This window comes from Microlunatus ginsengisoli (assembly GCF_039537205.1).
Lineage (GTDB): Bacteria > Actinomycetota > Actinomycetes > Propionibacteriales > Propionibacteriaceae > Microlunatus > Microlunatus ginsengisoli.
On the sequence record NZ_BAABAB010000057.1, the window covers coordinates 1 to 52,342 of the forward strand.

General features: G+C 66.8%; 45 protein-coding genes and 2 pseudogenes. 23 read left to right on the forward strand and 24 right to left on the reverse strand.

The window, feature by feature from the left end; all coding sequences use genetic code 11:
- Nucleotides 1–710 precede the first annotated feature (710 nt).
- Nucleotides 711–1,322, reverse strand: a complete 612-nt coding sequence (locus ABD747_RS26275) for a hypothetical protein (RefSeq protein ID WP_344810123.1) — start codon at nucleotides 1,320–1,322, stop codon at nucleotides 711–713.
- Between the two features lie 52 nt (nucleotides 1,323–1,374).
- Here ABD747_RS26275 and ABD747_RS26280 point away from each other — a divergent pair, with 52 nt between their 5' ends.
- Nucleotides 1,375–5,397, forward strand: a complete 4,023-nt coding sequence (locus tag ABD747_RS26280; protein WP_344810124.1) for an Ig-like domain-containing protein — start codon at nucleotides 1,375–1,377, stop codon at nucleotides 5,395–5,397.
- A 351-nt stretch (nucleotides 5,398–5,748) separates the two neighbouring features.
- On the opposite strand, the gene ABD747_RS26285 is transcribed toward ABD747_RS26280, so the two are convergent.
- Nucleotides 5,749–6,675, reverse strand: a complete 927-nt coding sequence (locus ABD747_RS26285; RefSeq protein WP_344810125.1) for an aminotransferase-like domain-containing protein — start codon at nucleotides 6,673–6,675, stop codon at nucleotides 5,749–5,751.
- Nucleotides 6,676–7,009: 334 nt separating this feature from the next.
- A pseudogene (locus ABD747_RS26855) lies at nucleotides 7,010–7,177 on the reverse strand (GntR family transcriptional regulator); the annotation flags it as partial.
- A 485-nt stretch (nucleotides 7,178–7,662) separates the two neighbouring features.
- On the opposite strand from ABD747_RS26855, the gene ABD747_RS26290 reads away from it, so the two are divergent.
- Nucleotides 7,663–7,992 carry a dihydrofolate reductase family protein gene (locus ABD747_RS26290; RefSeq protein WP_344810126.1) on the forward strand — a complete coding sequence of 110 codons (330 nt, stop codon included), beginning with the start codon at nucleotides 7,663–7,665 and terminating at the stop codon, nucleotides 7,990–7,992.
- A gap of 169 nt (nucleotides 7,993–8,161) precedes the next feature.
- Here the strand turns inward: ABD747_RS26290 and ABD747_RS26295 are convergent, their stop codons facing one another.
- Both ABD747_RS26295 and ABD747_RS26300 read right to left on the reverse strand, forming a co-directional pair.
- The gene (locus ABD747_RS26295) at nucleotides 8,162–9,175 is read right to left on the reverse strand and encodes an aldo/keto reductase (RefSeq protein WP_344810127.1); all 1,014 of its coding nucleotides are present in this window, start codon (nucleotides 9,173–9,175) and stop codon (nucleotides 8,162–8,164) included.
- Entirely contained in the window at nucleotides 9,175–10,068 is an 894-nt protein-coding gene (locus tag ABD747_RS26300; RefSeq protein WP_344810128.1) for a DMT family transporter, read from the reverse strand. The genes ABD747_RS26295 and ABD747_RS26300 overlap by 1 nt, the downstream gene beginning before the upstream one ends.
- A 144-nt stretch (nucleotides 10,069–10,212) precedes the next feature.
- Here ABD747_RS26300 and ABD747_RS26305 point away from each other — a divergent pair, with 144 nt between their 5' ends.
- On the forward strand, nucleotides 10,213–10,677 hold the full coding sequence (locus ABD747_RS26305; RefSeq protein WP_344810129.1) for an Lrp/AsnC family transcriptional regulator: 465 nt from the start codon (nucleotides 10,213–10,215) through the stop codon (nucleotides 10,675–10,677).
- Nucleotides 10,678–11,739: 1,062 nt separating this feature from the next.
- Here the strand turns inward: ABD747_RS26305 and ABD747_RS26310 are convergent.
- A complete protein-coding gene (locus ABD747_RS26310; RefSeq protein ID WP_344810130.1) occupies nucleotides 11,740–12,285 on the reverse strand; it encodes a hypothetical protein in 546 nt (181 codons plus the stop codon).
- Nucleotides 12,282–12,635: a hypothetical protein gene (locus tag ABD747_RS26315; RefSeq protein WP_344810131.1), complete on the reverse strand. Its 354-nt coding sequence runs from the start codon at nucleotides 12,633–12,635 to the stop codon at nucleotides 12,282–12,284. Before ABD747_RS26315 ends, ABD747_RS26310 begins: the two co-directional genes overlap by 4 nt.
- Before the next feature lie 335 nt (nucleotides 12,636–12,970).
- Here ABD747_RS26315 and ABD747_RS26320 point away from each other — a divergent pair, with 335 nt between their 5' ends.
- Entirely contained in the window at nucleotides 12,971–13,483 is a 513-nt protein-coding gene (locus tag ABD747_RS26320; protein WP_344810132.1) for a hypothetical protein, read from the forward strand.
- Nucleotides 13,484–14,065: 582 nt separating this feature from the next.
- Here the strand turns inward: ABD747_RS26320 and ABD747_RS26325 are convergent.
- The 3 genes from ABD747_RS26325 to ABD747_RS26335 all read right to left on the reverse strand — a co-directional run bounded on the left by ABD747_RS26325 (nucleotide 14,066) and on the right by ABD747_RS26335 (nucleotide 16,455).
- Nucleotides 14,066–15,208, reverse strand: coding sequence for a serine hydrolase domain-containing protein (locus ABD747_RS26325; RefSeq protein ID WP_344810133.1), 1,143 nt, complete (start codon nucleotides 15,206–15,208; stop codon nucleotides 14,066–14,068).
- Entirely contained in the window at nucleotides 15,201–15,725 is a 525-nt protein-coding gene (locus tag ABD747_RS26330) for a hypothetical protein (RefSeq protein WP_344810134.1), read from the reverse strand. The genes ABD747_RS26325 and ABD747_RS26330 overlap by 8 nt, the downstream gene beginning before the upstream one ends.
- 76 nt (nucleotides 15,726–15,801) lie before the next feature.
- The gene (locus ABD747_RS26335) at nucleotides 15,802–16,455 is read right to left on the reverse strand and encodes a DUF2278 family protein (protein ID WP_344810135.1); all 654 of its coding nucleotides are present in this window, start codon (nucleotides 16,453–16,455) and stop codon (nucleotides 15,802–15,804) included.
- A 480-nt stretch (nucleotides 16,456–16,935) separates the two neighbouring features.
- On the opposite strand from ABD747_RS26335, the pseudogene ABD747_RS26860 reads away from it, so the two are divergent.
- A pseudogene (locus ABD747_RS26860) lies at nucleotides 16,936–17,147 on the forward strand (DUF6328 family protein).
- Nucleotides 17,148–17,392: 245 nt separating this feature from the next.
- Here the strand turns inward: ABD747_RS26860 and ABD747_RS26345 are convergent.
- Nucleotides 17,393–19,753, reverse strand: a complete 2,361-nt coding sequence (locus ABD747_RS26345) for a beta propeller repeat protein (RefSeq protein WP_344810136.1) — start codon at nucleotides 19,751–19,753, stop codon at nucleotides 17,393–17,395.
- Between the two features lie 740 nt (nucleotides 19,754–20,493).
- Here ABD747_RS26345 and ABD747_RS26350 point away from each other — a divergent pair.
- The 4 genes from ABD747_RS26350 to ABD747_RS26365 all read left to right on the forward strand — a co-directional run bounded on the left by ABD747_RS26350 (nucleotide 20,494) and on the right by ABD747_RS26365 (nucleotide 24,510).
- Entirely contained in the window at nucleotides 20,494–20,712 is a 219-nt protein-coding gene (locus ABD747_RS26350; protein ID WP_344810137.1) for a hypothetical protein, read from the forward strand.
- Between the two features lie 329 nt (nucleotides 20,713–21,041).
- Nucleotides 21,042–21,758, forward strand: coding sequence for a hypothetical protein (locus ABD747_RS26355; RefSeq protein WP_344810138.1), 717 nt, complete (start codon nucleotides 21,042–21,044; stop codon nucleotides 21,756–21,758).
- Nucleotides 21,755–23,557: a hypothetical protein gene (locus ABD747_RS26360; protein WP_344810139.1), complete on the forward strand. Its 1,803-nt coding sequence runs from the start codon at nucleotides 21,755–21,757 to the stop codon at nucleotides 23,555–23,557. Before ABD747_RS26355 ends, ABD747_RS26360 begins: the two co-directional genes overlap by 4 nt.
- Nucleotides 23,494–24,510, forward strand: a complete 1,017-nt coding sequence (locus tag ABD747_RS26365) for a glycosyltransferase family 2 protein (protein ID WP_344810140.1) — start codon at nucleotides 23,494–23,496, stop codon at nucleotides 24,508–24,510. Before ABD747_RS26360 ends, ABD747_RS26365 begins: the two co-directional genes overlap by 64 nt.
- A 134-nt stretch (nucleotides 24,511–24,644) precedes the next feature.
- Here ABD747_RS26365 and ABD747_RS26370 read toward each other — a convergent pair whose 3' ends face one another.
- Nucleotides 24,645–25,622 (reverse strand): hypothetical protein, encoded by a 978-nt coding sequence (locus ABD747_RS26370; protein ID WP_344810141.1) that lies wholly within the window; start codon nucleotides 25,620–25,622, stop codon nucleotides 24,645–24,647.
- Between the two features lie 251 nt (nucleotides 25,623–25,873).
- On the opposite strand from ABD747_RS26370, the gene ABD747_RS26375 reads away from it, so the two are divergent.
- The 3 genes from ABD747_RS26375 to ABD747_RS26385 all read left to right on the forward strand — a co-directional run bounded on the left by ABD747_RS26375 (nucleotide 25,874) and on the right by ABD747_RS26385 (nucleotide 28,744).
- Nucleotides 25,874–26,152, forward strand: coding sequence for a VOC family protein (locus tag ABD747_RS26375; protein WP_344810142.1), 279 nt, complete (start codon nucleotides 25,874–25,876; stop codon nucleotides 26,150–26,152).
- 423 nt (nucleotides 26,153–26,575) lie between these two features.
- A complete protein-coding gene (locus tag ABD747_RS26380; protein ID WP_344810143.1) occupies nucleotides 26,576–28,042 on the forward strand; it encodes an NAD(P)-binding protein in 1,467 nt (488 codons plus the stop codon).
- Between the two features lie 309 nt (nucleotides 28,043–28,351).
- On the forward strand, nucleotides 28,352–28,744 hold the full coding sequence (locus tag ABD747_RS26385) for a VOC family protein (protein ID WP_344810144.1): 393 nt from the start codon (nucleotides 28,352–28,354) through the stop codon (nucleotides 28,742–28,744).
- A 416-nt stretch (nucleotides 28,745–29,160) separates the two neighbouring features.
- Here the strand turns inward: ABD747_RS26385 and ABD747_RS26390 are convergent, their stop codons facing one another.
- Nucleotides 29,161–29,343: a hypothetical protein gene (locus ABD747_RS26390; RefSeq protein ID WP_344810145.1), complete on the reverse strand. Its 183-nt coding sequence runs from the start codon at nucleotides 29,341–29,343 to the stop codon at nucleotides 29,161–29,163.
- 276 nt (nucleotides 29,344–29,619) lie between these two features.
- Between ABD747_RS26390 and ABD747_RS26395 the strand changes: the two genes are divergently transcribed.
- The 3 genes from ABD747_RS26395 to ABD747_RS26405 all read left to right on the forward strand — a co-directional run bounded on the left by ABD747_RS26395 (nucleotide 29,620) and on the right by ABD747_RS26405 (nucleotide 30,911).
- Entirely contained in the window at nucleotides 29,620–29,910 is a 291-nt protein-coding gene (locus tag ABD747_RS26395) for an Ltp family lipoprotein (RefSeq protein WP_344810146.1), read from the forward strand.
- A 359-nt stretch (nucleotides 29,911–30,269) separates the two neighbouring features.
- The gene (locus ABD747_RS26400; RefSeq protein ID WP_344810147.1) at nucleotides 30,270–30,623 is read left to right on the forward strand and encodes a hypothetical protein; all 354 of its coding nucleotides are present in this window, start codon (nucleotides 30,270–30,272) and stop codon (nucleotides 30,621–30,623) included.
- Nucleotides 30,624–30,779: 156 nt separating this feature from the next.
- Nucleotides 30,780–30,911, forward strand: coding sequence for a hypothetical protein (locus ABD747_RS26405; protein ID WP_344810148.1), 132 nt, complete (start codon nucleotides 30,780–30,782; stop codon nucleotides 30,909–30,911).
- A gap of 277 nt (nucleotides 30,912–31,188) precedes the next feature.
- Here the strand turns inward: ABD747_RS26405 and ABD747_RS26410 are convergent, their stop codons facing one another.
- The gene (locus ABD747_RS26410) at nucleotides 31,189–31,383 is read right to left on the reverse strand and encodes a hypothetical protein (RefSeq protein WP_344810149.1); all 195 of its coding nucleotides are present in this window, start codon (nucleotides 31,381–31,383) and stop codon (nucleotides 31,189–31,191) included.
- Nucleotides 31,384–31,545: 162 nt separating this feature from the next.
- Between ABD747_RS26410 and ABD747_RS26865 the strand changes: the two genes are divergently transcribed.
- Nucleotides 31,546–32,187 carry an FAD-dependent monooxygenase gene (locus tag ABD747_RS26865; RefSeq protein WP_425562591.1) on the forward strand — a complete coding sequence of 214 codons (642 nt, stop codon included), beginning with the start codon at nucleotides 31,546–31,548 and terminating at the stop codon, nucleotides 32,185–32,187.
- Nucleotides 32,188–32,225: 38 nt separating this feature from the next.
- Here the strand turns inward: ABD747_RS26865 and ABD747_RS26420 are convergent, their stop codons facing one another.
- Nucleotides 32,226–33,023: a 2-oxo acid dehydrogenase subunit E2 gene (locus tag ABD747_RS26420; RefSeq protein ID WP_344810151.1), complete on the reverse strand. Its 798-nt coding sequence runs from the start codon at nucleotides 33,021–33,023 to the stop codon at nucleotides 32,226–32,228.
- 235 nt (nucleotides 33,024–33,258) lie between these two features.
- On the reverse strand, nucleotides 33,259–34,020 hold the full coding sequence (locus ABD747_RS26425; RefSeq protein WP_344810152.1) for a hypothetical protein: 762 nt from the start codon (nucleotides 34,018–34,020) through the stop codon (nucleotides 33,259–33,261).
- Nucleotides 34,021–34,433: 413 nt separating this feature from the next.
- On the opposite strand from ABD747_RS26425, the gene ABD747_RS26430 reads away from it, so the two are divergent.
- Both ABD747_RS26430 and ABD747_RS26435 read left to right on the forward strand, forming a co-directional pair.
- Nucleotides 34,434–35,216 (forward strand): arginase family protein, encoded by a 783-nt coding sequence (locus ABD747_RS26430; protein WP_344810153.1) that lies wholly within the window; start codon nucleotides 34,434–34,436, stop codon nucleotides 35,214–35,216.
- A gap of 21 nt (nucleotides 35,217–35,237) precedes the next feature.
- Nucleotides 35,238–36,059 carry an ATP-dependent DNA ligase gene (locus tag ABD747_RS26435; RefSeq protein ID WP_344810154.1) on the forward strand — a complete coding sequence of 274 codons (822 nt, stop codon included), beginning with the start codon at nucleotides 35,238–35,240 and terminating at the stop codon, nucleotides 36,057–36,059.
- 564 nt (nucleotides 36,060–36,623) lie between these two features.
- Here the strand turns inward: ABD747_RS26435 and ABD747_RS26440 are convergent.
- The 4 genes from ABD747_RS26440 to ABD747_RS26455 form a co-directional block, all read right to left on the reverse strand.
- Entirely contained in the window at nucleotides 36,624–37,016 is a 393-nt protein-coding gene (locus tag ABD747_RS26440; RefSeq protein WP_344810155.1) for an SHOCT domain-containing protein, read from the reverse strand.
- Nucleotides 37,017–37,522: 506 nt separating this feature from the next.
- Nucleotides 37,523–37,678 (reverse strand): hypothetical protein, encoded by a 156-nt coding sequence (locus tag ABD747_RS26445; RefSeq protein WP_344810156.1) that lies wholly within the window; start codon nucleotides 37,676–37,678, stop codon nucleotides 37,523–37,525.
- 408 nt (nucleotides 37,679–38,086) lie between these two features.
- Nucleotides 38,087–38,425, reverse strand: a complete 339-nt coding sequence (locus ABD747_RS26450; protein WP_344810167.1) for an enoyl-CoA hydratase/isomerase family protein — start codon at nucleotides 38,423–38,425, stop codon at nucleotides 38,087–38,089.
- A gap of 362 nt (nucleotides 38,426–38,787) precedes the next feature.
- The gene (locus ABD747_RS26455; protein ID WP_344810157.1) at nucleotides 38,788–39,615 is read right to left on the reverse strand and encodes an alpha/beta fold hydrolase; all 828 of its coding nucleotides are present in this window, start codon (nucleotides 39,613–39,615) and stop codon (nucleotides 38,788–38,790) included.
- Between the two features lie 181 nt (nucleotides 39,616–39,796).
- Here ABD747_RS26455 and ABD747_RS26460 point away from each other — a divergent pair, with 181 nt between their 5' ends.
- The gene (locus ABD747_RS26460; RefSeq protein WP_344810158.1) at nucleotides 39,797–40,438 is read left to right on the forward strand and encodes a VOC family protein; all 642 of its coding nucleotides are present in this window, start codon (nucleotides 39,797–39,799) and stop codon (nucleotides 40,436–40,438) included.
- Nucleotides 40,439–40,531: 93 nt separating this feature from the next.
- Nucleotides 40,532–40,993 (forward strand): SRPBCC family protein, encoded by a 462-nt coding sequence (locus ABD747_RS26465; protein ID WP_344810159.1) that lies wholly within the window; start codon nucleotides 40,532–40,534, stop codon nucleotides 40,991–40,993.
- A gap of 270 nt (nucleotides 40,994–41,263) precedes the next feature.
- Here the strand turns inward: ABD747_RS26465 and ABD747_RS26470 are convergent, their stop codons facing one another.
- On the reverse strand, nucleotides 41,264–41,974 hold the full coding sequence (locus ABD747_RS26470; protein WP_344810160.1) for an orotate phosphoribosyltransferase: 711 nt from the start codon (nucleotides 41,972–41,974) through the stop codon (nucleotides 41,264–41,266).
- Between the two features lie 109 nt (nucleotides 41,975–42,083).
- Between ABD747_RS26470 and ABD747_RS26475 the strand changes: the two genes are divergently transcribed.
- On the forward strand, nucleotides 42,084–44,855 hold the full coding sequence (locus ABD747_RS26475; protein ID WP_344810161.1) for a helix-turn-helix transcriptional regulator: 2,772 nt from the start codon (nucleotides 42,084–42,086) through the stop codon (nucleotides 44,853–44,855).
- Between the two features lie 80 nt (nucleotides 44,856–44,935).
- Here ABD747_RS26475 and ABD747_RS26480 read toward each other — a convergent pair whose 3' ends face one another.
- From ABD747_RS26480 to ABD747_RS26490, 3 genes are all read right to left on the reverse strand, one after another.
- Nucleotides 44,936–45,313 carry a hypothetical protein gene (locus ABD747_RS26480; protein WP_344810162.1) on the reverse strand — a complete coding sequence of 126 codons (378 nt, stop codon included), beginning with the start codon at nucleotides 45,311–45,313 and terminating at the stop codon, nucleotides 44,936–44,938.
- A gap of 626 nt (nucleotides 45,314–45,939) precedes the next feature.
- Entirely contained in the window at nucleotides 45,940–46,374 is a 435-nt protein-coding gene (locus ABD747_RS26485) for an arginase family protein (protein WP_344810163.1), read from the reverse strand.
- 13 nt (nucleotides 46,375–46,387) lie between these two features.
- On the reverse strand, nucleotides 46,388–48,844 hold the full coding sequence (locus ABD747_RS26490; protein WP_344810164.1) for a GmrSD restriction endonuclease domain-containing protein: 2,457 nt from the start codon (nucleotides 48,842–48,844) through the stop codon (nucleotides 46,388–46,390).
- A 534-nt stretch (nucleotides 48,845–49,378) separates the two neighbouring features.
- Between ABD747_RS26490 and ABD747_RS26495 the strand changes: the two genes are divergently transcribed.
- Together ABD747_RS26495 and istB are read left to right on the forward strand one after the other, a co-directional pair.
- Nucleotides 49,379–50,716 carry a Mu transposase domain-containing protein gene (locus ABD747_RS26495; RefSeq protein WP_344810165.1) on the forward strand — a complete coding sequence of 446 codons (1,338 nt, stop codon included), beginning with the start codon at nucleotides 49,379–49,381 and terminating at the stop codon, nucleotides 50,714–50,716.
- On the forward strand, nucleotides 50,713–51,600 hold the full coding sequence (istB, locus tag ABD747_RS26500) for an IS21-like element helper ATPase IstB (RefSeq protein WP_344810166.1): 888 nt from the start codon (nucleotides 50,713–50,715) through the stop codon (nucleotides 51,598–51,600). Before ABD747_RS26495 ends, istB begins: the two co-directional genes overlap by 4 nt.
- Nucleotides 51,601–52,342 lie beyond the last annotated feature (742 nt).

Sequence of the window (52,342 nt, forward strand, 5' to 3'; positions counted from 1 at the left end):
ACCACCCTTCTGACCACCAAACCCGAAGGATCACCCGCTACACCACGTCCAGGGACTTGACCGCGACGGGCAGCTTTCGGCGGAGCGTTCGGATCGGGGCATCTCGTGGCCATACCCGGATGCCCTCGCCTTACTCGCAACGGACCTTCACATGATTCTGACCCTTGGGCGCGGCCGATGCGCTGCCGGTCGGTGCGTGCGGGTCTGACCAGGCCCACCGGCCGTTCGATGTCGGGGAAACCAGAAGTTAAATTGCGCCAGCGACCCGGCTCATAGGTCGTGCGCGAATCACTCATAGATGGGTTCGCACGCGAGCGCGTGACACCTGAGAATTGTCGGGTTTATGGTTTAATCGCCCGACCTGTCGCGAGGGGGCGTGCGGGCCGGGACGCGTCATCGTCCGGCCGGTAGCGGAGGCACCCTGTGACACAACGCCGAGGGGCGGCGGGCGGGGGAGTCGGGCTGTCTGGGCGGCGTCGGGTCGCCGTCGTCCTTGCTGTCGTCCTGGCCATGGTGGGGCTGTTGGACCTGGTGCCGGTCAACGCGGCCGCCGGCCCGCCGCAACCACTGACCGTGTTGGTTTCCAGCAGTCCGTCGTCGGGAGTCGTCGTCCGTCCGGGTGCCACGATCACCTATCTGGTCAGGGTGATCAGTCAGGGGCGGGCGCACCCGGGTACGGCCGTGGTGGTCGACTTGACGGGTTTGCTCGATCAGGCCACGGTTACCACCCCGAGCCGGGAACTGGCGAAACACGGCCTGGCGCTGAACGCGCGGACGAAGAAGCTCACGTGGACGCTGCCGGCTGCGATCAGCTCGGGCGCACAGAGGTCGGTGGCCGCCACGTTCGTTGCCACCGTGGGATGGACTGCGCCAGCCGGGACGAAGCTGAGCATCACGGCGGCTCCGAGCGGGGGTCGGTGCGTCGCCGGCGACCCTTGTGCCAGCGCGCTCACCGTGTCCGCTGCACGATCCGGGGCGGCTGCCCCGTCGCCAGTTTCCTCGACCGCGCCCTCCTCGACTGAATCGTCGACCCCGACCGCGTCGCCGACGAGGTCGAGCCGGACTACGACCCCGACCACACCGCCGCCTCCGAGCGCGTCCGAGTCCTCTGCTTTCCCGTCGCCGTCCTCGACTTCGTCCGCTGGTCCGTCCGGATCCCCATCGGCGCCGCCGGCGACCCCGACCGAGACCTCGTCATCCCCATCCCTCACCGGCAGCTCGACCCCGGAGATCAGCAGCGCATCGCCTGCGCCGAAACCGGTCCCACGCCGGGCGACGACGCTCGCCCCGTCGGGCCGGGCGGCCGGTGTCCGACCCGACACGGTGGTCAATCCCGGGCAGCCATGCCCCACGAGCGCTCCGGCCACCACCACGGTGGTTCTCGGTTTCGAGATCGACGGCAACTGCCAGGTCGACACGGCCGGGAACGTGGATTGGCAGAGCGCGGCGGTGGGTGTCCAGCCGGTCGGGCGGGACGGCCTGAATGATTCCACGCAGTACTCCAACGGAGGATCCGAGGCCAACTGGCCCAACTGGAGTCAGGCGACGGCGATCGCGTCCGGCCAGGCTGACATCAATGACGTGTATGCGTTCGCGACGAAAGCTTCCACCACCAACGAGATCTTGGAGATGTTCGGCTTCAGCCGCGCCGGCTCGACAGGAACGATCGGTTACACCCTCGAGGTAAACCAGGAGCCGAACCGCTCGAACAACCCGGCTATTCCGGAGCGGACACCTGGCGACTGGCGGTTCAACCTGACCCAGAATGGCAGCAACCCGCTTGTCCTGGCCAACTGCGATCGTTGGGCTGCCGTCGGCTCGTCGTTCGGCTGGGTGCCGGCCACGTGTCCGGCCGACCTGGTCGCGGCGACGAGCCGCGACGGCCTCTTTCTCGAGGCGGCGATGAACCTGACCGCGCTCACCGGGCAAATCCCCGGATGCGACTTCGCCGACAAGTTCAGCACGCTCAACTTCCGTTCCCGCCAGTCGAGCAGCTTGACCTCGGCAATCAAGGACTATGTCGCGCCGATCAAGGTCGTGCCGCCGCAGGTCTGCCTGGAGCGGCAGCTGGCAACGTCCGCGACGAGCGCGCCGCTCGGCGGATCGATCGCCGATGCGGCGACGATGGCCGCGACCGGCGACGGGCCGACCCCCACGGGCACGGTGACGTTCCGCCTGTTCGGTCCGTCGGCTGCCGCGGACTGCAGCGGCGACCCGGTGTTCGCGTCGGATCCGGTGCCGCTGGTCGGCGGCCAGGCTCGTTCACCCTCGTTCAGGCCGACCGATGCGGGCACGTACCGCTGGGTGGTGACGTATTCGGGTGACACCAATTATCTGGGATTGACCAGCGGATGCGGAGACTCCGGTGAGACGTCGACGATCAGCCGGGCTGCTGCCACCATCACCACGTCTGCCGGCAGCGCCACCCTCCCCGGAGCCGCCATCTCCGACTCGGCCACGGAAATCGGACTGCCTGGCGGCCCGGTGCCGACCGGCACGTTGATCTTCACCGCCTACGGGCCGACCTCCTCCGACGAACCGGTGTGCGACACCGCCGCCTTCACCTCCGACTCCGTACCACTCCAGCCGAGCTCGCCGAACACCGCGACCGGATCCGCGTCGTTCCATCCGACGACGGCCGGCAACTACTTCTGGCGCGTCTCGTACTCCGGGGACGCGAACTACGCCCCGCTGTCCATCCGGTGTGGCGACGCCGATGAGAAGTCGACCGTGAACAAGGCGTCGCCGGCGATCACGACGCTCGCCACCTCGGCGATGCCGGGACAGACAATCTTCGACGGTGCCACCCTGACCGGATTCCAGTCACCGGTCTTCGGTACGGTGACGTTCCGGCTCTACGGCCCGTTCCCCGGCTCGACCGGGCCGGACTGCAGCGACGCGAACCTTGCGTTCACGTCGGCGGATCATCCGCTCATCGAGGATCGCGCCGGGCTTTCCACGGCCCGGGCAAGGTCGGGCCCGTTCACCATACCGGCGGGCGCGTTGGGCATGCGCTACTTCTGGGTGGCCTCCTACACCGGCGATGCCAACAATGATCCGGTCAGCAGCGAGTGCGGCGATGCCGGTGAGACGTCGCTGGTCCGCGGCTCGGTCCCGACGATCGCGACGGACGCGACCGCCGCCGTCACGCTCGGCGAGCCGATCCAAGACACGGCGACGGTTTCCGGCCCAGCGGGGGAGCCGACCCCGACCGGAACCGTGCAGTTCTTCGCGTTTGCACCAGCGGACACCGGATGCCAGGGGATCCCGGTGTTCACCTCGGATGAGGCGCCGCTGGTGGACGGTGGGGCCGGCTCAGGACCGTTCGTTCCGACCGCGGCCGGAACATACCGCTGGATTGCGATCTATTCCGGTGACGACAACTACATCGCCCTGACCAGCCGTTGCAACGCCGATGGCGAGGCCTCGGTCGTGAACAAGGCGCCGGTGTCGATCACCACGTTGGCGAGTGATGTCGTGCTCGGCAGCTCACCGCACGACACAGCGACCAACGTCGGCGTGACCGGCGTTCCGGGTCTGCCGGCACCGACGGGGACCGTGACATTCAGGGCATTCGGTCCCTCGCCCACCCCGGACTGCACCGGCGAACCCGCCTTCGGCCCGGTGACGCTCGACCTTCAGCCGACGCAAGGCACCGCGGCGTCGACGGCGACCGCGTCGTTCGCACCGCCGCCCGTGGCCGGCAGCTACTACTGGGTCGTGTCCTATTCGGGCGACGACAACTACGAGGCAGCCCCGGACAGCGCCTGCGGCGAAGGCGGCGAAACCTCGACGGTGCTGCCCGCGCAGCCGACCATCGCCACCACCGCAACCAGCGCCACGCTGCCCCAAGCGTCCGTCTCCGATCAGGCGACGGTGACCGGAGTGCAGGACGCCCCGACCCCGACCGGGACGGTCACCTTCCGACTGTTCGGCCCGTCGGACACGCCGGCCTGCGGCGGCGCCCCGACATTCGGGCCCGAGGCGGTGCCGCTCGCCGACGGTGGCGCGACCGCACCGCCGTTCGCGCCGACGGTGGCGGGCCACTACCACTGGCTGGTGGACTACTCCGGCGACAGTAACTACACCCCGGTGACCAGCGTCTGCGGCGATCCGGACGAGGTATCACCGGTGACGAGATCGGCCGTGTCACTTACCTCCTCCGCGACGAGCACGGACCTCGGCGGCACGGCGAGCGACATCGCGACCCTCGTGGGAGCCGACGAAACCGCGCCGACCGGGACGGTGACCTTCACCATCTACGGCCCGACCTCGTCCGACGTCCCGGTCTGTGACGCAGCCGACATCGCGTTTGTCGACACCGACGTAGCGTTGCAGCCAAGCCCGACCGCCGCCGCGACCGCGACCGCGACATCCTCGTTCAAGCCGACGAGCGCGGGCCACTACTTCTGGCGCGTCGCCTATCCGGGCGACGCCAACTACACCGGGACGACCGCCGACTGCGGCGCCCTCGGCGAGACATCGCTGGTGAAGGCCACGCCCCACATCGAGACGGAGGCCACCGCGGCGGTGACACTCCCCGGGCGCGCGATCGGTGACGTTGCGATGCTGACCGGCCTCACCTCCCCGGTCTCGGGCACCGTGACCTTCAGGCTGTACGGCCCGGCCGCGTCACCGGATTGCACAGGTACGCCGATATTCACCTCCCCGGATGTGGCCGTCGGAGCCGACGACCAGGCCCGCTCGGCACCGTTCACGCCGACTCACGCCGGAAACTACTACTGGGTTGCCACGTTTTCCGGCGACGCCAACAACGCCGCGGCGACGACGCTGTGCGGTGATGAGCAGGAGACGTCGACGGCGACCAAGGCCTCCCCGACGCTGACCACGCGCGCAGTCGCGACCGCGACGGTATCAACCACCTCTGCCCACGACACCGCGCAGTTGCACCGATTCCAGCCCCCAGCGATGGGCACGGTCACGTTCCGGCTGTTCGGGCCCTCGCCGGCACCAGATTGCACGACGCAGGTGTTCGAGCGCACGGTCCCCATCGCGGCGGACGGGACGGCAACGTCACCGGAGTTCCTGCCATCGAAGCCAGGCACCTACAACTGGACGGCGACCTATTCCGGTGATGCAAACAACGCCGAGGCAACCAGCGAGTGTGGCGCCGACCAAGAGACAACCGTCGTCGACCAGCTGGTACCACCCGGGCCGCCATCGTCGCCGGCTCCGCCCCCAACCGCGCCCCCGCCCCCAACCGCGCCCCCGCCCCCGCCCCCAACGGCTGGGCCACTGGCATCCACCGGCGCCGACGTCACGCTGGGCACGGTGGGAGCCATGGTCGCGTTGACGCTGGGAGGGGCAGCACTGCTCCTGGCGTCCCGAATGCGTCGACGTCACCGCTCGGAACCCGACAGAGCTGACAGCAGCTAGCTTGACGGTGGTGTGTGATCAGCCGCCCCCATCAAACTGCCTGGGAGCATCCGGCCTTGCTTCGCTCACGATGTCTTCCGCCGACAGTTCAACCCGTCCTGTACTTCGGCAGCTTCCCGGCCGGAAAGATCGACAATGCGTATTGCTGGTAACAGCACCTATTCGAGGGAGGCGAATGCTTCCGGCGACGAGGATGATCCGGCAACCGCGCTTGACCCTGTCACCGGCGGAGCTGTGTGACCTGCTAGGCCAGCTTCCCGTTTCCATCTCTGCACGGTGCTCGTTGAGAGCCGGGCTTCGTCGGCGACGGAGCGCACCGACCCCAACCGAATGATCGGAAACACCGCCGGATCAGGCGGAGCCGCACCTCGACGCGGTCTCGGCCAGGACGGTGGTGAAGACCTGGACCGCGGGTTGTACGAGGGGTGTCGCGAGACCGGCGAAGCCGAGCAGATAGCCGGCGGACGGCTGGGAGAACTGGTAGGTCGTCTCGAGGAGGGAGCAACGCAGTCCCCGTCGTCGTAAAGCAGCGTCGGTGTCGTACCCCGAATCCGGGGCGCGGTCGGCGCGGACGGTGAGGTGCAGTCCGGCGACGGCGGGCAGACGCCGGTAGCGGGCTGGCAGAGACTCGGCCAAGGCTTCCCACATCAGCCGGCGCCGTTCGGCGTAGACGGCGCGGGCCCGCCGGAGGTGCCGGTCGAGGTATCCACCGGTGATGAACTCGACAAGGGCGGTCTGGGTGGTCGTCGGCGGAGACCAGTCGGTGACCTGCCGGATGGCGCGCAGCGCCGGCAACAGCGTCGCGGGCGCGATCACGAAGCCGAGCCTCAGTCCCGCGGATAAGGTCTTGGCAAAGGTGCCGACGTAGAGCACCCGCCCGTCCCGGTCCAGCCGCTGCAACGGCTCCAGCGGCCGCGCGGTGTGCCGGAACTCGCTGTCGTAGTCATCCTCGATCACCGCCGCCCCGTTCGTCCCGGCCCAGTCCAGCAGCGCGTACCGACGGCGACGGGAGAGCACCATGCCGAGCGGGAACTGGTGCGACGGGGTGACGTAGATCAGCTTGGCTTGGGCCGGAAGTGCGTCGACCACGATGCCCTCGTCGTCGACCGGCACCCCGGTCACCCGCAGACCGTGGCTGCAGAGCAACTCGGCCACCACCGGGTAGCCCGGTTCCTCCATCGCCACCGTGTCGCCGGGCTCGAGCAGCACCCGAGCGATCAGGTCCACCGCGTGGCCGGCCCCGGCGGTGACGAACACCTGGTCCGCCGTCGCGACCACGCCGCGCGATCGGACGACCAGTGGGCGAGGGCGGCGCGCAGCTCCGGGGATCCGGCCGGGTCTCCGTACTGGCCGGGCGATAGATCCAGGGCCGCCAACACGCATCGTCGCCATGCGGCCATCGGGAACAGGCTCGGGTCCAGCCGTCCCGGCCGGCAGTCGTAGGTGGCGGTGACGTCGGGATAATCCGCCACGGCTGGACCGCGGCCGCCCGGGCCGTCGGCTGCAGGGCGGCCGGTCTGAGTCGAGGCGGGACGGGGCCCGGCGTCGCGGCGACCATGCTGCCGCCACCGGCGCGGCCCTCGAGGTAGCCCTCCGCGACGAGCCGGCCGTGCGCCTCAGTCACGGTCGATCGCGAGATGCCGAGGTCGTTCGCGATGGTCCGCGAGGGTGTGAGCCGATCGCCCGGGTCGAGTCGGCCGTCGGCGATGGCGTCGCGCAGCTGGTCGTACAGCTGGACAGCCCGTGGCCGGTGGTCACGGGGATCGAGGAACACCTCCACTCACTCAGTCTGCAGCGCCAATTTGGTCTGGTCGATGTTGTCCATCTTGGACCTTTGGTCCAGTCCATTGCCGATCGTACGGTGGATTGACGAGACAGGATCCAGGCCGCGACGAAGCAGCGGCTGGTCCGACATCGGCCGGTCGATCGGGCTGTCCGCCCGCCGGGCGCGACGCCCACCGATCGCGACGAGATGTCCACCGATCAGACACCGAAGGGGGTGCAAGGCGCATGGGGCGCGTGGTCTTCGACATCAGCATGTCCCTGGACGGCTACATGACCGCCACCGGACAGACCGCGGAGGAGCCGTTGGGCCCGGGAGGCCAGCGACTCACCGAGTGAGCATTCGGTGCCGACGAGCGGAACCGCGACTACCTCGCCACCCAGGTGAGTGGTCTAGGGGCGGTGATCACCGGCCGGACGACGTACGACACGTCGCTGCCGTGGTCGGGTGCGGACGGACCGAGCGGGCCGGACCGGCGGCCGGTGTTCGTGCTCACCCATGCAGCACCGGGGGATCCGCCGGACGGCGGCGTCTACCGCTTCGTCACCGACGGCGTGGAAAGCGCCTTGGACCGGGCCCGGGCCGCCGCCGGCGACCGGATCGTCTGCATCATGGGCGGCGCGAACGTCGGGCAGCAGTTTCTGACGGCCGGTCTGGTCGACGAGATCTCGGTGCACCTGGTCCCGGTGCTGTTCGGCGCCGGCACCCGCATGTTCGACCACCTCGGCCTGCGGCATCGCCAACTGGAGGCACTCGAGGCCGTCGCCACGCCCACCGCCATCCACACCCGCTTCCGCGTGATTCCCGAATGACTCCTCCCGCCGCCGGCCGCCCGGGCCACCGCGCCAAGACAGCGAAGGAAGGAAATGCCTGTGAACACCGATCGGGCAGCGTCGCATGTCCCCGTGTCGCCGTCCCCCTGATGCAGTTGACGACCGGCTTCTGGGCGTTCAAGACGCTGGCCGCAGCGTGGGGGTGCGATCAGGGTCGTCTGCGTAAGCGCTTGTCAGCGATGGCGGGGATGGCGGCGTCGAAGTTGTCCTCGGGGTTGAGGTCGCCGCCTGGTGCGACGATCTGGTCGATGCTGTCGAGAGTCTCGTCATCGAGCACGACGTCGGCGCCGTCGATGAGATCCTCGAGCTGGTCAAGGGTGCGGGGCCCGATCAGGACAGAGCTGACAGCCGGGTGGGCGCGGGCGAAACCGAGGGCGAGGTGGCTCATTGGCAGACCAGCGTCGTAGGCGAGATCCCGCAGTTGATGCGCCGCCCGTCTCTTCGCCTGGTTGGCGGGGGTGTCAAGGTTGAAGGCCCGCGGCTCCAGCTGTGCTCGTGTCGAAATTGCCGGGTCGGCCCCTGAGAGCCAGCCGCTGGCGAGCGGAGCGTAAGTGATCGCCGTCATCTTCAACTTCTGGAGAGTCGGAAAGACGTGACCCTCGGGTCGGCGGTTGAAGATCGAGTAGCGCGGTTGTTCGCTCACGAATCGCCGGTGTCCGCTTTTTTCGGCCGCCCACTGTGCAGAGACGATGAGTTCCGCCGGGAAGGTCGACGTACCGATCGCACGGACCTTGCCGCCTGTGACCAGGTCGTCGAGCGCGGCGAGGGTCTCATCGATGTCGGTGTCGAAGTCGGGACGGTGCATCTGGTACAGGTCGATGTAGTCGGTGCCGAGACGACGCAGGCTGTTCTCCACTGCCTGCTTGACCCAACGTGCCGATCCGCCAGACTGGCCGCCTTCCGGTCCCATCGGCAGTCCGAACTTCGTCGCCAGTACGACCTGGTCACGATGCCCTGCGATCGCGAGCCCGACGACGCGTTCGGACTCGCCCAAGGTGTAGACGTCAGCGGTGTCGATGAGATTGATTCCGGCATCGAGGGCACGATGAACCATCGCAATCGCCCGCTCTTCGCTGGGTCCGCCCGGGAACCCGAAGTTCATCGCGCCGAACCCGAGGTCACTGACCTCGATGCCGGAGTCGCCCAGCCTGCGTTGCTCCATCACTGTCCACCCTGTGTGTGCGCGGTGGGAGTCGGCGGCGAGGCCGGCCGCCGTTTTGTCGAACCGCTGGCGTAACGCAGGCAGATCCAGGCACCGGCCAGCACGAGCGTCGTGCCCAACACCGAGCCGAAGGTGAGCGACTCGCCCCGAAAGGCGACACCGACAGCGAGCGCGACGATCGGCGCCACATAGGTGATCAGGCTGGCACTGTGCGCGCCGGCGGTCTTGATGAGGGCGAAGAACGCAGCGAACCCGCCGGCCGTGCAGGCGGCGCCAAGGAGAACCATCGCCACCACCCCGCGGACACTTGCCGGGGGCATCCCGTCGACGAAACCAGCCACCACCACGGCGATCGGAGCCGCGACCACCAGCATCGCCGCAGCTATCGGCAGACTCGGCTCAGTGGCGAACCATCGAGCGACCAGGACCGCTCCCAGCCCGTAGCAGGCGGCCGCCGCGACCAACAACCAGGCACCAACCCCGGCACCAGGTGCACCGAGAAGCACCAGCACTCCGGTGAAACCCAGCACCGACCCCGGCACCAGGCGCGCCCACGCAGACGCCTTCCCCCGCACAATCAGCCCAGACCACACAAGGACGAAAAACGGCTCCAGCGCGATCAGCACCCCCGCCGTCCCCGAGCTGACGCTCCGCTCAGCGACCGCGATCAGCGTGAACGGGATCGCCACCTCAACCAGGGCGAGCACCCCAACCCGTAAGGGGGTGCGGTGGATCAGCCGTGCCGCGTCACCGCCGACCAGGACCATCAGCACCGCTGCCCCCACGACAACACGTGACGCGACCAAAGCGAAAGCACCCACGCCAGCGTCGAGCGCTTCTGCCACAAGGAGATACGGCACACCCCAGAGCAACGACACGGCGGCGAACAACACCCACCCACGAGCACTCAACTGATTCCCTGCCTTCTCATGACTATCACCATATGAATCAGATACGTCTTAGAGGTAGCCAGCATGAATCAGACTGGACCGCAATTGTCAGCCGTTCGTTCCGATTTTGCCCTCTAGACTGGACGAATGGCCGAAGTCGATGAAACGGACTGGCATCTGCTCGGTCTCCTGCAAGAAGACGCCCGTCGCGGCTACCGAGAACTGGCCCGACAAGCCGGCCTCTCACCCGTCACCGTCGCCAACCGCGTCCGCCGGCTAGAGAACGCTGGTGTCATCTCCGGCTACCACGCCCGCGTCGACCCGACAGCCGCCGGATACGCGGTGACCGCATTCATCGTGGTCGACACCCGCGGACGCCGAGAGTCCCTGCGTGTCGCCGACCTCGCCAAGGCCCACCCCTTCGTGCTCGAGGATCACCGAGTCACCGGATCAGAGGACCACGTCCTCAAAGTGGTCGTACCCCGCCTGGCCGATCTTGAGCCCTTGATAGACCAGCTCAACGAACTCGGCAAACCAGCCACCACGATCGTGCTCAGCTCGCCCAAACCATGGTCGCCGATCGACAGTCCTCAGCCGATGAGCAATCACTGAGCACGCTGAAGCGAATACCTTGAGCTGACTCCGTCGTCTCGAGGGGCCGCTGCGGCCCGCGTTGCTGGGGTAGCTGGCGTAGTCAGCGCCGGCGGCCCTGGCGGGGTGGGGGCGGTGCCGCGTTCGTGCCGAGTCCGTTGGCGAGGATCGCCGCGGGTGCCCGCTGGACCATGTCGCCAGGCGGTGTTGCGGTCTGCACGCGCGGAGGATCCGATCTGTTTCACCATACCGAGGCACTGAACAGGTGGAGTGGTTGGCTTGGCTGCAGGTCAGGGAACAGCCACCGCTAGGCCAGGGAACAGCCACCGCTGTTCAGCATGACGGGCCTCGTTGCGGTGGTCGATAATCTGCGCCAGGTGGTCATGGACGACGGATGAAGGTCAGAGTCTCACCGGATGCAATTCGTTCTGTATTACATTCGATAATGCAGAGAATCGAATGTAATGCCGTCTCGGCCCCGCATCGTCGTGCAGGCGATTTTGCCGCGGTATCGACTCGTCGTGGCATCCGTCGGAAGCCCGCCATCGTACGGTTTCACGGCGCCCACGCTGACGGTGATTCGCGTAGGATGACCCTCCGTCAGACTGTCGTGTTGGGCGGCTTGGGTGTCCGATGCGCACCGGTCGGTGTCGGGGCTCAGCGGCTCGCCGATCCATATTTGATCCCCCCAAGGCTCGTCGGAGAGCGTTTGGCCTGGTCAGGTACGCATTGGGCGGAGGTCTGTAAAACCGTCGGCATCGCCTACGTTGGTTCGAACCCAACACCTGCCACAGAAGAAGAAAAAGGCTCCGACCAGGCCATATAGTTGGTCCGGCGACCGGTTCGATGTCCGGTGGTTGGCGGCTGGAGCCGGATGAATCCGGATGTTCCACCCCAATGCCACCCCAAGGAGTCAGTCCTCGGTGGCTTCCAGAATCTTGCGGAGTGTGTCGGCCTGGGTGCCATGGACGCACTTCGCGTAGACGCGAAGCAGCACGACGACGCCGTGTCCGGCCCATTCTGCGACCTGCACGGGGTCGTTGGTGGCTCGGAGCCAGTGGACACGGCGGCGTGTCGGAGGCTCTAGGGAACTTCCATCAGCGGCGACGCTGCCTCCTCCGGGGTGAACGCGGCCGTTCGGGCGTCGTGAAACACCTTCAAGTACATCCGGTCGGTGACTGGTCCGCCGGCGAGGCTGCTGAAGACTCGGCTGTTGGGTGCCGCCATGACGTAAGACTGGACATGGGTGCGGAGGATGGCGGCGAGCTCGGGGTGTATCGGGACCTGTCGGGTGTCACCCACGGCGCGGTGCTTCAGGGGAGCCTGTTCGCGGACGTCGCCTGAATCCGTCCACCGACTGCCGGACCGCACTTGAGAGTGGGTGAGTTGCATCTGGCCCCATTTACCGGCTTCGTCTGGCAGGACGAGGTTCTGGCGTCGCAGTTCGGATGCTTCCTCGGGTCGGAGTCCGGCGTAGTAGAGGGTGGCGAAGAACGCCATCATGCGTTTGCCTCGCTCGCCTTGGCCTTCGACCGCGGCGAGAAAGCGTCGGGCTTGCTCTGGGCTGATGACGACTCGGGGGTCGACGGATGACACGGTGCGAGGGCGTTTCCAGGTGATCAGACTCATTGGGTTTGGGCAAGGACGCCGGACTCGATTCCGTACTGCATGACATTGTGGAGAACCATGCGTTTCCGGTTGGCTGTGTTGACGGCAGCTGGCTGGCCGGACTTCTTCTGGCTCAGGCGTGTGAGGGCGGCGCGCATCAGCTGGGCGGCTCGAACGCGGTCGGCGAAAGTGGTCATCTGGATCGTGTTCGCGCGGAGCCAGCGAAGCGTGTTGACGAGGTCGCCCGGTTCGGCGGGATTGCGAACACGGGTGCTGTAGACCCATTGGAGTGCGGAGCGACGGTCGTCGCGCTGCGGCCCTGCGTCCTTCGTGAACATGACTTCTGCGACGTCGACGAGCGCCTCGGCCACGCCGCGCCTCGAGTTGGGCGCAAGTTGTGCCCAACGCGCATCCACATACGCGACCCCAGTGTTGTTGTCCTTCTACACCTTTTGGCGTAGCCAAATTCATCGCCTGCTGGGGCCGTTTGTGTTATCCACCGGCATTCGAGCCAAGGAACCTTCGCGGTTCTCCAGGCCGCGAAGAGAGTGGGTGCCAGCGACACTTCACGCTGAACCAATCCACCCATCCGGACGCTGCCCGGTATCAACACGGGCGCTGCGACTGTCTGGAAGATGTCGGTCAATTCCGGCTCACCCACCAAGACGGTCAGTGACTGGCTGACCACGATCCAAGGAGGTCCACGATGGACTCACGCGTGCCCAGGCACGTAACAAAGGCAGCCACGGGGGCGGCGCTGGTAGCGGGGCTCGTCGTCGCGTTGACCGCGGGCACCGCCCAAGCCGGTCCACAGCCGGCGGGCGGCAACCTTGGCGTCAGAAGCGACCGCGTCATCCTGAAATCAACCAAAGTGGGGGCGGCGGCCACGGCGACTCTCTCGCTGTCCGCGACCGCGCCTCGAGTGGCCAACGGGGCCGCCGCCAAGGTCAAGGCACAGTACCGTTGCCCACGCGGCTATGACGGCTATCTTGAGATTCAACTCGTCGAAGCGACTCACGGTCACGTCAGCCAAACCGATGGGTTCAATTCGAAGGCGCTGACCTGCAACGGCGCGACCCAGCAGATTACCATTACCGTTGTCGTCTCCAACGACTACGCGCTGACCGCTGGCAAGGCATTCGGCCATGCCATTCTGGACGCCTCCAGCGACACCGACGAAGCAACCGCAGCGACCGAACGAACGATTACCGTCACGTAGCGTCTAGACAGGTTGCCGGAGGGAACTCCCCTCCGGCAACTCGCCGCCGCGTATCGGCATTTCCGACGGTCGAATGAGAAAGCAGTCGATCAAACACCTCCGAACAAGTGCACCTCCCGCCCGGCCCGTCGTGGTTGATCTCGCGGCCGAGGGTCCACAGCACCCAGTGCGGCAGCCGGATCGTGCCGTCGGGCGGCCCCCGCATTGCGTCCAGGCTGTCGACCACCGCGTACGGTTCCGCGTCACGGAAGAACACTCGATCCTCCGCGACCGGCTCACAACTCATCGGCGCCTCGTCTCGCCGCGACCGTACACACCGCGCCGACAACCCCACCCGACAAGCCGGACCGCCAACCGCGACAGACGTAGTCGGCGCCGGCCGCACAGGATCATCAGCGAGCAATTGAAGGTTGTTGAGCGGGTCCTGGCCCGGGCCACATATCGGCAAGGTCAGAGTTTTCGCACCGGATGCAATTCGTTCTGTCTTCCATAATGCAGTGAACCGAGGTAATAGACGGCTCTCCACAAGTGGGACGAGACCGATCCTCCCCTGCCGGGACGCTCAGCCCGGCGACCGAGTGGTCACACGCGGCTCGGGCGGAGAGTCTCGCGGAGGGCGCCGGCCAGCTGGGTTGCTGTCTGGGGCGGGTGGAGCGGTGGGGAGGTCGGCTGCTCGGGCGGTGAGGGGCGGGGGGCGATCGATTGGTTGGTGAGGGCGGCTACGCCTATTCCCTGGGTCGGGACGACCTCGAGGGCGCAGGAGTAGCCGGGCACCTCGCCGTTCTTGTACAGCATCCGGGTCGGTCCGCTGCCGCCGCCGATCAGCGGTTGTTGCCATCCCAGTCCCATCAGCATGTCGTGTGTTGAGTGGCAGATGGGGTAGCTGCCGTGGTCGGCGCGGATGAGGAGCAAGGCGTCGGCCAGCTCGGTGGGCAGCGGGAGGGAGGGGTCGGCCAGCGTGGCACGCAGGAAGGTGATCATGTCCGACGCGGTGGACTTGAGGTCGGCTGGGATGGTGTCGGTGGGCTGGTTGGTCTGGTCTTGCCAGACGTAGCCGGTCGCATAGGGGACGGCCGGGTGCGCCGTCGTGGATTGCAGGCCGAGGGGAGCGGTGACCTCGTCGGCGAGCAGCGTGTTGTAGGCGTTCCCGGTCATTCCGAAGAGTCCGGAGACGGCGAAGCCGAGGGTGACGAATCCGCGGTTGGAGTAGCACCAGCAGGCGGGTAGATCGGGCGGAGGTGCGTAGGATCGCCAGTAGTCGACCAGCCGCGCCGAAGCCGGTTCGTCGTCGAACAGCTCGACACTGACCCCTCCGGCGAGATCTTCCATGCCGGAGGTGTGCGTCGCGAGTTCGAGCAGGGTTACGCGGTGCAGGCCGGCGACGGATGCGATCGGCGGGTCCAGATGAAGATAGTCGGAGACGCTGTCCGAGAGCGACGCACGGCCTTGGACGACGGAGAGTGCGGTGAGGAGGCTCGTGAAGAGCTTGGTGACCGAGCCGATCGGGAAGGGTGTGCTCGCGGTGACCGGTTCGTCGGTCCGAAGGTCGGACCGTCCGGCGCAAGACGCGTAGCCTGCAGCCAGGTTCGGCGACCGCAGATCGACGACCGCCACCGCTGCACCGGGCACGCTGGTCGGGCCGTTGACGTAGCGTTGCGTGACGGCGTCGATGGCGTTACGGACGTCGGCTGGGTTGGTCGGCGTCCGGGGAGCGGGTTCAGGCATCGGTCGGGCTCGCGGATGGGATGCGGTCTATCGAGTCCCCAGCGAGCGGCAGTTCCGCGATCTGGTGGCAGACGTATGTGCCGCTGCCGACCGGGTCCGAGGCGATCGCCACGACGATGTCGGACCGGTCGCTGGGCCCGGTGCCGGGGATGTCACCTCCGCTGATCGGCCTGGACAGGGCTTTGGTGATGTCCGTGATGTGTTTGTGCTCCCAGCAGACCAAGACGGTATGCCTGTTCTTTGCGAGCAGCCAGGGGCCCGGCTGACCTTCCGCTTCCACATCGAGGGTGACGGTCGCTGATCCCCCAGCGGTGGCGACGTACCGGTGGACTGGCACAGTGCCTGTGAGTACAGACAACCCGGACGGATCGTCGTGATCGGGCGGCTTCTCGCTGTGCCTGATGATGGAGATGGCGTCGGGCGCACCCGTCGCTGTGGTATGGGCGGGTGCGCCCCTCGAATCGGTCGTCCCGATCGAGGTCGCCTCGGTCGAACTGCTCGGGTCGCTCTGGGGCATCGATGCTCTCCTTTCGCGCGCCACCTCATCATTGCCGTTAGTCTCTTCACCACGCGAGGCCTCCTCGAAGCCTGCTTCAAACGGGCAGCCCGTTGTCGTCGGTGGCCAGCGATTGGGTCTTGAACTTGGTGAGGAACGCGTTCAGCTCACCGTTTGCGGTTTCGATGATGGTTGCGCCGTCCTGCCAGATCCCGTCGAGGTGCTGGAACTGGCCGGGTGGGTCGCCTTGGTTCATGTGGATGTCGTGCACCCCACGTCCGGTGTTGTACGGGGCGCCGAAGACGTAAACGCGTCGACAGTTGGCAAGTCGCAGTTCTAGCCGGTCAAGCGCGTTGTCGGCGGTGCTTTCGATCCAGCCAAACCTCGGCGAGCGAAGCATCGCGTTGACCAGGTCGACCAATGGGCTGGCAACGACGGCGAAGCAACCGCCACCGCTCACCAGCGGCGAACGCAGATAGTCCAGGGCGCCTGAGGTCGGTGTGCGCGCCAGTGCGTGCCAGCCCGCTGGGAGCCCGCTTACCGAGGCGAAGAGATCCGGGGAAAGGTTGCGTACCTCTCGGTACTGCACCGGCACACCGCTCGGGGTGGATACATCAACCGCGCACTCGTACTCGCCAACGGGAGCTTCGACATAGAGCTTGCCGTGATACCAAGACCTGAAGTTGTTCGGGTCTTCCCGGGCGAATCTGATCAGCGTGCCGATCAAGACCCCATAAGCGGATAGTGGCATGGCATCTCCTATCAACCGTCCCCTGACATGCTATTTGGTCGCCCCTCGCCAGATTTCGGCCGCAATGTCCGTATACGCGTACCGGGTGCTGATCATCACAAACGCCGGTACGCGTGAGCCGGCGAGACCCCCGCTGTCGTTGGTCTGCTACGACTCGGGAGGGGCCCGACCGGCACCCAGCAGATCGCCGCCCCCGCGCTCACCTGGACCGATGCCGGGCTGGTCACCACCTGCGCCACCGAAGGCCCTCGATCGGCTTGTGGGCTGTCGTGGTCGCGCCGGTCACTTATCGTTCGGAAGGACGGTCACGGCGTGGTTCCACGCAGCCGTGACCTTGCCGTCGTTGGTTGGGTTGTCCTGGCTGTCTGGGTATCAGGTCGGTTATTGGGTGCGGATGAGCGAGATATCGATCCCGCTGGTGGTCGGGACGAGACGATCAACGAGCGGATGGACCGGAACTGGAACGAGTTGCTGCAGGAGATGCGGGTGAGCAGACCGGCACCCAGATCCTTAGCGGGTTTTTGTTGACGATTGCGTTCCAGCCGACATTGCGCAGGCTGCCGGCTTTCGACAAGTTGGTGTACCTGTTCTTGGTGCTGGCGGCGACGGTGACTACGGCGTTGGCGTTGGCTCCGGTCCATCAGATCGCGCATCTGTTGCCGCGGTCCGCACTGCCGGGCTGGCGTTGGTGATGACCGGGGCGGTGTTGCTCAATTCGATGTGGCGACCGGCGACCGGGGCTTGGCAGTTACCGCGGCGGCCGCGGTGGCGGTTCTGCTGATCGCATTGGGCGCGGTTCCGACGGTCCTTCGCAGCGAGGGTCCGGGCCGTGCTCGAACGTGCCGCAACTCGCTGACGCGTTCATCGGGGATAGGCGCCGGCCGTGCGGCCGGAGGGTATCGGACCGAGCTGTTGCTCAGGTGTCAGGGCGCAGGATTCAGGGCAGCGAGTTGGTCGTGCTGAGCGCAGTGTCGATGCGGACCAGTCCACGGCCGAGCATGGCAATGTATAGGCGGAAACTGTCGGTGGTACCGGTCAGGTACGCCGAGTACGGGTAGGCGACGAGGTCTCGGAGGGATCGCACACCAGCGAGTGCGCCTGTGCCACGGAGGTCGTCGCCGATGGCGTACCAGTTCGCCCCGGCGTTCGGGCTGAACGCGAGCCCGCCTGGAAAGGTGACCGCCAGGCGCATCTGGTCATTCGTCGGCGAGAAGGTCACCGATTGCAGTGGTCCGCAGCGGATGGTGCCTTTGCTGCGTTGGAAGCCGAAGCTGTACTCGCCGTTGTTGGTGGCCCGCGCCTTCAGCGCGGGCTCCTCGTGCCAGGTGGTCCCGCCGTCCGTCGAGCTGCGGATCGTTGAGTTCCCATGGGCGTCGTCCCACACGTACAGCTGGTTGCGGTTCCAGGGGTTGACGTGCAGTGTCATCGGTGCGGTCGGTTGGCCGCGGTTTGTGTCGCCGGAGCAGAGGGTGAACTCCTCGAAGGTGGCCGATGTCGGGTCTATGTCGCTGCGCAGCAGTTCGTTGCCGTGGCTGGTGGAATGCAGGATGTAGATGCGAGGGTGGCGGTGGCCGCCGCTGGCGGCGATGGCCAGCACGCTTCCGGGTGCGAATCGAGGGTTGGTCTTCACGCCCGTCACGTACCGCCAGGTCCGCTGGACTGCGCCGCCCGGAAGTTGGCTGGTCCGATCGGACCGGACGATCTGGGCGAGACCGCCCTCGTCCGCTCCGTTGTTGATGGTTATGTAGTCGCCAGCCGAAACGGGTTTGTCTCCGGTTGGTGCAGTCAGGATCTGGGTCAGGCCGGGATTTTGGGGTGGCTCGGTTCCTCCCTCCGGTGCCAGCGCGGTGAGGCTGCCCGATCTTGCGCCGCGGATCGCGTAGTACCTGGAGTCTGCGCCGCCGGCGGTGAGACGAAGCGGTGAAGGTGATCGGTAGATCGCGACGGTGCCGTTTCGTGCTGCGGCCACCTGGCCAGGCACCCGGGGGTCGACGAGGGCGACGCCAGCATCACCCAACAGGTTGCCCATCGATTCCCAGGTGGCTCCTCCGTTCCGGGAGGCCCACAGGTCGTTGTCGCCGGCCGGGAGATACAACGAGTCGACGTCGTCGACGGTAACGCCGGCCAGGTTCGCACTCTTGTACGCGTGCAGCCCGTGCATCGCGGTGACCCATTGCCTACCGTGGCGGACCGTGATGCCGCCGTCGTGAGCCAGGTAGATGGCCGGGCTCTCCGAGCTGGTGCCGTAGTCGGCTGAGAACGCAATCGACCAGGTATCGCGGTGGACGTCGGCTATCTGCTCGAACTCTCCATTGATCTGCGGGCTGCGACGCGGATTGATCACTACGGCCTGACAGAAGTTGAGCCCGTCGCCGACGATGATGTCGTAGCTGCCGTCGGGGCGAAGTCCGGGCGGTGCGCCCACCACAACGGTTCCGCTACCACCGGGGTCAGGCAGTGTGCCGACCCTGACCGCCGCGCTCACACCCACGTCGACAGACCAGAGCTGGAGGATGCTCGTCGAATCTCGCCCGGTGGTGCCGAGTACCAGTACGGGATGGATGCTGCCGGGTACGACCGGTGCCAACGTCAACACCGATGCGACGAAGTCATTCGGCAGCCCGGCCGAGGCGACCCATGGGCTGGCATCGTTTCCGCGGGCTCGCAGCAGTGACTCCACACCGGCGGCGTAGACCGTGTTCCCCGCGCAGCCGATGATCGTGTCGCCGACGGAGACGACATGCGCCAGGGCCAGGCCGGGTCCGCCCAGCGTGGTCGACGGGCCAGGCACCAGCAGCCATTGCCGGGGTGAGTCGAACACCGGCCGCGTGGTGTCGGCGACGAGCAGCCCGTTCGCGGTAAGTAGCCACGGATGGTCCCCACTGGTCGGGCCGCCCGCGAAACCAACCGTGCCGTAACGCTTGCCCACCGGGACCGGGAGCGGCACCCGCCGCCAAGTCAGCGCGGCGTCGGTCGACAGGTAGAGCCCGGTTGTCGGGCCACCGGGCCGGAAGTCTTCGAACGTTGTGTACAACAATCGACGGTGATTGCGAGGATCGATCGCGAGCACTGGCGGGGCCATACACGAATTGCCGTTGCCAAGGCCCCGCGCAGATTGCCGCCAACTGCGTCCCCCGTCGCCGGAGGTCCAAGTCCCGGAGAGCTCGCCGGCGGCATACAGGCGCAGTCGGTCCTGCGGGTCGGCGGCCACGGTGACGATCCGACCTCCGGTGTTTTGGCCGCCAACCTGCATGCCGAAGGGAAGATCGGGTGAGACGTCGACGATGGTGTCCGGCATCGCAGCGCTGCTGACTAGCCGTCGACGAGACAACGCGGAGCGCGCCGCCGCACCGTGGCCAACAACCTGAGGCCCGGGGCGACCGGATCCGACATCTGCGACAGCACCATCGCAAACCTCCCTTTCCCGCCGCAGCCCGCCTCGGCCGACACGAGGGCGATCCCCATCGACGCGATCATGGCCGCGTCCGCACAGACACCGTCGACGATCTCGCCGGTCGGGTCTTGCCAGGTCGGGTCTTGTCAGAACCGCAGCCGCATCGGCCGCACTCTGACTGCATGGCGGTGATCGCCTCCCTCAACAGCATCATCCTGCGGCTGAAGTCTGGCGTCGAGACCACGCTGCGGTTCGTCAGGTCGTGCAGTCCGTCACGAGTTCTCGGCCTCGTCGCCGCGCTCTCGAACGACCAACAGTCCGTCGGTTTCAGCTGGGCGGTGGCTTGGTCGTGTGGCGCCCTGGTTGAGCAGGCTCGCAGGCTTGACACCGTGGGGAGCGGTCGTCGTGTCGGCGTCCTCTCGAGACGTCCTTTTCGAGGGGCCATGGGGAGCTTCGCTAACAGGTCGCGTACTCCGGCAACCTGATCCCGGCAAGACGCCGAGAACCAAGATCACGACAACCGGTCACACATGGGCAGGACGCAGCCGAAGGCGATTGACGCAGTTGACACGGTATCGGTCGAGGAGTACTACGAACGATGGGCGGTGTGTCGGTTTTGAGGGCGGGAGCACCGAATGGTTCGGGTGATCGTTGAGTTCGTGTTGGCAGCGATGTTCGGTGTTCTCGCCGTGGTGACCGCGGTGAACTCCGAGTGGATTGAAGAGGTGTTCGGGATCGATCCGGACGGCGGGAGTGGTGCCCTGGAGTGGGCTATCGTGGCGGCGTTCGGTGTGCTCGCGCTGGTTGCGGCGGGCTTGGGGACGAGAACGGTGGTCCTGCGGGCACGATCCTCCTCGGCGTGACCCGACCCTGCGTCGGCTCGGAGTCAGCGCTATAGCCGTCACTCATCGCTGAGCACACGTCCAGCGACGTGACGGATCGGATCCAGCAGAAAGGCATCCGGACATGGAGTTGATGCGTTCGGCGGCTCGGGCGCCGCGGCGCGTCACCTCCTGACGAGGAAGGTCCGTTGATGGCAACAACGAGGAAGACCGCGGCCAAGAAGGCCGCGCCAGCGAAGAGGACGAGCCGATCCCGCGCATCGTCAGGCGAACGAGCTGACGCGGGGGGCGGAGCGGCTCCGCCGCCGGAAGGGGAGGCGCTCGAGGGCGCTGCCGGCCAGCCCGATGTGGTGTTCGTCGGCACCGTCTTGCAGACGGCATCTTCGAGCGTTGCCGAGGTCGAACCGGCGGCCGATACCGTGGTGGCTCGGGTTGATCAGGTGCTGTCGGGCGCGCCGGCGTTCTTTGATCATCTGGGGGAGCCGGTCACGGTCGCACTCCCCGACGGTGTTGAGGTCGCCGAGGGGGACGTGCACGTGTTCCAGGCGATTGCCTGGATCTTCGGGACCGGTCTCGCCGTGCGGGCGGTCGCCGTGGGCGAGGAGGCCGCGTCTGCGGCGGCTGCCGCGTCGGCCGATGGAGTGTCGGACGGGGAGGAGCGCTTGCGGCGCCGGATGGGGAGCGCGGATCGTGTCGTGGCGGGTGTCGTCCGGCAGGTGAGCCACGTGCCGACCGCCGAGGATCATCCGATCACCGAGCATGACCCTCGGTGGCAAGACGCGGTCGTCGAGGTGCACGGCCAGCTTGCCCAGGATGCGGAGGCGCCGTCGGAGGTGACGGTGCGTTTCGCGGCAAGCCGAGATGTCAGTTGGCGCGATGCCCCGAAGTTCTCGGTGGGGGAGCGCGGCGTGTGGCTGTTGGGTGCTCCGCAGCCGTCCGCGTTGATGGCTGTCGCCGACGAACTCCCCGCCGATCACTACGTAGTGGTGAACCCGGACGACTTCAGTCCGGCCGGCGACGCCGCGACGCTGATGGCCGAGATCGGTGAGGGAGGGGACGCGAAGTGATCAGTGTCGTCAACGTCGTCCCGCAGTCGCTGAGCGGAGAGACGAACCAGGACAGCGAACCGAGCATCACTGTCAACCCGGCGAACCCCGACGAAATCCTCATTTCCGCGTTCACCCCGAACCCGTTCAGCTCGGTCGGCAACGCGCCGGTGTTCGTGTCGACCGATGGGGGGTCGACGTGGTCTTTGAACATCGTGGTGTTGAGCCAGTCGTCGACCGGCGACATCACCACCAGCTTCGGTGGCGGTGGCCGGCTGTACTCGGGGATTCTGCGGCGACCGGGCAGTCTCCGATTGAACATTGCCCGCGGCACGTCGAGCGCGTTGGCGACCGCGTTCGTCGACCGGACAAACGTTGATCAGCCGTTCACCAAGGCCGGCATCGTCGGATCGGGGGCGGCGGCAGGCCAGGATCGGGTCTATGTCGGCGTCAACGACCTGGCCCTGCGCACGACCACCGGACGTACGGCCACCGTCGAGGTCAGCCTTGATGCGGGGGCGGCAACGCCGTCGTTCACGAGCCATCGGATCGAGCGGCGGGGAACCGGCACGGCCGGGCAAAACGGCCCACAGATTCGGCCGGCGGTGCACACGGACGGCACCATCTACGCGGCCTTCTACGGTTGGCGATCCTTCTCGTCGGCCAATCTCGTCACCTCAGACATCGTGCTGGTCCGAGACGACAACTGGGCGAGCAGCGGCACGACGTTCGACGACCTTGTCGACCCGATCGACGGGGTTGCCGGCAATCGGGTGGTGCAGGGCGTCTCGTTCACCTGGAACGGAACGCTCGGCAATGACCGGCTCGGCGGTGACCTCGCCATCGCGGTCGATCCACGCAACTCGGGCACCGTGTATCTGGCGTGGTGCGATGTGCAGGCCGGCGTGTACACGTTGCACATGCGCCGCTCGACCGATCGTGGGCTTACCTTCTCCGCCGACCTGCGGACCCTGTCGAGGGCGAAGAATCCGACGCTGGCGATCAACGAGGACGGGCTGGTCGGCTTCGCCTACCAGCGGGTGACCGGAACGGGCTCGGCCCAGCGGTGGGAAACCCACCTCGAGACAAGCTCGAACGCATTCTCCACCTCAGACGATCACCTCTTGTCGACGACGCCGTCCAACACCCCCAGCCCGACGTTCCTGCCGTATCTCGGCGATTACATCCACATGGTCGCCCACGGCAAGTCGTTGTTCGGCGTGTTCAGCGCCAACAACACGCCGGACACCGCGAACTTCCCGCAGGGCGTCACCTATCAGCGCAACCATGACTTCGCCACCCACCAGCTGTTCGCGGTCAACGGCACGACGCAGATCAACGCGTCGATCGATCCGTTCTTCTTCAAGTTCACACCACAACTGCCGTTCACGCAGTTCACACGATTCACCCGTTTCACGGAATTCACCCGCTTCACCGAGTTCACCCGATTCACCGATATCACCAGGTTCACCCGCTTCACCCCGTTCACCCAGTTCAGCCGGTTCACGCCGTTCACGCGATTCACGCCGCTCACCCGGTTCACCGGCTTTACGCTGCCACCAGGCCCGGGCCCCGGCCCGGGACCGGACCCGGTGCCGTTCATCCGGTTCGGTAACGCGGTGTTCACCCCCGACCGGCTCGACGTGGCGAACTTCGACGTGCTTGCCGGCGCCGCTGGCGAGCTGGCGGCCGTGGGCATCACCGGGCTGCACCAGTTGGCGACCGCCGACCCGGTGCTCCTCGCCGGGATGACCGGGTGGTCGCGTCTGGATGCCGTGGAAGCGGTCCGAACCGCGCAACGGCTCCTGCTCGGCCTGTAGTCGTGCCGATCCGCTCGCCGGCGGTCGGCGCGCTGTATGTGCCCGGTCGGTTCAGTGTCGTCATCCCGACCCGCAACGAGGGCCGCATGCTGGCGATGACCACCGACTCGGTGCTCGACGCGACCAAGTGGCCCGATGTCGAGGTGGTTGTCGTGGACGACGGATCCACCGATGACAGCATCGTCGGTTACCGCCGTAGCCCGGATCCCCGTCTGCGGATTCTGCGCGCGGCGGGACTGGGTGTTGCCAAGGCGCGCAACCTGGGCGCCCAGTACGCGCGTGGCGAGTATGTGGTGTTCCTCGATGCGCACTGTGTGGTCAGCCCGAACTGGCTCGACCGTTTCGCGCTTGCCCTCGCCGAACCCGACGTCGCGTTGGTGTCGCCGTGTTTCACCCGTTTGGAGGCACCCGAGCCGCGCGGGTGCGGAGTGTTCTTCGGCGACGCTGGGCTCGAGCAGCACTGGTACCAGCCGTGTGACAGCACCATGGCCTACGACGTGCCCTTGAACATCGGCGCATGCCAGGCGTTGCGTCGCGACGTGTTCGACGGGCTCGGACGATACGACATGGGATTCAGCAGCTGGGGCTTCGAGGACGTCGAACTGTGTCTGCGAGCCTGGTTGTTCGGCTGGCGGGTCCAAGCTGATCCGATAGCGACCGTCGGGCACCAGTTCCGCGAGCAGCGCGGCTACGAGGTCGACGACGCGGACATCGTCTACAACTTCGTCCGGATGCTCGCCCTGCATGTCGACGAGCCCGAGTTCTCGGCGATCTTGACGGCCCGCGGCCCCAACCCGAACATCCCCGTCGCTCTAGAACGAATCGCCGCCGACGGCACACTCGAGCAGCGACAGCGGTATGACCGCATGCGCGTCCGAACGGCACGCTGGTTCTTCCACCACATCAACACCACCCCGTCGGCGTCGGCGGCGGAACCGGCTGAGCCCGTGTAACGCTGTGCTGGCAACCCAGCGGGTTGACAACCCCAGTTGGCATCCTTGCAGTCAATGTCGCGCTCGGCACCGAACCGTATCGCGTCGGCGGCCCAGTACGTCCGGTCCGGCGACCCTCCTTCCCGTCTCAATATTCAATTCTGGGACACCCAGCAGATCTGGGGCATCAGTATCTCGTCGCTCGGTGACTCGACCAGCAGTTCGACGATGCCCGGCGCCGATAGCACCAGGGTCTCCGGCACCTGCTGGGGGGCCGCCATGGTGGCTGTCGCTACGACGCCGCCCGCCGCGTCGAAGGCCGTAACGGTCGCTGGCGTCGCGAATCGGGCCAAGGTGATCTCGACGCTGGACGCTGGAACGGCGAGCTTGATCGTCGAGGAATGCCACAGCCGCAGCCCGGTCACCGAGGCCCAGTTGGCCACGGACGTGTCTGCGGTGGGACCGGTCGTGTCGCGGGTCTCGATGGTGAGTGCACCGGCGACCCGGGGATTCGTGCTCGTGTCGACGACCGCGAACATCAAGCAATCCTTCGTCGTGTCGCAGGTGCGAACCACGACGCCCTCGATGGTGCCGGCGAGACCGCCGTTGCCGCCCTTCTCGTCGGGCTCGAACGCGAAGCGGTACGCGGCGGTCAGCTGCAGCCCGCGCATCGCCGGGTCCTTCGCTCTGCTCACCCGGCCGCACATCTGGCCTTCCATCACCCCGACGTCGCCGCATTCCTGACAGCCCTTGAAGGCCGGCTCGCGATGGGTGCCTTCGTTCGTCATACCCGACATGCGACCCGAGACGATGCCGATCGCGGTGCGCAATTGGAACCGTGCCGCGTGTATGCCGCGTCGCAGACCCGACCCGCCCGCGAAGACGGTGGTCAGGTCGCGGATGATCAGCTGCCCGTCGAACAGCTTGCCGAGCTCGGAGTCGCAGCGGTGCGAGGTCACCTCGGCCCGCAACAGGTGCTCGACCACCCGCGTCCGACAGTCCAGCTTCTTGCACGAGTGATCATCGAGATCGATGATCGTCAACTCGCCCTTCACGTCCTTGGACAGCTCGTCCAGGCACAGCACGCCCCGTGCGAGCTCTTCTGGTCTTCCGTCGCAAACGTTGAACGCCATGGTCGGTGACTCCTCCGCACGTTGGCCCGGCCTGTGCCGGTCCGATGAAGTTCAGAGCGCGGTCCTGGTCGATCAGATACAGGCGGGACTTCAATCAGTCGAATGTCGGCGCTCGTCTCGATCGCTCCTACGGAGTTGCGGCAGTCCTGTGCGGGGACGGAGAGAATGAGACCGTGACATAAGGCGCTTTCTCGGCACGTGGGCAGTCCACCGGGGTGCGTCCGGGCCCCGATCCGCGTAGCGCCGGGAACATGCCCGGTTCGCTGGTGCACAAGACGTACTTCGTGTTGATGGTCGTCGAGATGGATCGCGCGCTGCACTTCTACATGGAGAATTCGACGCGACGGTTGTCATGCATACTCCGTACTGGAGCGAGCTGTTGGTCGACGGGTCCACAGTGGCGCTCCATCCGGGCTCTCGGAGGCCGCATCGCCGTCCCGCCACGGGATCGGCCGGGCGAGGGGATTCGGATCGCCCAGCTCGCCGACGCCGAGGGCAACGTCCTGACGGTCGCCGAACCCGCCCGCTGACCACGGCCGGTCGCGGCTGCTTCAGGTCCTGCGGGCACGTGGTCAGGGAGGTGGGCGGCTCAGGAACAATCTCCGCCACCCTGGCCGCGGAGGTTGCCGATTTTGTCCGGACCCAGGTCGACGCCTCGCGTACAGGTCGCCTAGACAACGCCTTCCTCAGCCGCGGAAGGCCTCAGCGATCCGCGACACGACGAACCGCGCGGGGTGTGCTCCCAGCTGGCCTTCCGGACGTCTGAACTGCTACCAGGGGCTATGCAGAGTTACGGAGATGCAGCGACCCCGACGCATTCGGTCCCCCAAACGGTTCAACACTCTGCGGCATTTCGAAAAGGCACGTCGTCGAGGCTGCGACCTGACCGGAGCAGCCCCGCCTCAGCGATGCGGCCCAGTGATACGGTTGGCACGGAGGTCGCAGGAATGGAAGTGGTTTATCAGACCGGCGGAAACCGCGTTGTCGTTCATCCGGCGCTTCTCGTGATCGCGTGTGATCCGCGCGGGCTCGAGTCGGTGATGGACTATAGACCGCAGGAGCGGGCGCTGCTGGACTCGCTCCGCAACTTCACCTTTTACACGACGTGTCTGCGCGTCTATCCGCGCAAGTCGCAAGATCGGGTCGTCATCCTCGCTCCCGACATCGTCGAGTCTCAGACCGGCCTCGTCCAGGGGTATCGCAACGAGACAGCAAAACGGTGGGGTCTTACGGTCGCGAACGGCGCTGCGACCAACGTCGTCACGACGTATCAGATGGTCGGGGTAAACGGTGCGTCGGATCCCGGCACCCTTACCGCCCAGCGAAATGCGTTCCTGGACAGCCCACCGTCGTGGTGGCCGTTCCAGCCCGGCCGATACGAGATCGTGCAGGTCGAGGAGAACCAGAATGGCGGGATCCACCCGGCCGTGAATCCGCTGCTGACGCCGTATTTCAACCAGTTCCTCTTCGGCGCGCTCGAAGCCGGGGCCCCGTGGCGATGGCTCGACCTGCAAGGCGCGAACGACACGGTGTACGTGCACGCGTCGACGTGTTTCGAGTCCGTCCTGCACTGCTGGTCGTATCTGAATATCCTGCTCGACGCGAAGCCGGCACTGCTCTCGGCAGCCAAGGACAGCGCTATCGTTGTCATCGGTGCGGGAGTGAGCGGGCTGCTCTTCGCGCAGCGCTTCATCGACTCGGGCTACACGAACATCACGATGCTGGAGAAGACGAATCGATTCGCCGGCAAGACCCATTCGCTGCAGGTGCCGGATCAGGGAGGCACGTCGATCGCCGAACTCGGTACGTGCTACCTGTCGCCGGCGTACGACGACATGGTGCAGGCGATCTCCGAGTTCACCGTCGGCAACACTCGCGTGCCCGTCGCGCACGGGTCCGAACGAGGCATAGTTGTCGGCACGCCGCCGAACGAGACGGTCATGGCTTTCAGCGACTACGGACTCATGGTGGCGTGTCAGTATCTTGGTTTCGGGTGGCCATGCAGCAAGGCTGAGCAGGATCTCGCCTACCTTGAGCTCGTGGCGGCCGCCGCGATCTACGTCGGCCTGCGTTTGGAGATTTTCGGCACCATCGACGGGGTGATGCCGATCTCCAGGCCTGTCGGTGACCCGTATGGCGTCTTTTCGAATACCTTCGCGCAGTTTCTTGATGACAACAAGATGGGCGCGTTGAAGGGCTATCTGATCTATGCCTATCAAGTGCAGGGGTATGGCGATCTCGACAAGATCCCCGCGTACTACGGTCTCGTTTGGATCACGCCGGACATCGCGTGGCCGTTCGGCAAGTCGAGCGGCGTCACGGCCTGGCAGAAAGGCTGGGAGGACGTCTGGGATCAGATGGTCAAAAAGCGCAACATGAACATTAAGCTGAACACAAACGTGGTCAGCATCCGCCGCTGACTACACACGACGCGGTGTGATGTTGTCCGATCAGTTCACCAGGGATAGTCGGCGCCATGAACTTGGCGTCCTTGGGCTGCCGTGGCCCGGTGCTGCTCGGTAGCGCTGTTGCGGCGATCCCAGACGTAGCTGCCGGGAGCCCATCCTCACCCCGTCCGGCGCCTGGCGCACCCGACACCAGCATGGTGAGCGCGCGGATGCCGAGGACCGTGTTCGACACCGTGCGCCCACCGTCACGAAACCACGGCGTTCGATTGACAGCCCGACGCGCCCGCTGGAGGGTGAGAAGTGACACAGGGAGGAGGGCTCATGGCAAAGGTGGTGCACTTCGAAATCCCGGCCGACGACCTCGACCGTGCGAAGAACTTCTACGGATCGGTGTTCGGCTGGCAGTTAGAGACGATGGCGATGCCGCAGGGCGGTGAGTACACGAGCGTGGTGACGACGCCGGTCGACCAGCAGACCCAGATGCCGACCGAGCCGGGTGCGATCAACGGTGGGATGGTGCAACGCGACGAGCTTGCATCAGCGGCGCCGGTGATCACCGTCGACGTCGAGAACATCGACGACGCGCTCCGCGAGATAGAGGCCAACGGTGGCAGCACGGTTACGCCGCGCACGGCGATCCAAGGCATGGGCGCCTTCGCATACTTCAAGGACTCCGAGGGCAACGTCATCGGTCTGTGGGAGACGAGCGGCTGACCGGGAGCGCGGTCCCAACGGGGCGACGCACCGGATCCGGGCGGGAAGTTGTTCAGTAGTTTACTGACGACTCGGCGCCGGCTCGCGCCGACTCTGCCGCAGATTCGCACGCGAGATGCTGGGGACCGATCTGACCAACATCGTGACTTCTATCGGCCCTCGCGCTTACTGAAGCATGCCCACCGCAGTCGATAGCATTCGGCGCAAGTATCTCACCGTGCTGTCACGACTTCATGACGAACCTTCCCCATAACATGGCCAAATCGGGTCAGACATGATCTCGGTTTAGCAGATAAACGCGGGCACCTGGGGAGGAGCTCGCGACTCACACGCCGCCCTCGCTAATACGGCGAGGAACGGAGTCCCATGTCCGATAGCGCTGTTCCGCAACAGCCTGTCCCACAAGACGGTGGTGGTCACGGCCAGCAGCCACCGCCGTATCCCGGCGTGCCGACTAGGCAACCGCGCAAGCAGACCGGCCCGAGGTGGCTGCCGCTCGCCGCCGGAACCATCGTCGGCGCGTTCGGCCTGATCGCCGCCATCATCGGTGCCGCCACCGCCGGCAGCTCGGCCGGCACCGCCGACCCCGCACAGGTCACCAGCACTAGTGCATCGGCCGGTGCAGCTGCGGCGCCCACTTCGACCAAGTGCGGAACCACCGACACGGTGATCCAACGCCACCTACGCCACAGCCGAGGACCTATATAACGCCGCGGTCGCCGTCGGGCTCGCGGGCAACGTGTGGAAACCCGACAGTTCCTCGAAAGCCAACTCGTCCTCGTCTGGCAACGACGGCTGGGACGACGATAATTTGACCTCTTACTTCATGGTGTACAGCGACCGGGCCACTATGGTCAGTGACCTGAACGCCATCCATGCCGGGGATAGCGCGGACTCCAAATCTGGAGAGTGGGCACTTCTCCAGGGCCGGTCTGATCAATCAGCTGTCCTCGGAGTACGGCGAGGGTTTCCCTAAGAAGGTCGCGACGTTCGCTGTCGACTACGTCCACGCAGACTGGAACGCAGAGGCCGTCGAGGCGGCGAACGGCTACCTGGAATCCGGCCAATTCTCACGGCGGGTGCTGATCGAGCAACTGGAATCGTCCTATGGCGAGCACTTCACGCACAAGCAGGCCGTCTACGGCGTGAACCACTCCAAGCTGTAGTCGGTCATCCAAATGTGTCGGGGCCGCTGATCGCTTATCTTGTTGTTGGCGCGCGAGATGAGCCCATGTCCAGGGCACTCCACGCGGGCTGCCGCCGAGCTCGATCCGATCCTCCCAGGCAGAGCAGTGTGCAGCACGGATCCGGCCATCGGCGATCCTCGATCAACGAAGTACCGGTTCGATGGTGATCCGGCCACATGTCGGGAACCGGTTTGTCTGTAGGAGGTGGGTACGCTGGCTGTGACGGCATCGCACCGGCCCCTTCAACGCGACCGCCCGAGTTGCAGCACTCCCCAGGCACGTCGAGCCAGCCGACCCGCCAAAGTCGAATCGTGGAGTGTGGCCAAGGAGGCGCGGAAATGTCGAAGATTCACCTGAGGGAACGTCCACATTCGAAGCCGCTGGCGGATGGCTCGCAGCTGTCGGAGGAACAAGAAGACGCGCTGAGCCTGGATCTGGTTCAGCGTGTGGTGGTTTCCGTGCTGGCCGTCGTGATCGGTGGTTCGATCTCCTGCGTGCTGTCGCTGACCGCCGCACTGCAGCCGGCCACGCTCGATCCGGTCAGTGACGTTGGCTTGTGGGTGATGGCGGGGATCACCGGTCTGCTGACGACTGCGGTGGTGTTGGTGATCAACCGACGCCACAGCTACTCCCCGCTGCTGGTGTTCGGTCTTGTGCCGATGGCAGTCTCGGCGTTCTGGGTATTTGCGTGAGATGTTCGGTCTCGTGGATGCGGTGCTCGGTAGCAACTTCGAAGATCCGGGTGTCTGTTCGGCTGGAGGGAGGGCATCATGAGTGTTCATACGATCCGAGATTGGCGAGGGATCAAGGTGTCGGTCGGTCGGTGTACCACCGAGGAGTTGCAGCACATGCGTGCCGAGGCGGCCGCGGCTGCCGACCACATCGCGCATTACATCGCCGACGTGGACGCGGAACTGGCCGAGCGTGGAGAGACTCCGTCCGATCGCGAGGTCGCAAACGGTAGCTCGCCCGTTTCCTGACGACGTCGAGCTGATCGCCGACGAACTCGCCCGCGAGCCGTCGTCGAGGTCCATGACCCAGCTGGCGACCAGGCAGCCAATGGACAACTTGTCCCGGATCAGCTGCTGCGTATCTACGTAGCTGGTCGCTTCGACCGTGATCTCGTCGTGCCGCGAGTCGGATGGGCTGGGTCGCGGTCACCGGTCACCATCTCGCGCATGTGAGCCACCACTCACCACGCTCACCGTGCTCGTCTCGCAAGGCATCGCATGTTCTGTGCCGCGCGGGTGGGCACCACTAGGACGCGGGTACGTGGGTTACTGGCAGACTGTGCAGCCGTCTGTCGGTCCAGTAAGCGGCGGCGATGACGAGCAGGCCGAGGAGAGCCACGGCTGCGCTGGTGAGGAAGATGCCGCGTTGGCCGAAGGCGGTGAGCGTGCCGACGGCGATGATGGGGCCAGAGACGATGGCGCCGATGCGGCGGGTGTCCATGTAGAGACCGGTGGACAGCCCGGGCCGTGGGATTAGCTGTTGGAACAGTGCGGATGCCGGCGATGCCGGCGAAGGACCAGGCGTTCAGCAACTGGAGGCCGATCAACAGGACCGGGCCGGCGCGACGCTGTATTGGAGTTGGCACCGTCACTGCGCGTCAGCGTGCAGGATCTGCGGCGGCTGGATGACGTCCACACCCTGACCGTCCGGATCGACCGGCTTCGACGCTGGTACCGGCCGGGGCTGTTGTGCATCGGCGACGCCGCTCATGCAATGTCACCGATCGGTGGCGTGGGGATCAATCTCGCCGTCCAGGACGCCGTGGCCGACCGCCGCCCGAATCCTCGGCGGACCGCTGCAGACCGGACAGCTGAACTCCCGGCACCTCGCTCGAATCCAGGCCAGACGCAGCCTTCCCACCATCGGCACCCAATCGACCCAACGCGCCGGACAACGGTTCCTCGTCAGGCCCACGCTGACCAGCACCAAACCCATCAAGGCGCCCCTGCCAGTGCGACTCGTCGGTCACCTCCCGACGCTGCAAGCAGTGACCGCACGGATGATCGGCGTCGGGCTGCGACCCGAACACGTCAACAGGACAACCTGACATCCAGCCCAGCCGACACCAACGTCCATCCGACGCGTGAGGTGCGGCCGCAAAGGCCCGACTTGAGCCACACGCGGCCAAGGACTCCCCGACCTCAGAACCGCCGCCAGGTCGGTGCCGCGACGGCACGCAGCAGTGTGCGCAAACGACCGTCATGCGGAGCACGCAGAGCTAGCGTTGCACGATCCGCTCGTTGAGCATCGATAGGCGGCCCGTGGACGCCGTGCCACGACGGTTACGTCTGCACCCTGGCAGGCTGGAGGCCGGCGCAGTCGTCGATCTGCGTCGACAGCCGTCGTGCGAATCTTGCTGCTGGTGCGCCGTCGACGATGGCATGGTCGACGGAGATGGTGATGTCGAGCAATTCCCGGGGTTGCAGCCTGTCGTCGACGTAGCACGGCTTGGTGACCAGCCCGCCGACGGTGATAGTGAGAGTGGCCGGGGTGACCGGGATTCCCCAGCCTCCCGCCGGTCCGAACATGCCGACAGAGCTGACGGCGATGGTTCCGCCGAGGAGTTTGAATAGGTCGGGTCGGCGGAGCAGGACGCGCCAGACGAGCCGGCGAACCGGTTGGGGCAGGTTTAGGTAGGCAAGGGACCAGCGGTAGCGGCGGTCCAACTCGGGCTGGGTCCGTTGCGCGGTCCTGATTGTTGCGGTGAGTTCTTCGACGCTTTGGTGGTTGATGGCGCGGATGATGACCGACTTCACGATGGGCTGGCCGTTGACGGTGGCCTCGATCTGGGTGTTGGCGTCGACATCGTCGAAGATGATCAAGCGGTTGCGGCGTCGGTAGGCGTGCAGCGTCGGGTCCTGGTCGATCGCGCGTCCGATGACGTACAGCAGGTAGGCGGTGAAGGAGACGTCGTGGCCGGCGGCGCGGGTCTGGGCGATCGCCTGACGGGCGTCGGTGACGTCGATCTCGACCAGCCCGTGGATGACGTCCTTGGTCCGCGAGGCCGCCAGCAGGTCACCGTAGGCACGCCGGATCTTCAGGAACGGTCGCGTCTCGTAGCTTGGCGGTTGCCGGTCCACGACTTCACGCTAGGCGCAGCCGAAGCACCAACGGCAGAGTAGAAAGTCCCCAGAATTGTCCGACAAGACAACCGCTCAGTGGCACAGAGGAGGTGAGGACAGGTCTCGCCGCCAAGTTCTAGATCTGCTGTTCAAGTCGGCGAAGCAAGTTTCGCCAACATAATCACCGAGTCTGCGGCAATCCCAGCCTCTCGCCGGGCGGGTGTATGGGGGTGCTTGACCCCTTGAGCGAACACTACGATCGCTCTGGCCAACGACCTAGCCGCAGCGTCGTCCTTGCCCGCCAGCACTGTCCGGATGTAGCGCTCGAACCGATCCTTGGTGTTGCCTCGGGGCGCGGGAGATTCGCCCTCCACGTCATGTTGGCTGGCTCGTACACGGCATCGCCGAGCAGCTCGGTTACCGTCACGCATCGCAGACCAACGTCCTTGTGGTCCTGGGCCGTGGTGGCGTTCTGGAAGCGTCGACGCAGTTCACGAATCTCCTCGTCCACCGCCGGCCAGCCCACCTCGGCTCGAGGCGAAACTGGGTCAAGCAGGGCCTCGAACGTCGCTTCTTCGAGCCGCAGCAGTCGCATGTAGAGCGGGTCGAACAATTGACTCAGAAGGTCACGTCTTGCCTGGTAGGAGCCGTAGCCGTCGTTGCGCATCCAGCAACTTCGGAACGACGTGAAGTTGCGATACGGCGGGTCGAAGTCGACCCCAAGCCGCTTGGTCACCACCAACGCCCGGATTGCTATCGCAATCCCGTCCTCGGTCAGTTTCTCACTGCCGCCAGTTCCGTAGGCCTCCAGCTCTCCATGTACCAGTCGGCACAGCGCCACGGCGACTTCGGTGTGTGCCCATCCCCCCAGCCGGGCCTGGCGGAGCTGGTTCATCATCTCGTGATTGAAGTGCTGCACGTTGCGGGTACCGGCAGTGGTGCTGGTGCCCAACCCCCAGGGATCGGCCTGCCGGACCGGCACTTCGCTCTCGGTGAAGAAGTCGTCAACTCGCACCCAACAAGGGCTTGCAGGTGAGCCGGACATACGATTTGGAACGGCTCGTTGTCGTGTGACACTGCAGCGACCGGTGGGCTCGACCGAACCGCCGTCGCCAAATATTGCGACCTCTGGCGAGCCCTGCATCGGAAGCAGAGCCGAGAAGCGTGAGGTCGAACCAAAGGCTAACCGCAGGGCGACCGTCGAGAACCCTGAGCGGACCGCTCAACGAGGCGGGGACATCGTGTGGACGTTTGCGGCAGATACCGTTCGAGTGTTCAGAGGACGGAGGCGCGGTGCCGAACACGAAGCACGGGGTAGCAGAGTCACACCTTCGACTGGTTTGGCCGCAGTGGCAGGGCGCCGGCACGCCAAGCGTCCGAGCACTGGCTCCGGAGTTCCCCTTTGACGTAGCCCGACGCGGATACTCCGTGGGCACTCGGGTGCTGGCGGCCGTGCTGCCCGAGCATGACGGCCCCACCGCCGTTGTCCCGGTCGAGATGGGCGACCGGGGACTCGGCCAACGCGACGGCATCGAAGCCAAGACGATCGTCTTGGAACAATTGCGGGACGCGTTGGCACTCCTCGCCGAGTACGATCCGGATCGTGTCACCACGCTGGGCGGTGAGTGCTCGGTCAGCATGGCGCCGTTCTCCTATCTGATTGACAAGTACGGCGACGACCTCGCGATCGTGTGGATCGACTCCCACCCCGACATGGGCACCGGGGAGAGTGACTATCCGGGCTATCACGCCATGGTCGTGTCGGGGCTGACCGGACACGGTGACCAGGAGCTGCTCGACATCCTCCCGGCCACCATCACCCCGGACCGCGTCGCCTTGCTTGGCATGCACGACTGGACCGATCCCACACTGCCGGCCGTCGCCGAGCAGTGGGGACTCACCGTGTTCGGCCCTGACGCGCTGCGGACCAGCAGCGCCCCGGTGCTCGACTGGCTTGTCGCGACCGGTGCGAGCAAGGTCGCGGTCCACTTCGACGTCGACACCATCGACGCCGACGAGATCCAGCTCGGCCTGGGCGCCGACGTCGGCGGCCTCACCAGCACCGAAGCGCGCCGTCTGGTCGCTGACATCGACCAAAGCGTCGACGTCGTCGCTCTCACCATCGCCGAGTTCATCCCGCGACAGGTGATCCACCTGCAGCAGATCCTTGACGGATTCCCGCTGCTCGGCGGTACCAACAAGCCGTCCTGACCAACTCACCGAATCCGTCCGATGTCTCGCAAGCCGTCGGACCTGAGCTCCGCCTTTCCCGATCTCGCGGCCGCCGCGGCGGCCCAGTTACCTGAGGGTGTGGTGCTCGACGGGGAGGCGGTGGTCTGGCTGGACGGCCGGCTCGACTTCGACCAGCTGCAGCACCGGATGGTCTCCAGCCCGACCGCCGCAGCCAGGTTGGCGGCTGAGCATCCGGCGTCGTTCGTCGCGTTCGACGTCCTCGCCGCCGGCGGCGTCGACGTCCGCTCGAGGCCGTGGCGGGAGCGTCGGCTGCTGCTCGAGATCGTCGCCCCGACGGTTTCGACCCGCCCCTCCGGTTGTCCCCGTACACCGACGACCATGCGACCGCGCTGGAATGGTTCGCCGACTACCCCGCGGTCGGGGTGGAGGGGCCGGTCGCAAGGGTGCCGGCTCGCCGTACCGGGCCGGTCAGCGAGGCTGGTGAAGGTGAAGTCCCGCACCAGCATGGACGCGATCATCGGTGCGGTGATCGGACCGCTCGAGCATCCTGAGGCGCTCGTCGTCGGCCGCTGCACCGACGGCGGCGAGCTGACGATCGTGGGCCGCACGGTGCCGCTGTCCGCGGGGCATGCGGCGGCCGTCGCCGCGGTGATCGTCGGAGCTGCGGCGGTGGGGGAGCATCCGTGGCCGGAGTGGATCGGCTCGGGCCACTTCGGCGGTAGCCCGATTGCGATCAGCCGGGTCGCGCCGCAGGTGGTGGTGGAGGTCGCCGCCGATACCGCGCTGCAGGCCGGCCGGCATCGGCACGCATTGCGGCTTGTGCGTCTGCGACCCGACCTGACGCCAGACGACGTGTCCTGAGTCCCAGGGGCTGAGCGTCATCGGGTCGACCCGCCATCGGCCACCGGGTGACCTTCGACCTGGCAGGGCAGTAAGGACAGCCTGACCGCCGCACCGTGGCGCGCGCAAGCCCGCCTGCGGTGTCCTACGGAGGCCCGGTTTGCCGCGCGCCGCCGTGCGGCGGTCGAGCGTTCTGTCACCATCCACCAGGAAGGATCACCACCATGACCGAAACTCCGCCGCCGCGCCGCATGCGGGGAGTAGTCGATGCTTCACTTCACCTGGGACTGCCGGTCCCCCCGAGGGACTTGATTGCGACGTTGCGTCGCCGGAAGGCGACCGTCGTGCGGTGCACGCGGAGGGACCCCTCGTGCGGAGCTCGCAGTAGCCGACACCCTCAGGGTCCTCCAACGGTGCACCTCAAGAGGACCAGCAGCCATCACCACCACGAGCTGGCGGCATCGACCCGCGTCGACACCGCCCGGCCTCGTGGCGCCGACCCGAGCGGCACGGCGACCTTGAACGCGAACCCGCCGACAGCAGTGGAACGGTCGACTGCACCTGCCGAACAGAACGTGTAAAGGATCAGGCTGCGAGCGCCCGCGCCTTGAGCTGTTCGAACTCGGCCTGGGTGATGGCGCCGCTGTCTAGGAGAGCCTTGGCCGACGCGATCTCGTCCGCCGCGCTCTTGGCGGATCCGGCGGCCACGGATCTGACGTAGTCGTTTTGGGCCTGTTGCGCGGCCTTCACCTGTTCCAGTTGGCGCTCCTGCATACCGTGCCCACGGGCGATCAGGTATACCAAGATGCCCAGCCACGGAATGACGATCACGAACAGCACCCACAGCGTCTTCGCTCCGCCGCCGATGTCCCGGCTGCGGAAGATGTCGCCCAGGATCCACCACAGGCACATGAACCAGGCGAAGAACAGGAAGAACTCAAGCATCGCGAGTAGAAACGATCCGTTGTTGTTGAACATCGACAGCCTTTCGTTGCGCCGGTGTGAGATGGCCCGCTCCGGGCCAACGATTGAAGCATGACGCCTCGCCGCAACCAGGCAGATTAGGCGGCCGCGTGTCGTCAGCCGGCTCCTCCATCCCAAAACGATGGCACGGTGCGCCATGCAGAGCTTCCCGACGTAGGCGCACCGCCGCCGGACACACGTCGTACACCCGTCCCGGGATGTCAGGGCCGCGAGCCCACTGCCGGCCAAGTTCAGGGTCGTGGTGGGTGAGGACGCTATTTGGGTGATCCTTTTTGTTCCTCGCTACGGTACGCCGTAAGCCGATCGTCCAGCGAGAAGCGGCCGTGCGCTTGCTGCTGGCTGGATCTGATCGAGTACGCCGCCAGAGCGAGCTGTTGACTTCGCTCGCCGAAGATCGCGGATCTGATCGGGGTGGCCATGTCAGCTGTCTGACGCTGGATGGCGTCTGACCCGATGCGCCGACCTTCAGGTGTCGAGCAACGTCAGCTGTTCGGCCGTCCTCATGCGGCCGGGGTTGTTGCGGTGTCTGCGGCGCGCCGGCCGGCACGCATCATGGCGATGTACTGGTCGTAGTCGCGGCCTTTGACGGCGAACTTGTCCAGCACCCACGGGTGGGTGGTGATCATGACGACGACCACCTTGTTGTTGACGTTCATGTCCTGCTCCCTCCGTGTTGTGTTCGGTGAGACCAGGTTGGCTGCACGCTGCCCCCGTCGCACCGGTCGGAACCCTGGTCGCGTCCCGGGTGACTCGTCGGGGGACGCCGCCGGGCTTACGGCTCCGACTGCGGGTCGTGCAGTTCGAGGAGCAGCGAGCCGAGTGAGCTCGCCGTTGGAGGTTTGGAGCCCACGTTCGAACGCGGACCGGGTGAGCCGCTGAGGTTCGGCGTCGCCGACATGGCGGCCGAACAGGTCCGGGTCGTGGCGGAAGTCCTCGACCGGGACAAGCGAGATGGTGTTCACCCGGCTCTTTACCGCGGCGTGACCCGCCGGGAATGCCGCGATCCGCCGGGCGAGGGTGGTCACGAATCGGTCCAGGTGCTGCGTCGGGAGTGCCCGGTTGATTCAGCCGTATCGTTCGGCGAAGTCGGCGTCGTAGTCGTCGGCGCTGAGCAGAACCTCGAGGGCACGGGCCCGGCCCATCACCCGGATAAGGTATTCCACCCCACCACCGCCTGGAAGTAGACCGAACGCAGGTTCGATCTGGCCGAAGATCGCCGTCTCGCGGGCAGCGAAACGGAGGTCGCAGGCCAGCACCAACTCGCTGCCCGCGCCGCGAACGCGGCCCTCGATTTGGGCGATGGTCACGAGGCGGCTGGCGCTGAGATACCGGAACAGCAGCGCGATCGAGGGGTCGCCGGTCAGTTTCGCCGCCTCGGCCCGATACTCGGCGACCCGGTTCAGGTCGACATGCGGGGATGAAGTAGTCGGGGTCGGCGCTGGTGAACACCACGACCTTGACTGCCGCGTCCGCCTCGGCGCGCTGGATCAGGGTGACGAGGTCACGGACGAGTTCTGGTCCGAGAAGGTTCATCGGCGGCGCCGCGATCCTCACGTGGAGCAGTGCTCGGTCGACGTGCACGTCGAGGGTCTCAAATCTCCACCGATCCGGTGCGTCCGGGCTGCTCACGGTGCCGTCCTCCTGATCGGGAGCCTGGGCGAAAGCGTGTCCCAGCCGGCCCAGAACAGCAAGACGTGGCCACGACACGTCTCTCGGTCCGGGCCGACAGATCCGGGCCGCCAGGCACGCACCCTGGCGATCCTGGTCAGCTGTGTGCGGCGTCGATCGCGTCGAGGATGGTCGCGGCGTACAGGTTTGGGGTTTCCTCCCAGGCGAAGTGTCCTGAGTTGAGCAGCACCAAACGGCTGTTTGGCAGCCGCTGGTGGAGGAACTCGGCGTTGGCCAGTGGCACGACGCGGTCGTTCAGGGCGCCGATGACGGTGACCGGCGTGGCGATCGTGGGGAGCAGCGCGGCAAGTGTTGGCAGTTCCTCGGGGTAGCGACGCACGTACCGCATCGATTCGACGAACCGGTCGCCCCGGTAGGAGGAGAGGTAGTCGTTGCGGATCGGGTCGGGTAGGGCATCGGTGTGGTTGGCGATCGCCGCGCTGACCACCGCCTGCGGGTCGACGCGTCGGTAGGAGTCCAGGTCGGGGGCGAGCACCCAGGACGCGAGGGGCTCACCGAGCTGCAGGGGCACCGCGGTGCCGCCGGCGCCGACGACGAGCCCCGCGATCTGCTCGGGGTGATCGGCGGCCGCGAACAGGGCCGCAGCGGTGCCGACGTCGGGGGCCACGACATGCGGCCTGCCCAGCTGCGCGGTGGTGATGAGTTGGGCAAGGAATCCGCCCATGGCCCGCGGCGACAGCAGTTCGTCGCGACGTTCGGACTGGCCGAAGCCGGGCAGGTCGACGGCGAACACGCGGGCGTATGCGGTTAGCGTCTCCCAGATCGGCGCGAACGCGTAAAGGCTCTCCGGCCACGGGCTGGTGAGCAGGATCGTCGGCTGGTGGGTGCCGCCGCTGTCAGCGTAGCGGATACGGATGCCGTCGACGGTGCGAAAGTTGACCTCGGGAATCGTGGTGGTGTTCATGTCGTCAGACTCCCGACCGGGTGAAACCGTTCGCACCGGTGTATTCCCCGGGCGCCCACCCTGGCGCGATGTCGCCCCGGGCACAGACCAGTGTCACCCACTGGTGTGACGGGGTGACGGCAGACGCAGTCTCGGGGTTGACAGCAGTTCGGCTGTCACGAAAACGGAGGGAAGGGAAGGCATGAGCAACATGGCAGCGACCGACCTGAAGATCGAAGCCGTCGTGATCCCGGTCAAGGACGTCGACCGATCGAAGGACTTCTACACCAGCCTCGGCTGGCGGCTGGACGCCGACTTCGCATTCGACAACGGCTTCCGAGTGGTGCAGGTCACACCGCCCGGGTCGCCGGCGTCGATCCAGTTCGGCACCAAGATCACGAACGCGACACCCGGAACTGCCGAGGGCCTGTACCTGGTGGTGGACGATGTGCGGCAGGCGCGGGATGGGCTGGCCGCACAAGGCGCCGAGATCAGCGAGGTGTTCCACCCGAAGACACCGGGCTCACAGTTCCAGCCGCTGGCCGATGGACGGGTCGACGGCACGGCCGATGCCCGGGCCAGCTACGGGTCGTTCGCGACCTTCGCCGATCCGGACGGGAACGTGTTCCTGCTGCAGGAGGTCACCACCAGGCTGCCCGGGCGGATCGAAGCCACGGCCACCTCGTACGGATCGCGCACCGACCTGGTTCAGGCCCTGAAGCGGGCCGCGGCCGCGCACGGTGAGCACGAGGCCCGCAACGGCGGCGCCTACGACCAGGACTGGCCCGAGTGGTACGCCGCGTACATGGTCGCCGAAAGCCACGGCGTGCAACTTCCGGAGTGATCGACCAGCCCGTTCAACGAACGCCAGCCAACTCAAACAGCAGAACCATCAACCAGAACACATCAGAACATCAACACCACAAGGAGAACGACAATGTCCACCCTGCACATGCACGCAGAAGTCAACGCCACCCCAGCAGAGTTCGTGGCCGCCCTCACCGACTTCGGACCGGGACGCTCGGAACTGTTCAGCAACAGCGACGACAGCCACCTCAAGATCCACCAGCGCAGCGACCACCGCGCGGATGTGACCGAGGGATCCGGCGGCGTCTGGGAACGTCTCACCTACGACTGGTCCGATCCGCTCCGCTCGGTCGCCATCACGACCGACTCGAACACCTGGGGCGGAGCCTCGGGCCACACCTACGAACTGACACCGCACGCCGACGGCACAACCGGGATCGACTACACGGTGGTCAGGGAGGGCAAGAACCTGCGCGGCTGGTTCCTCGGGATCGTACTCGGCACCGTGGGCAAGAGCGTGTTGATCAAGGCGTTCGACAACTTCGCCCACGCGGTCGAGGTCCGAAGTGTGGCCCAGCGGGCACAGCGGTAATTTGCGTGCCGACCCGGTCCGGCCAGTCGAGGTAGGCCTCGATCGTTGGCCCTGGATGGGCGTGCAACGCGGGCGAGGATCCAGCACTGCACGCCTATCCGCCGGCGCAGGCGGTAAAGGTCCGACCGTGTGGTCAGGCGGCTGGCCAGCAGATCTGAAAAGACGGCCAAATTTGGGTGGCGCGACCGTTGAAGCCGGGCTTGTCGCCCGCGGGCGCGACAGGATCACCGCGCTGCGGGCGGCTCTGGCCGGCTTCGGGTTTGGATGCGGTCAGGCGGCGGCCGGGTGGTCGAGATACTGCCAGCGTGGGTCGTCGTCGTTCCAGTTGTTGAGGAGGGCGTCGACCGCGAGGTCATGGGTGGTGGGGTTGAGGACGCCTTGGTCGGTGGCCGCGTCGAGCAGCGTCAGGTAGCTGGTGATGGAGTGGATTGGGAGTGCCGCGGCCGCCGGGTTGATCGGGTTGGAGACGTCGCGCATGTCGACGACGGTGAAGACGCCGACCACGGTGGCTCCCTCGTTCCTCAGTTCCGCGGCGAACGCATCGATCGCGTTGCCGGTGGATACGGCGTCATCGACCAGCAGCACCCGCCGTCCGGCTGCCGCTGCGCCGCGGACCCTCGGCTCGTGGTCCTCGTGGCCGACGTAGCCGGGTTTGCGGACGAACGCGAACGGCAACCCGGCGGTCAGTGAGATCGCGGTGGCGAGGGGGATGCCGCCGGTCTCGCCTCCGACGATGATCTCGGCGTCCATTCGCTCGGCTATCCCAGCCCCGCGTGCGGCGAGGGTGCGCAGCAGCGCAGGGTTTTCGTAGGCGTTCTCCACCGACAGCGGGTGCAGCGGCAGCCGGTCGGTGTGGTCCCAATGGGAGGTGCCGGGTCGGACCAGCCCGGGCACGGTGGCCAGCTGCGCGACCAGGTCTGTTGGGGCGGGCCGGGTCGGCAGGATCCTCGGTGTCGGTGAACTGATCTGCGTAACGTTCATGTCCGGCTTCTTCCGTTTCGATGGGTGCTGTTGCGACCAGATTGGCTGGATTGTGTGCAGGTCGAACCAGTCGGAGTCCCTGGTCGCGCCGGCTGGCTAGGGTGACGTCATGGTCGGATCGGCCACTGCGCTGTGGGGCCGCGTCGAAGAACTCGCCCGCCTCGACGCCGAACTGGGCCGTGTCCGCGGTGGTGAGAGCGCCGCGGTTGTGATCCGGGGCGAGGCCGGTATCGGCAAAACCGCGCTGCTGGATCAGCTCGCGCATCGGGCCACCGGCTGCCGGGTCACGCGGATCGCGGGCGTCGAGTCGGAGATCGAGCTGCCGTACGCCGCGGCGCAGCAGCTACTCGCGCCACTGCTCAACCTGGCCGAGAGGCTGCCGGAACCGCAACAGCGGGCGTTGGGGGTCGCGTTCGGTCAGGAGACGGGCCTGCCGCCAGACCGGTTTCTCGTCGGGCTCGCGGTGCTCGGGCTGCTTGCCGAAGCGGCCAGCGCCCAACCGCTGGTGTGTCTGGTGGATGATGCTCAATGGTTGGACGGGGCCACCGTCCAGACGTTGGCGTTCGTCGCCCGCCGCCTCGCCGCGGAGTCGGTGCTGGTGGTGTTCGCGGTCCGGGAGCCAGCGCCTGAGCAACCGTTTGCCGGTCTGCTGTCATTGCGGCTGTCCGGGCTCACCGACTCCGACGCCCGGGCACTGCTGGCGGCGACGAACCCCGGACGGCTCGACAGCCGGGTCCGTGATCGGATCGTCGCCGAGACTCGGGGGAACCCGCTCGCCCTGCTCGAGTTGTCCAGCAGCGGGAGGGCGGAACTGCTCGGCGGTTTCGGTGTCCCGGGAGGCGAGACCAGCGACCTCGAGGACCGCTATCGCCGACGGATCCAGGGACTGCCCGAGCCGGCCCGGCTTATGCTGCGCCTCGCCGCGGCCGACCCGACCGGCGACGCGACACTACTCTGGCAAGCGGCCCGCATCCTCAGGCTCGGACCGGGTGATCTGTCGCCGGCGGAAGAGGCGGGACTGATCGAGGCAGGGGCGCGGGTCCGGTTCCGGCATCCGATGATCCGATCCGCGGTCTACGCCTCCGGCACCGCCGAGCAGCGGCGAACCGTTCACGCGGCGCTCGCCGCTGCGTTGGGCGACGACGATGAGCGCCGGATCTGGCACCTGGCCGCGGCCGCCGGCGGACCGGACGCCGATCTCGCGGAGGCTCTGTTCGTCGCTGCCCGTCGCGCCGAGGCTCGTGGGGGAGTAGCGGCATCCGCGGCGCTGCTCCAACGGGCAGCTGCGCACACCGGTGAGCCCGGCCTGCGCGCCGAACGGACCCTGGCCGCCGCCCAGGCCCACCTGGACGCCGGCGCGTACCAGATCGCCCTCGGCCTGCTGCCGGTCGCCGAGGCTGACGCCGTCGATGATCTGCAACGCGCCCGGGCCGGGCTGATCCGCGGACGGATCGACCGGGCCGCCCGCAACGGCAGGGATGCACCGGTCACCTTGTTGCGAGCCGCCCGTGAGCTCGAGCCGCTCGATGCCGTGCTCGCCCGCCGCACATTCCTGGATGCCTGGAGCGCCGCCCTGGTCGCGGGCGGGCTGGCCGCGGCCGGCGGCAACCTGGCGGAGGTGTCACAGGCCGCCGACGATGCGTGGCGGAACGAAGACCAGCCGCAGCCGGCCGACGATCTGCTCCGCGGCTTGGCGATCATGATCACCTCCGGGACCGCGTCGGCCGAGGAGAGTCTGCGGCGGGCCGTGACCGGCTTCCTCCGCGGCGACGTGCCTGCCGACGATTGGTTGCATGCCGGCATCCTGGTGGCGGACGCCGCGCTTGCGCTGTGGGACTTCGACGCCTGGGAAACCGCGAGCAACCGGCACGTCGGCCTGGCCCGGGGAAGCGGCGCCCTGGCGCCGCTGGCGAACGCGATCAACGCCCGGCGGGTGATCGCCTTGTGGTGCGGCGAGGTGGAGCTTGCCCGAACGCTCGGCGCGGAAGAGCACACGGTGAAGGAGGTGACCGGCACCATGCGGGCGTCGTACGGCGACCTGTTCCTGCTGGCCTACCAGGGCCACGCCGCTCAGGCCGGTCCGCTGATCGCGGCAGCGGCCGCCGAGGCCACGTCACGGGGCGAGGGCCTCGGGATCCAGATCAGCGACCGGGCCGCCGCGCTGCTGCAACTGGGCCTCGGACACTACGCCGAGGCGCGGGTCGCGGCCGTTCGGGCGGCCACCGGTGACCTCGGCCCGTTCACCGGCCAGGCCCTGCCGGACCTGGTTGAGGCTGCCGCCCGCAGCGGAGACCGAGCCAACGCTGCCGACGCACTGGCCCGGCTCACGGCCTACGCCGCGGTCACCGGCTCGGACTGGGCCGCGGCCCTGCTGGCCCGGTCACGCGCCCTGGTCGACGACGGCACGAACGCCGAAGGAGACTACGCCGAGGCGGTCGACCGGCTGGGTCGGACCCGGCTTCGGTTCGAGCTGGCGCGGACCCGGCTGGTGTACGGGGAATGGCTGCGCCGCGAACGGCGCCGCGCCGATGCCCGGACCCAGCTGAAAGCGGCGTTCGAGGACTTCACCGAGATGGGCGCCGACGGGTTCGCCGAGCGCACCCGACACGAGCTCCTCGCGACCGGCGAGAAAGTCCGCAAGCGGACCGTCGACACCTCCAACGACCTCACCCCGCAAGAGGAGCAGATCGCCCGGATGGCCCGGGACGGACGGACCAACCCGGAGATCGGCGCCGAGCTGTACATCAGCGCACGAACGGTGGAATGGCATTTGCGGAAGGTGTTCGACAAGCTGTCCATCAGCTCCCGCCGAGAGCTCCGCGACGCACTGCCACCCCGCCGTGCCGACTCCCGACGTACCCGGTTGCCGCCGCCGACCTGAACGATCCGGACGACCCGACCGGCGGCACGGCCCGTCCACGTGCGAAACCCGCGGGGCCACCACCGCCATTGCGGCTGCGGTCAGCAGCCGTGAGCGGTCTGCCAGCGGTGCCTTGGTTGCAGCGGCCCGAACTGCAGGTCGCCATCCCGGGCGGTGACCACTGCGCGGCAGCTGGAGTGCCTGCCGTGCGCGTATCGCACGGTGACCATGATCCGGGGCGTGCCCGATCCGCTGATGATCTGGAGCTGGATCGTCGGATCCACAGGTTGGGCACGGTCGGCGCATCCGACCTCGGCCAGCATTGCGCCATAGACGATGCGGATCACTTCCAGGTCCAGACTGCTGAACTCACTGTCTGGGTCCTCGGGCAGCGGCGCGCGGGAGTACGGCGCTGCCGGGTCGGACCACGCATCGAAGGCGGCAGCCCACAAGTAGGTCAGCAGCGGCAGAAATTCCATCGGATCCTCCGGACCTCAGATCGGCGGGGTCGCGCCGACCCCTCGACGATCCGACGGCTTGGGTACCTCTCGAACCAGGAAGGCACCCTGGCCGGTTGCCTGGCCTTGATCGGCCGGCGCGGGCCGCTGTCGGGGTCGAGGCAGGCCGGTGGTTCAGGCCAGCTCCTCCGATGGTGACTGCGAGTGGCCCGAACGGGGATCTGAGGGGAGCCCAGTCACGGTGGACTCGATCGCGAGGTCGAGAAGCGGCTCGGAGACAAACGATCAGGACTGAATCGAACCCCCGTCGGTATCAAAGGGGGTGTTGGCAGCACGGCATTGTCGCCGCCGTCGGCTACATCGCTACCGTTACCCCCGCCGAAGCAACATCCGGCTGGCGCCCGGGTCACCGACCGCAGTTTCGGCTCCCATCCGGTGGAATCTCGCTATCGTGAGCGCCAGCGCCGCCGACGCCGGCGGGAACGACGTCAGGCCCCGTGCCGGCGTCGGTGGGTGTACATCGTAAGCAGAGCGTCTCTCGGGGTCGAGTAGCAAGGCAGGTAGCTCCAGGTGCCTTGGAAATCTCGCCTATTGGGGCCGTTCGCTGGACGGCTTGCGAGGCTCGATCGAACGGAGCGGACGGTAGCTCAGCACGGCCGTTCGGCATCGCCGTGCAGCGGAAATCCGTCGAGAATGTGCTGGAGGTGGATGACTTGTCGTGGGATGAACTCGGCGATGGTGAGGGCGACGACGCCGACGTTGCGGCCGATGTCAGTGACCAGGCGGCGTGTTTGGTTGCTGGTGAGGCCGCCGATGTCGGCTCCCAGGCCGAGTCGGATCTCGTTGGCGTCGATGGTGTCGACGTCGAAGTGGATCGCGACCTTGCTGGCGCCGGTCGCCGCGAGCCAGTCCAGCGCCGGGTTGCTGGTGGTCCTCAGCGCGTCGGGGGCGAAGAGTGTAAGTCCCAACTCCGCGGCGATTGCCGGCAGTGTGGGATCGGTCCAGTCGTGCATGCCGAGCAGCGCGACGCGATTCGGGGTGGTGGTGGCTGGGAGGAGGTCGAGCAGGCCGGACCTGATCACGTCGGGCGCGCGCTCACGAGCTTGCGGTGGGGGGCGAGGGTGTTCCGAGGGAACGTATGGCGCGCCAGGCCGTCGCGGTTGGGGGTGTCATCCGATAGTGCCATCGGCCGTCGTACTCGATGAACTCGATTGGCGGGTTTGATCGCTCGAAGTCGTTGTACACCTTGCGGGCCATCGCACCCGTGATCCCGGCGACCTGCTCAGGTGTCACGCCGATGTCCGTGAAGTCGGGTCCGGTGAGCAGCTGGTCGGATCGCTCGGCGGCAACGTAGTCGATCAGTCGTAGTGTGAGTTCGGACGCGGCTGCGGCGTAGTCGGCGAGGTCCTCCTCGTTCCACTCCGTCCGGGGCAGCGCGGCCGTCCAGTGCGGATCTTTGGGCTTCTCGCCGCGGAACGCTGCTCGTACGTCGACGAGTCGGCGGCCGTCTGCCAGCCTCCAGAAGGTCCAGCCATTGGTCACGCTGCCTTTGACGTGCCTCCCAGCTCCAGACGGTGATCCGAACAGCCGTCCGTCGACCTCGAGCATGCCGTCGTCGCGGACCAAGGCCTGCCTGGATGCCCACTGTCCTTCTCGCGGGGTGAGGACGGTGCCGGCGTCGAGCAGTCCGGCCGCCACCAGGTCCTTGATCTCGACCCAGTCCTGACTCTTGTCCCGCGGGTCGACGACCTCCCCGGTGTGTCCGTCAGGGACTGGCCACACTCTAAGCAGCGCGTCGATGAGCTGGCTACTGCGAGTGTCGATCGCGTCCTCAGTCCATCCTTGCTCGCCGGCTTGCCTGAGCAGCCGGCTGTTCAGCAGCAAGGTGTCGTGCTCGCGCAGCTTCTCGCGTTTCACGGTCCAGGCCGAGTTCGACACCTTCGAGTTCAGCGAGCTGGTCAGCAGTGTCAGGTTGCCGAGCCGATGGACGTGGGCCCCTCGGTCGATCTCGGCATCGAGCCCTTCGACCGGCCAGTTGTCTTGCCACTTCTGCGGGAGAACGTGCTCGATCGGGTAGCCGCGGCGAGGAACCTGCGGCTGGTTGGTGCCGTGGCGGTACTCGTTCTCGACCGCCTCCAGGAAGAGCCGGAGCCGGGCCACCTTGAATCGCCGATAGGCGGCTTCGGCGGTGAGCGCCGCACGGACCTCTTCGTCGCCCGGCCAGTAGGTGCTCAACACGTTCAGTCGGGCGAAGTGACCTCGGACCCGGCCGACCAACTCAGCCGCGGGAGCATCCCCGTGGATCCTGATGACTTCGGCTACGACACGTCCCAGGTCCGACGTGGTCAGCCGCAGGAACATCCGTCGGATGATCCAGCTCTCAGCCACCCCCACCACCTCGGCGATGACGTCGTCGGGCAGATCGCGCGCAGGCTCATGGAGCCAGATGAGCAGAGGCTTCAACAACTCCAGTTCGCTGGCCTTCATCCGGTAGACCGACATCTCGACATCGGTCAGTTGCCGGTCGCGGTCATCGGCGGCCACGGTCCACGACTCGTAGAGGTCTGCCTGCTGCTTGATTGTCGGCAGCAGGTCCGCCATCTTCTGTCCAGCGTCGTGCTCGACGTAGACCTTGAACCGCGCGAACGTCTGCTGTGGGCTGATTTCCTCACCCAGACGCGAGGCGAGCCACTGGTTGAGGAACAGCGAGCTTCGACTCACGCGGTAGCGACCGACACTGACCTCCGTCTCCCAGAACCTTCTGTCGAATGGCCAGTCCTCGGCGTACGCACGGCGGGTATCGGCCCCCTCAGCGGCCAGGCGCTGAAACACGAAGTTCTTGATCAGATCCGCTGCCGTGAGCGGTGTGCCGCGCGCGTTGAGCGTCTCGAAGATCTCTTGTGAGTTCTCGATGGCAGTGAGGTTGATCGCGACAAGCTGCAGCCCGCTGGTCAGGACCGAGACCAGCGCATTGGCTCGCGCGGGGTAGGCGTCATCCTCGACCTCACCAAGCCAGGTGGTGACGGACTCGACGAAGAATGAGTGGGCCCTGGTGATCTTGGAAGACGCGTGCTTCAAGTCGTCGTGGTTGACCGGGGACTCAGCATCCATCACCTCGTCGAAGGCCGCCTGGTCACGGTTGGTGTGACGGATCTTGAGGCGTGACTCGCCCGGCGGCACGAACGTGGGCTGGTTATGTGTCAGGCTCTCAAGCTGACCCGCCAGCGGGTCGAGTCCCGCGGACTCCAGGACAGCTGCCGCAGCATCCATCAGGACCTGGAGCGTGGTGAGCCGCTGCTGCCCGTCGATGATGTTGCTCGCCTGCATGTTGCCCAGCTGCCCCTCATGGGCCTGAACAACCACCGCGCCGAGAAAATGCGTCGCCGTGGAGAACGGATCGCGGAGCCGCATCTCGGCCAGGCGCCGGATGTCACCCCACAACGGCGCCCACTGCTCCTCCTGCTCCCATACGTAAGGACGCTGGAAGAGCGGCACCACGAGCTGCTGCGGAAGACTGAAGATCTGCATCGGCGTGCGGACGTTGGTTTCCACGGACGTCATCCTGCCCTGACGTCGAGGCGTCTCACTGGGGAGCCTGCGTCGGACCCGGTCGGACTGCGGCGTGGGCGTCGCCCGGACCGCTGAGCCGGTGGACACTCGACCGTCGTGCCGGCCGTGGTTCTCCGACCGGCCGCCGAACAGTCCAGGTAGAGCGTGCGATCCGCCTCCGGGATGAAGCGATGGTGAAAGCTCGGAGCTGTTGCTCCAACCCATCGAGTTTGATCACGGTCCACGGGCGCCAGTCACGCGGCATGCACGGATACCTGTCTGCACCAGGCCCGAGGACTCACATTGTCCGCCTATCCTCCGGTCAGACAAGAGGTCGAGGCACCTCGCCGGCAACAGGCTCGGCAAGAGCAGCTCGACCGCTTCCCAGGGCGGGCCGTGGTGACCGCGCTTACTGAAGTTCCCCACTGACGCTCATCGAAGTTCCCCACCCGTGTGGCTCCGCTACGAGGGGCGGGTCTCCTTCGACGCTGGTGGTCTCTGACCACTCACCAGCTGTCCGAAGGAGACCCGGTCTTCATGATCACACGGGAGGACGACGTGGACATCCACGCGCTTCGCCGGCAGGGCTGGACGATCACCGCGATCGCCAACCACGTCGGCAGGGACCGCAAGACGGTCCGGAACTATCTGAACGGCACCCGGGAACCGGGGGTGCGCAAACGTGCCTCCGATCCGTTCGCCCCGTTCGTGGAGTACGTGACGGCCAGGTTGGTCGAGGACCCGCATCTGTGGGGCATCGCGCTGTTCGACGAGCTCCAGCCGCTCGGGTTCACAGCCTCCTATCCGACCCTGACGCGGGAGATCCGGGCCCGTCGGCTTCGCCCGGCGTGCACCGACTGCGGGCGGGTCACGGAACGGGCGAACGCGATCATCCCGCACCCGGCCGGGGAGGAGACTCAATGGGACTGGCTGGATCTGCCCGACCCGCCGCCGTCGTGGGGTTGGGGGTCGACAGCGCATCTGCTGGTCGGTTCGCTGGCCCACTCCGGTCGGTGGCGCGGCTACCTGTCCCCGGTGATGGACCAGCCGCACCTGGTCGAGGGTCTGGATCGGATCAGCCGCGGTCTCGGCGGCCTCACCCGGAATTGGCGGTTCGACCGGATGGCCACGGTCTGCCACCCCGGGTCGGGCCGGATCACCGCCACCTTCTCCGGGGTGGCGAAGCACTACGGGGTGATGATCAAGATCTGCCCGCCGCGGGCCGGGCACCGCAAGGGAGTGGTGGAGAAGGTCAACCACACCGCGGCGCAACGCTGGTGGCGGACCGTGGCCGACGACATGTCGGCCGAGCAAGCCCAAGCCGACTGTGACCGGTTCGCCAGCGTCAGGGGTGACACCCGGATGCGCCGCAGCACCACCGGTGACCGGAAGGCCACCGTCGCGACCGTGGCAGCCCGGGAACCGCTGCGGCCGGTCCCGCCCACGCCGTATCCGCTGCCGCTGACGGAGTCCCGCGTCGTGTCGCGGCAGGCGCTGGTCGGCTACCGCGGCAACTTCCACTCCGTGCCGCCCGAGCTGGCCGCGGCGACCGTGATCGTGACCCGGCTGACCGGCGTCCCGTTCTGCGACATCGCCACTCACGCCGGGATCGTCGTCGCTCGACACCGGCTGGCCCCAGACGGCGCCGGCGTCGTGGTCCGTGACCACGGTCATGTCGCCGCCCTCGACACCCTCGCCATGACCGCGGCAACGGCGGCCCGCGGCCCGCATCGCCGCAAGGAACGCATCCCACCCGGTGATGCGGCTCGGGCCGCCGCCGACGTCTTGCGCGGCGCCGAGCAGCCCACCCTCAGCCCCGTGATCGACCTCGCCACCTACGAACGCGCCGCCCGCGGAAGGAACACCCTCAGATGACCACCAACACACCCACCGGTCAAGCCAGCACGGGAGCGGTCCCCAGCACCGGATCGATCAAGGACACCGAGGAACTCCCGTTGACCGCTGCCGCCGCGTCCCGCTACCAACGGGTGCGAGGCCATCTGGCCACTCTGCGGCTGCACACCGCCGCCGAACAGCTACCCACCGTCCTCGACCAAGCCGCCCGCGAAGGACTGTCGGTGACCGCCGCACTGGAGCGGCTGCTCGCCCTCGAGGTCGACGCCACCGAAGCCCGCCGGCTCGCCGGCCGGCTCCGGTTCGCGTGCCTGCCGACCCCGGCCACCCTGGAGGACTTCGACTACGATGCCGCCGCCGGCATCGAGCGACACCTGATCGCCGAACTCGGCAGCTGCCGCTACCTCGAATCAGCCACCAACGTGATCTTGGTCGGCCCGCCCGGCGTCGGGAAAACCCATATCGCCGTGGGACTGGCCCGCGCGTCGGTCCACGCCGGCTACCGCACCTACTTCACCACCGCCGCCGACCTCGCAGCCCGCTGCCACCGCGCCGCCATCGAAGGCCGATGGGCAACCACCATGCGTTTCTACGCCGGACCGACGCTGTTGGCCATCGATGAACTCGGCTACCTGCCGTTGCCCGCCGAGGCCGCCGCCGCCTTGTTCCAGGTCGTCTCCCAGCGCTACCTGAAGACCTCGATCGTGCTCACCACCAACCGCGGCGTCGGCTCCTGGGGCGAAGTCCTCGGCGACACCACCGTCGCTGCTGCCATGCTCGACCGGCTCCTCCACCGCAGCGTCGTGATCAACCTAGACGGCGACTCCTACCGGCTTCGCGACCACCACGCTCGCAACGAACAGCTCCGCCGCACCACCATCGGCACCCGCCAACCGCTACGCTGAACACCGCCTCCGGGTGGGGAATTTCGATGAGCACAACTGGGAATTTTCAGTGAGCGCCATCAGTGGCTCAGAGGGAATCGGTCACCGCACCCGCGAGCTGAGCGAATCGGGCCCGGCTGGACTGTCCACCCCCGTCGAAGTCGAGGACACCGATGCAGAAGGCGATCACCGTGTCCGACAGTAAACTGGCGGTGCGCCAGCGGGAGTTGTTGACTAGTCCCGGCGACGTTTTCGGTCCAACGACGCCAATCGGATCCCGGGCGGGGAGAGACAAGAGCGCCGCAAGCTGAGTCGAGTCCCGGTCCCGGCACCAGCTCGAACGCCTCGGGGTTGCTCAGTATTTGGACGGCGATTGGCAATTACCTACTATCACGATAGGAATAATAGGAAGCACAACCGGCTCGCCCCAAGGTCGAGCCCTCTGGCTACGAGTACCGAGAGACGAACTGTTGATGATGCGGATCCGATACGCACGGGTGCAGGCCGCGGGGTTGCGATCCCGATCGGCCCGTCGTGTACGCGGGCCGCGTCTTGAAGGCATGTCGGTCATCGGATCGACGATCCTCTCGCCGATGGTCGCCTTGGTGAGGCGGCGAACGATCGACCACATGCGGTGGGCGTCGATGCACTGTCGGTGTTGCTGACCGAGGCTCTTCCCTCGCGTACCGAGTGGCGCCTCTGTCAACGGCCAGTTTCTGGTCCCCGCTGGTGGCCAGGTGAAAGTCCCCGCTCCGCGTTCGTG

What these genes read in the sequence shown, in the direction of transcription:
- ABD747_RS26445 (WP_344810156.1), bottom strand. Translation starts at nt 37,678, where the DNA reads ATGAACGTCAACAACAAGGTGGTCGTCGTCATGATCACCACCCACCCG.
- ABD747_RS26310 (WP_344810130.1), bottom strand. Translation starts at nt 12,285, where the DNA reads ATGAGTCTGATCACCTGGAAACGCCCTCGCACCGTGTCATCCGTCGAC.
- ABD747_RS26345 (WP_344810136.1), bottom strand. Translation starts at nt 19,753, where the DNA reads ATGCCGGACACCATCGTCGACGTCTCACCCGATCTTCCCTTCGGCATG.
- ABD747_RS26465 (WP_344810159.1), top strand. Translation starts at nt 40,532, where the DNA reads ATGTCCACCCTGCACATGCACGCAGAAGTCAACGCCACCCCAGCAGAG.
- ABD747_RS26395 (WP_344810146.1), top strand. Translation starts at nt 29,620, where the DNA reads ATGCCGGGGATAGCGCGGACTCCAAATCTGGAGAGTGGGCACTTCTCC.
- ABD747_RS26480 (WP_344810162.1), bottom strand. Translation starts at nt 45,313, where the DNA reads ATGGAATTTCTGCCGCTGCTGACCTACTTGTGGGCTGCCGCCTTCGAT.
- ABD747_RS26495 (WP_344810165.1), top strand. Translation starts at nt 49,379, where the DNA reads ATGATCACACGGGAGGACGACGTGGACATCCACGCGCTTCGCCGGCAG.
- ABD747_RS26440 (WP_344810155.1), bottom strand. Translation starts at nt 37,016, where the DNA reads ATGTTCAACAACAACGGATCGTTTCTACTCGCGATGCTTGAGTTCTTC.
- ABD747_RS26375 (WP_344810142.1), top strand. Translation starts at nt 25,874, where the DNA reads ATGCCCGGTTCGCTGGTGCACAAGACGTACTTCGTGTTGATGGTCGTC.
- istB (WP_344810166.1), top strand. Translation starts at nt 50,713, where the DNA reads ATGACCACCAACACACCCACCGGTCAAGCCAGCACGGGAGCGGTCCCC.
- ABD747_RS26335 (WP_344810135.1), bottom strand. Translation starts at nt 16,455, where the DNA reads ATGCCACTATCCGCTTATGGGGTCTTGATCGGCACGCTGATCAGATTC.
- ABD747_RS26470 (WP_344810160.1), bottom strand. Translation starts at nt 41,974, where the DNA reads ATGAACGTTACGCAGATCAGTTCACCGACACCGAGGATCCTGCCGACC.
- ABD747_RS26460 (WP_344810158.1), top strand. Translation starts at nt 39,797, where the DNA reads ATGAGCAACATGGCAGCGACCGACCTGAAGATCGAAGCCGTCGTGATC.
- ABD747_RS26400 (WP_344810147.1), top strand. Translation starts at nt 30,270, where the DNA reads ATGTCGAAGATTCACCTGAGGGAACGTCCACATTCGAAGCCGCTGGCG.
- ABD747_RS26410 (WP_344810149.1), bottom strand. Translation starts at nt 31,383, where the DNA reads ATGGACACCCGCCGCATCGGCGCCATCGTCTCTGGCCCCATCATCGCC.
- ABD747_RS26405 (WP_344810148.1), top strand. Translation starts at nt 30,780, where the DNA reads ATGCGTGCCGAGGCGGCCGCGGCTGCCGACCACATCGCGCATTACATC.
- ABD747_RS26455 (WP_344810157.1), bottom strand. Translation starts at nt 39,615, where the DNA reads ATGAACACCACCACGATTCCCGAGGTCAACTTTCGCACCGTCGACGGC.
- ABD747_RS26320 (WP_344810132.1), top strand. Translation starts at nt 12,971, where the DNA reads ATGGACTCACGCGTGCCCAGGCACGTAACAAAGGCAGCCACGGGGGCG.
- ABD747_RS26370 (WP_344810141.1), bottom strand. Translation starts at nt 25,622, where the DNA reads ATGGCGTTCAACGTTTGCGACGGAAGACCAGAAGAGCTCGCACGGGGC.
- ABD747_RS26305 (WP_344810129.1), top strand. Translation starts at nt 10,213, where the DNA reads ATGGCCGAAGTCGATGAAACGGACTGGCATCTGCTCGGTCTCCTGCAA.
- ABD747_RS26295 (WP_344810127.1), bottom strand. Translation starts at nt 9,175, where the DNA reads ATGGAGCAACGCAGGCTGGGCGACTCCGGCATCGAGGTCAGTGACCTC.
- ABD747_RS26435 (WP_344810154.1), top strand. Translation starts at nt 35,238, where the DNA reads ATGTCTCGCAAGCCGTCGGACCTGAGCTCCGCCTTTCCCGATCTCGCG.
- ABD747_RS26385 (WP_344810144.1), top strand. Translation starts at nt 28,352, where the DNA reads ATGGCAAAGGTGGTGCACTTCGAAATCCCGGCCGACGACCTCGACCGT.
- ABD747_RS26330 (WP_344810134.1), bottom strand. Translation starts at nt 15,725, where the DNA reads ATGCCCCAGAGCGACCCGAGCAGTTCGACCGAGGCGACCTCGATCGGG.
- ABD747_RS26325 (WP_344810133.1), bottom strand. Translation starts at nt 15,208, where the DNA reads ATGCCTGAACCCGCTCCCCGGACGCCGACCAACCCAGCCGACGTCCGT.
- ABD747_RS26475 (WP_344810161.1), top strand. Translation starts at nt 42,084, where the DNA reads ATGGTCGGATCGGCCACTGCGCTGTGGGGCCGCGTCGAAGAACTCGCC.